Genomic DNA, 55,124 nt, shown 5'->3' on the forward strand with positions numbered 1-55,124 from the left:
CTCGGGTTTACTCTGGTTTCATCTCCCCCTCCGGGGGGCCGGCGGGGGCGCCATCCTGGGGGTCCCCCCACCCCGCCCCCCCCCCCGGCGGGGGCGGGCCGCCGCGATGGTTTCACCTGTCGTGGGCGGGAGCCGGTCCTGTGGTCAGCTCCCCGTCGCCAGGAGTTGTGGCCGTCTGCGTTGGGCCAGGGCGAGCAGTGCCGAGGTGAGCTGTAGTGGTGGGTCGATGGGGCGCGGGCGCCGCAGCGCGACCTGGAAGGTCCGGCGGGTGCGACCGCCGTGGACGACGATGGGCGTGTCGCCGGTGCCGACGAACTCCACCTGCCGGCCGTTGTCACCGAGCACGTCGGACAGCGTCGAGCGGTTGTCGAAGCCGAGCGCCACGGCGTGGTACGCACCGTCGGCCAGCGGTCGGAAGTGGCTCAGGCGGTTGGTTTCCAGCACGCCGTAGGTCACCGGGGTGTCGTCGGGCTGCTCCGACGGGTACAAAGCCAGTACGGCGCACCCACCGGTGCTCGGGCCGCCCGTCACGGCGCCGACCGGCCCCGGGGCGGAGTGGCGTTCGGCGGCCGGGTCGGTCAGCTCGCTGAGGCGTACGTGACCGAAGACGGACATCGCCGACCGGAACCGCCGTGGCGACAAGCCGGTCAGCTTGGTGAACTGGCTGATGAAGGTGCCGAGGCTGGAGTAGCCGACGGCCAGACAGACCTCGGTCACCGACAGGTCCGAGTTGACCAGTAGGTGCCGGGCCCGGGCCATCCGCAACGCCGTCAGGAATCGCGCCGGCGTGGTGGAGGTGACATGCCGGAAGACCCGGTGGAAGTGGAACGGGCTGAGCAGCGCGGCCTGGGCGATGTCGGACAGACGTTGAGGTTCCGAAAGGTGGGCCGTCATGTATTGAACGGCTCGGGTGACGGAATCCAGTCGAGCGGCGCCAGTAGGATTGTCAAGGCACACCCCCAGCGTGCTGCACGTCATGACTTGGTCGCATTCCAGACAGTTTCCCCCCGGCCGCCACGCCAGATCGGCAGTGGTCATCACGTAGCCTCCCCCTAGAATTTGTCGAGCGAGTGGCGGTCGGATCGAGCCCGGGAGGGCGTGGGTCGTACGGCTTTCGTTGTCGTCGACCGATCGTCACCAGGGCGCGAAGGCCCGAGATTTGTTGCCCCCCCCAAACATGTCAACCGCCTATTCCGCCTGCCCAGTCGGACGTTCAGTTAAGCGCCCGTGACGCTTTGCGTATAGATCCAATCTTGCTAATGGCGTCACCGAGGACCCCGTTCATCGACCCCGAAAGGTGGTGTTGCGGCCGACAAAGACGGCAATTATCGTTGTATGTCCGGCGGGCATTGTTGACGGCTCCGGGGCGGCCGGCATTCGCCGCCCGCCCCGGAGACCAATCAGGTCAGTTCATCCAGTTGGTACGCGGGCAGAACTGCACGCCCGGGATGTCGGCGACGCCGTCCTGGTCGGAGTCGACGTCCCCGTCCCGGGTCGAGTAGATGTCGAGCGAGTTGACGTTGATCTTGCCGTCGCCGTCCCAGTCGACCAGCTTGCCCTTGAACGTGCCGACGATGAACGCGTTGGCCAGCGGGCCGGTCGGGGTGTCCAGCGTGCCGAGGATGCTGTTGCCGGGGAACAGCACCTCCTCGAGCGAGCTGCCCGCCATGGTGTCGAAGTTGACGTACCCCCACGTGTGCACCCGGCCGCGGACGTAGCGGATCGCCGACTCGCCCTTGACCTGGATCCGCGGGTCGAGGGTCCACTCGCCGCTGCGCTTGGCCGCGACCATCTCGTTGCGGTGCCCCAGGCTGTCGTCGTCGGCGCGCCCGGACAGGAACACCGGGCGCAGACCCCGCGACTCGAAGTAGAAGCTGCCCCGGCCGGCGTTTGCGTGGTTCGTCAGACCGCGAAACACGAAGTTCTCGGTGTGCGGCGTGCCGTCGTCGTGCAGGCCGGAGAGCGTCTTGCTGATGATCAGCTTCTGGTTGCGGGTGTCCACGTTCGGACACGCGTGGGCCTGGCCGTAGCTGCGGGCGAGACCCTGCGGCGACAGGGAGATCTTGCCCCAGTTGCGCCCCGTCTCGTCCAGCGCCACGTAGACGTCGCAGTGGATGTTGAGCAGGATCGTCTCGTCGAAGGTCCGGTCGCCGTCCCAGGTGAACGACCGGTTGTCGAAGGCCGGCAGGCCGGTGCGCAGCTCGGAGCTGAACAGCCGGGCCCACTCGCCGACGTCGGCGTCGTCGTCGTTGACGTGCCGTTCGATGACCTGCAGGGCCCGCGGGCCGCCGATCTTCTCCAGCGCCCACAGCGCGTTCCACCGCACCTCGCGGTTCTCGTCGGTGGCGATGCTCTCCGCGATCAGGTCGATCGTCTGCGGCAGCCGGCGGTCCATCGCCTGGTACAGCGACTGCTCACGGACCATCGGGTCCGCGTGGTGCAGCGCCTCGTAGGCGACCTGGTCGTCGGTGCGGATGTCGAGCCGGACCGCGTCCCGGTCCAGGATGTCGCCGAACTCGCTGTTCAGCAGCGCCGGGTCACCCTTGAGGTAATGCTCCCACTCAGGCGCGCGGTCCCGGCCCCCGGTGGACAGACCGATGGATTGGAGCGTCATGTTCGTGATCACCCTTTCATCTCTGGTGATTGCGGTGCCTGTGTTATGCGTTCGGCGAAGCCCGGTGCGGAGCAGCCACCGAGTGGTTTCGCCTCGGATGGCGAATACGGGCACCCGCTACAGGCCGAGTGCGAACCATTCGCGACCTCATTGCCGGTTCAGGATTCGGGCCGCAGGCGGTGAACCATGGAGCCGCCCGATGAGGGACTGCTCCGCCGGCCGCTGCTCCACATGCCATGGCCCCGCCTGCGGTGGTGCGCTTCAAGGGTTGGCAGCGCGACCGGGCAGCGTCAACCGTGCGGCGCAGCGCAGCAAGAACGCGTAATCGCGGGCACCGGATTCTTCCGAAGTCTTGCTGTCCCGGTTCAAGAAAGACAGAAACAGGGCCAGCCCGAACTATTGTTCCTCCCGTCGTCGATGGTGAGGAGAATCGATGCAGAAATCATTGTTCCGACGGTGGTCGCTCGCCGTCCGGGCCGGCACGATCGCCGTGCTGCTGGCCGGCTGGGCCGGCCGGCTCGCGGCCCGACTGGTGGTCGACTCGCTCCGCCGGGCGCGCCCGGGCGGCGCCCGCGGGGTCGGCGGGCGGGAGCAGGTGGCGGCCACCCTCACCGACACGGTGGAGCGGCTCGGACCGGCCTACGTCAAGCTGGGCCAGGTGCTCAGCACCCGGGCGGACCTGTTGCCTCCCCGCCTCTGCCGGAACCTGTCCCGGCTGCACGACCGGGTGTCGCCGCCGCCCGACGCCGCCGTTGTGCGAACCGTGCCGCCGGCGGTGACGGCGTGCGTCGTCGGCGGGGCGGCCGGGCTGACCCTGGCGGCGGCGGGCAGCATCGCCTGCGTCTACCGGGCCCAGCTCAAGGACGGCCGGGAGGTCGCCGTCAAGGTGAGAAGGCCGGATATCGAGCGGACCATGGAGCTCGACCTGGCACTGGTCGGCGCCGTCGCGCGCGCTCTCGGCCGCCTGCCGACGCTGCGCCGGGTCCCACTCGCGGAGATAGTCGACCAGATCTCGGCCGCCGTGTACGAGCAGCTGGACTTCGTCCGGGAGGCACGGTCACTGACCCGGCTGCGGGAGAACCTGCACTCCCTGCCAGGCGTCCGGGTGCCCGCCGTCGTGCCCGAGATATCCGGCCGCACGGTCCTGGTGACGGAGTGGATCGGGGCGCTGCAACGCAGCACCGACCGGACCCCGGCCCGGCGGGCAGCGGTGCTCAACGGACTGCGTGCCGCCTACCAGATGCTCTTCCGGGACGGGTTCGTCCACTGCGACCTGCACCCCGGAAACCTCTACCTGATGCCGGACGGGACGGCGGTGATCGTCGACGCCGGCTTCGTACGCTGCCTGACCGACTTCGCACGCCGTAAGTTCGCCGAGTTCTTCTACCACCTCGGCCGCAACGACGGGCGACGCTGCGCCGAGATCCTGCTGTCCACCGCGCTCGACCGCGGTGGCCGGTACGACCGGGACGGCTTCCGGGACGACGTGGTCGCCCTCGTGGCCCGGAACAGCTCGGTTTCGGCCGCGGACTTCGACCTGGTGTCCTTCGCCGCCACGCTCTTCGCCATCCAGCGCTCCCGCGGGCTGTACGCCGACCCGCAGTTCGTCTTCCCGATTCTCGCCCTACTGGTGCTCGAGGGCAGCGTGCGCGACCTCGTGCCGGATGTCGACTTCCAGGGGGAGGCGGTGCCGTACGTGCTCCGCGGGCTGCAGGAGACGGCTTCCCTGCGGCGCGGCTGATTTACGGCGCGGCCGACCGACGACCTCCGAGGAGACAGCACATGGAAACCAGCGAGCACGTCGACGCCGTGGTCGTCGGCTCCGGGTTCGGCGGCTCCGTCGCCGCTTACCGACTGGCCGAGGCCGGCCGGCGCACCGTGGTGCTGGAACGCGGCCGATCCTACCCACCGGGCAGCTTCCCGCGCACCCCGCAGGAGGTGGGCCGGGCGTTCTGGGACCCGAGCGAGGGCCTGTACGGCCTGTTCGACGTATGGACCTTCCGCGGCCTGGAGTCGGTGGTGGCGAGCGGTCTGGGCGGCGGCTCGCTGATCTACGCCAACGTCCTGCTGCGTAAGGACGAGAACTGGTTCGTCACCGAGGAACCGCTGCCGGGTTCGGGCTACGAGACCTGGCCGGTGACCCGGGCGGACCTGGAGCCGCACTACGACCGGGTCGAGCGGATGCTCGGCGCCGCCCGCTTCCCGGCCGACCACCCGCCGTACCGCACGGTGCGGAAGGCCGCGGCGATGCGGGAGGCGGCCGAACGGCTCGGTCTGGCGTACCAGCACCCGCCGCTCGCGGTCAGTTTCGCCCCCCGGCCCGGCGCGGAGCCGGCCCTGGCCGTCCCGATCGCCGAGCCGGCCTACGGCAACCTGCACGGCGCGCCGCGACGCACCTGCCGGCTGTGCGGGGAGTGCGACATCGGGTGCAACGACGGCGCCAAGAACTCCCTCGACCACACCTACCTGTCCGCCGCCCGGCACCACGGCGCCGACATCCGGGTCCGGTGCGAGGTGCGGGCGATCCGACCCGGAAGCGGCGGCGGGTACGAGGTCCGATACGTCGAGCACGACCCGGCCGACGAGGGGCGGCGGATCGACACCCGCGCCCTGCCGAGCAGGACGATCACCTGCGACCGGCTGGTGCTCGCCGCCGGCACGTACGGCAGCACCTACCTGCTGCTGCGCAACCGGCGTCGGCTGCCAGGCCTCGGCGCGGCCCTGGGCACCCGGTTCAGCGGCAACGGCGACCTGCTCGGGCTGCTCCGGCCGCCACCCGGGGACCGGGCCACCTCCTTCGCGGCCAGCCGCGGACCCGTCATCACCACGGCCATCCGGGTGGGCGACGCGCACGACGGCGACGGATCGCCGGGCCGCGGCTTCTACCTGCAGGACGGCGGCTATCCGGGCTTCGTGGACTGGATGGTGGAGTCGTCCCGACTGTCCGGCGCCCCGGCCCGGCGGGCCAGGTTCGCGGTCAACTGGCTGTTGGCCCGGCTGACCGGGTCGCCGCGCAGCGGTCTGGGCGGCGAACTGGCCCGGCTGCTCGGCGACGGCCGGCTCTCCGCCGGCTCGCTGCCGCTGCTCGGCATGGGGCGTGACGTGCCCGACGGCGTGCTGCGGCTGCGCGGGGACCACCTCGACGTGAGCTGGACGACCCGCACCAGCGCCGGCTACTTCTCCGGCGTCCGATCGACGATGCGGGCGGTCAGCGGCGTCCTCGGCGGACGCTACGCCGACAACCCGGCCTGGTGGCTCCGTCGGGTGGTCACCGTGCATCCGCTCGGTGGCGCGCCGATGGGCCGCCATCCCGGTGAGGGGGTGTGCGACGGGTACGGCGAGGTGTTCGGCCATCCCGGCCTGCACGTGCTGGACGGCTCGACGATGCCCGGACCGGTGGGGGCCAACCCGTCATTGACCATCGCCGCCGTGGCCGACCGCGCCGCGGACCGGCTGCTGAGGGAACCAACCGCGAAGTAGCGGCGGGCGGCGCCGGCAGATCCGGCGCCGCGAGAACCAAGCCGAAAGTGGGGCCGGCCCGGCGGCGAACCGTCCCGCGGGCCGATGAGCCCACCGCGCGCCGTTCGCAGGATGGGTCCATGCCATCCGACGACTTCCCACCGGTCCTGCTCGCCGAGGGCCTGACCAAACGCTACGGCAACCGCACCGCGTTGACCGACTGCCACCTCACCGTCCCGCGCGGCCGGGTGGTCGGCCTGGTCGGCCCGAACGGCGCCGGCAAGTCCACCCTGCTGCAACTGGCCTGCGGGCTGATCGCCCCGACCTCGGGCACGCTGCGGGTGCTCGGCGCACCGCCGGCGGCCGACGCGGCGCACCTGGCCCGGGTGGGCTTCGTCGCCCAGGACACCCCGGTGTACCCGACCTTCACCGTCGCCGAGCACCTGCGGATGGGCGCCCGGCTCAACCCCGGCTGGGACCAGCGCCTCGCCGAGCGGCGGATCGCGCAGGTCGGCCTGCACCCGGGGCAGCGGGCCGGCGGCCTCTCCGGCGGCCAGCGCGCGCAACTCGCCCTGACCGTCGCCGCGGCGAAGCGACCCGAGCTGCTCATCCTGGACGAGCCGGCCGCCGCGCTGGACCCGTTGGCCCGCGACGGCTTCCTGGCGAGCCTGATGGAGTTCGTCGCGGAACTGGACGCCAGCGCCGTCCTCTCCTCCCACCTGCTGGGTGACGTGGCGCGGGTCTGCGACCACCTGATCGTGCTGGCCGGGTCGCGGGTGCAGCTCACCGGCGCGGTGGCCGACCTGCTGGCCGCCCATCACCGGGTGCTCGCCCCGCGCGGCGGGCTGGACCGGATGCCCGCCGGGGTCGAGCTGGTCGGGTCGCGGCCCGACGGCCGGTACGACCGGGCGGTGGTGCGGGCCGCCCGGCTGCGGCCCGAGCCCTCCTGGACGGTCGAACCCGTCGACCTGGAGGAACTCGTCCTGGCGTACCTGACCTGCGCGGCCGGTACGCCCGCCGCCGGTGTCCCGATCCCGGCCCGGGAGGCGCTGCGATGATCTGGATGAGCTGGCGGCAGTTCCGCGCCCAGGCGGTGGTGGGCGCCGTCGCCCTCGCGGTGGTCGCCGCGTACCTGCTCTGGCTGGGCCTCGACGTCCGGGACGCCCACGACGGCTACCTGGCGCAGTGCCGACCGCTGGGCGACTGCACCGAGGCGCTGGCCCGGTTCGCCCGGGACTACGAGAACACGCTGCTGTACCTGGCCGCGTTGCTGGCCCTGCTCCCCGCCGTGGTGGGGATGTTCTGGGGCGCGCCGCTGATCGCCCGGGAGCTGGAGAGCGGCACGCACCGGCTGGTGTGGAACCAGAGCGTGACCCGTCGCCGCTGGCTGCTGGTCAAGCTGCTGGTGGTCGGGTTGGGCGCCGTGCTGGCGGCCGGCGCGGCGAGCCTCCTGCTCACCTGGGCGGCCGCCCCGGTCGACGCGGTGGCCGGCAACCGGTTCAGCACCATCGTGTTCGGCGCCCGGGACCTCGCGCCGGTCGCCGCCGCCGGGTTCGCGTTCGTCCTCGGCACCGTCATCGGCCTGCTCACCCGGCGTACGCTGCCGGCGATGGCGCTCACCGCGCTGGCCGTGGTGGTGCTCCAGTTCGCGGTGCCGAACCTGGTCCGGCCGCACCTGATGCCACCGGTGCGGGCCGACCGGGCGATGACCGAACAGGCCATCAACGAGGCCCGCGGCCTGGGCAGCATCACGAACAGCGCCACGGTACGCGGACTCAGCGTGCCGGGCGCCTGGGTGACCGACGTCAGCGAGTTGCGCACCCGCGACGGGCGTACCCTCGACCGCCGCGCCTTCGACGACTGCTTCTCCGCCCGGGAGGACCCGGCCGACCCGGCCACCGGGCAGTACGGCGCGGCAGCGCGCTGCCTCGGCGCGCTCGACCTGCACGTCGAGCTGGCCTACCAACCGAACCACCGCTACTGGCCGTTCCAGTTCCTGGAGTCCGGACTGTATCTGCTCGCCGCCGGGCTGCTGACGCTGTTCGGCCTGTGGCGGATCCGGCGCCGGGTCACCTGACCGGGGCTCGGTGCGGCCGGCCCCGCCCGTGAGGCGCCGGCCGCGCCGAGGGTGAGCCCGGAACCGGCGTCCCGGCCGGCCGGGCGGTTCCTATCCGCGGTGCGCGGTCCGCAACCGCAGAGACACGGCGACGAGCCAGCCGGAGATGAGCACCGCCCCGACGGCGAAGCGCACGCTCTCGCTGCCGGCGCCCCAGGGCGGGGTGGTGACGGCGAACGTGACGAGACCGCTGCCGGCGCTGTACGCCGCCCAGCCGGGCCGTCCCTCGGCGGCGAACCGGCGGGCGAACACCAGGGCGGCGGCGATCAACGACAGGAACGCCGCCGCCCCGGCGACGGTGTGCAGGACGCTGCCGGTGCTGAGCTGCTCGGGCAGCCCCTCAGGGGCACCGGCGGGCCAGCCCAACGCCGGGTCGGGCCGGAAGATCCCGCCACCGACCATCCCCACGGCGTAGACACCGACCAGGGCCGGTCCGGCCACGGCGGCCCGGCCGGGCGGCAGCACCCGCCGGACGCCGACCGCGAACAGTCCGGCGAGCAGGCCGGTGAGGACGAAGGTGCCGACCTGGAGCCAACCGAGGTCGCCGAGGGACAGCGAACTCAGCGCGTGCCGGCGCAGATCGAAACCGTCGAGGGTGAACGCCTGGGCGAACGACGCGACGGGGAACAGCATCCCCGCGACCGTGCCGCAGGCCAACAGGCGTGCTGTGGAACGTCGGGACAGCCGCGGACCGGCGGTGGCGGACGTTGTGGTGACCATGACGGAGGTCCCTTCGGTGAGGTGAGGTTCGCGGTCTCCACGAACGGGTCACCGGCGAATGGACATCAGCCCACCGGTTCTCAGCCCGAGCGCTCGATGGCGTCCAACCTGCGGCGCACGTGGGCCCGCTCCGGCTCGGTGCCGGCCAGGGCGAGCGCCTCCCGGAAGGCCTCGGCGGCCTCGGCGACCCGGCCGAGCCGGTGCAGCAGGTCCGCCCGGGCGGCAGGGTACGGGTAATAGGTGCGCAGCTGGGGTTCGCCGGCCAGCGCGTCGAGGAGCGGGAGTCCGGCTTCCGGGCCGTCGCGCATGGCCACCGCCACGGCCCGGTTCAGCGCGACCACCGGGGACGGCGCCAGTGCGAGCAGGATCTCGTACAGGGCCACGATCTGCGGCCAGTCGGTGCCGGCCGGGTCTGCCGCCTCGGCGTGCAGGGCGGCGATGGCGGCCTGCACCCCGTACGGGCCGGGCGGACCGCCGGTCAGCGCCACCTCGACCAGTCCGCGCCCTTCCTCGATCATCGACCGGTCCCACCATGTGCGGTCCTGCTCCTCGAGCAGCACCAGTTCGCCGTCCGGACCGGTCCGGGTCGCCCGCCGGGCGTGGATCAGCAGCATCAGCCCGAGCAGGCCGGCCACCTCCCGCTCACGGGCCAGCAGCCGGCGCAGGATCCGGGCCAGCCGGATGGCCTCCTCGGCCAGGTCCAGCCGTTGCAGGCGGGTGCCCGAGCTGGCCGCGTACCCCTCGGTGAAGACCGAATAGACGACCTGGAGCACGCCGGGCAGGCGCTCGGGCAGTTCGTCCACCGCCGGCACCCGGAACGGGATGCGGGCGTCGCGGATCTTCCTCTTGGCCCGCGTGATCCGTTTAGCCATCGTCTCGACCGGGACGAGGAACGCCCGCGCCACTTCGGGAGTGGTCAGCCCGGCGAGGCAGCGCAGGGTCAGCGCCGTGCGGTCGTCAGCGGGGAGGGCCGGATGGGCGCAGGTGAAGAAGAGCTGCAACCGCTCGTCGGGCAGGTCCCCCTCGACTTCGGCGGCCGGGGCGGGACCGGCCCGGTCTGCCTCGACCTGCAGCAGGGCCAGCCGGGCGGCGTAGGCGCGGTCTCGCCGCAGCCGGTCGACCGCCTTGCGCCGGGCCGTGGTCATCAACCAGGCTCCTGGTTTCGGCGGCACGCCGCGGACCGGCCAGCGGGCCAGCGCCGCCGCGATCGCGTCGGCGGCCACCTCCTCGGCCAGGTCGAGGTCGCCGAAGCGGCGGACGAGGGCGGCCAGCAGCCGGCCGTGCTCCTCGCGGAACACCGCCTCCACCGATGTCACCGAAGCCCCGTCCGCCTCCCCGACATCCATGTCAGCCGCCGAAGTCGGCCACCGGCCGCACCACGACCGCCCCGCCCTCGCGTGCCCCGGGGCAGCGGGCCGCCCAGTCCAGGGCGGCGTCGAGGTCGGGCACGTCGATGACGTAGAAGCCGCCGAGGACCTCCCGGCTCTCGGCGAACGGCCCGTCGGTCACGAGCCGCCCGCCGTCCCGGCCGACCCGTACCGTCGTGGCGGTGACCAGGTCGGCCAGCGACTCGCCGGAGACGAAGATGCCCGCCTCCCGCACCTCCTTGTCGTAGGTCATCCAATCTTCGACCCCGCACTGGGGCCCTCCGTCGTCCGTGCCCGCGTTGATCAGCAGCAGGTATTTCACGCTCCACCCTCCATGTCCCGTACGCAGGATTACTCCATCACCACGGACGGGACACCGCCGAAAGGACAGGGGTCCGGAAGAAATTCGTAGCGACGACGGCGCACATCGGGTTCTCCTGGGGAGTCGGTGTCCGTGTCTCGCTGACACCCGGAACACTGCCGGCGCCCGCTTACGATCCGCTTCAGGTGCGCTTCCCGTCGGCCTACGGGCCGGGTCGCGCCACCTTCCCCGGCCGGTGCGTTTCGTACATCCGGGCCCAGACGAGCAGGCCGGAGGCGGCCGTGACGGCGGCGACGACCCAGACGGCGGCGCGGATTCCGGCGAGGTCGGCGACAACACCGGCGAGCAGGGCACCGACGGCGAAGCCACCGTCGCGCCACAGCCGGTAGACGCCGACGGCGCGGGCGCGCCAGGTGGGATGGGCGACGTCGCCGATCGCGGCGAGCAGGGTGGGGTAGACGGCGGCGGTGCCGGCGCCGAGCAGGACGGCGGCGCCGGCCCAGCCGGCGAAGCTGTCGGCGAGGGCGATCCAGGCGAGGGCGGCGGCCTGGGCGAGCATGCCGGTGACGACGAAGGGTTTGCGGCCGTAGCGGTCGGACGCCGGGCCGGTGACGAGCTGTCCGAGCCCCCAGACGGCGGGGTAGAGGGCGGCGAGGACGCCGATCCGGGTGAGGGAGAGCCCGGCGGCGGCGAACAGGATCGGGAACAGACCCCAGGCGAGGCCGTCGTTGAGGTTGTTGACCATCCCGGCCTGGCTGGCGGATGACAGGGCCGGTTCCCGCCAGGAGGCCAGGGCGGCGACCTGGCGGGTGGGGAGCGCCTGGTCGTGGACTCCGGTGTGGGTGGCGCCCTCCGCGTGGGCGTGGCCGTGTGTCTCTCGGACGAAGGCCACGGACAGGCCGAGGCCGAGTGCGGCGTGGGCGAGGCCGAGCAGGAACGGCGCGGGACGCAGGCCGTGGTCGGCGGCGAGCCACCCGGTGACCAGCGCCGTGGTGGCCACGGCGAGGTAGCCGGCGGCCTCGTTGAGCCCCATGGCCAGGCCGCGCCGCGCCGGGCCGGCCAGGTCGATCTTCATGATCACCGTGGTCGACCAGGCCAGGCCCTGGCTGACGCCGAGCAGGACGTTCGCGGCGACGACCCAGCCCCAGGACGGCGCCCAGATGATGATCAGGGGTACGGGGATCCCGGCGAGCCATCCGGCGATCAGGACAGGTTTGCGGCCGTACCGGTCGGCGAGCGCGCCGGCGGCGAAGTTGGTGACCGCCTTGATGGCGCCGAAGGCGAGGATGTACGTCAGGGCCGCGGTGTAGGCGGTGAGCCGGAACTCCCGTTCGGCGAGCAGCGGCAGGACGGTGCGCTCACTGCCGAGCAGCCCGCCGACCAGGGCGTTGACCGCGACGAGCAGGGTGAACTGGGCCGCGTTGGCGCGCAGCCCCAGCCGCACCGGGTTGTCCACTGACAGTCGCACCCGTCCTCCTCGCTGATGGTGGTCAGGGCGCGTCCGTGCCCGACGTTGTTGTGCGAATGTCCGGGTTCGCCCCGACGCGGGCCAGGACTGGCGCCACCGGGGCGCCAGGCCTGGCCCGTCTCGGCGGGCAGGTCAGACCGTCGTCGCGTCGTGCGTGGCCTGCCAGGCGCCGTACCCGCCGAGCAGGTCGGAGACGTCCGCCCGGCCGGTGGCGCGCAGCATGCTGGCCGCGACCGAGGACCGGTAGCCGCCGGCGCAGTGCACGACGACCGCGCGGTCGGTCGGCACCTCGTCGACCCGTCGGGTCAGCTCGGCGAGCGGGATGTGCGTGGAGCCCTCGACGAATCCCTGCTCCCGCTCGCCGGCGTTGCGGACGTCGAGCACCACCGGCGCGTCGGGGCGGGCGAGGGCGTCGCGCAGTTCGGTGGCAGTGACCCGGCTCGCCCGGGTCATCTCTCCGACCATCTCGAGGAACGCGTTCTCGGGCTCACGCAGGTAGCCGGCCACCCGGTCGAAGCCGATCCGCGCGAGGCGTACGACGATCTCCTCCGCGCGGTCCTGCGGGGCCACCACCAGCACCTCGCGGTCGGGCGCGACGACGCTGCCGGCGGTCTCGGCGAACCGGCCGTCGGCCGGGACGTTGATCGCGTCCCGCAGGTGCCCGGCGGCGAACTCCTGCGGGTCCCGGGCGTCGATCACCACCGCGCCGGCGGCGCGGGCCCGGCTGAACTCGGCCGCGGTGAGCGACCGGGGCGCCCGGCCGTGGTCGAACAGTTCCCGGGCCTTGCGGTTGAGCACCGCGTCGAAGGCGAAGTAGCCGGGCGCCGCCGGCTGGCCGCCGGTGACCAGGGCGAGGAACTGCTCCTGACTCATCGGCGCGCAGGCGTAGTTGGTGCGGCGCTGCTCACCGATGGTGGACTGCCGCTCGGTGGACAGGTTCTTGCCGCAGGCGGAGCCGGCGCCGTGGGCGGGGAAGACCCGCACCTCGTCGGGCAGGCCCATCAGCTTGCGCTGCACGGTGTCGTAGAGCATGCGGCCCAGTTCCTCGGCGGTGGTGCCGAGCGAGGCGAGCAGGTCGGGCCGGCCGACGTCGCCGATGAACAGCGCGTCTCCGGTCAGCACCCCGTACGGCGCGGGGTCGTCGGCGTGCTCGTAGACCAGGACGCTGATTGACTCGGGGGTGTGCCCGGGGGTCTCCATGATCTCCAGCGTCACGCCGCCGAGGCTGATCCGCTCGCCGTCGCGCAGCTTGCGGCTCGGGTACTCGGTCTCCGCGCGGTGCCCGTACCCGATCCACGCGCCGGTCGCCGCGGCCACCTCCAGGTGGCCGGCGAGGAAGTCGGCGTGGAAGTGGGTGTTGATCACCCCTTCGATGGTCAGACTGTGGGCCCGGGCGTCGGCCAGGTACTCGTCGATGTCGCGACGCGGGTCGACGAGGACCGCCCGTCCGGTGGCCTCGTCGCCGACGAGGTACGACGCCTGGGAGAGGCAGTCCAGGTAGTACTGGGTGAACAACATCGTGCTGATCCCTTCGCAGTGATGACCGGCGATACACCTACGATAGCGCATACCCCCGGGGGTATATTCCGGGTCGAAGGCCCCGCCTACCGGACTGGAAGGCCGGGATCGCCGGGGGGATGCTCTGGAGAGTGGGAATCCGTCGGCGGACCTCGCGGTTGACCACACCGGCGGGGGTATCCGTTTGGCAGAATGAAACCCCCCGGGGTATCCTGGACGTAGGAGGTGGTGCGGTGAAGCTTCGGCCTGAGATGACCGGTGATGCGCTGACCCGACTCAAGCGGGCTCGCGGGCAGCTCAACGCGGTCATCGAAATGATGGAGAACGGTGAGGACTGCCGGGCGACGCTGACCCAGCTCGCGGCGGTGTCCAAGGCCATCGACCGGGCCGGATTCAAGATCATCGCCTCCGGGATGCGACACTGCGGCGCCACTCGTGATCGCGGCGAGGAGCCGGAGATGACCGAGGATGAGCTGGAGAAGCTCTTTCTCGCGCTGGCCTGAGCGGAGACCCGCCCACGCCGTGTAGCCACGGTGCGGGCGGGTACTCCTCACGCGTTCCACGCATGGGAGAGGTGCGTTTCCTGCATACCCCCCAGGGTATGTTGAGAATACGGAAGGGAGAACGGCACATGGCAGTCGAGGTGTCCGTCATCGCGACGTCCTCGCTCGGCGACCGCAGCTACCTCGCCTCGGACGGGCGGGCGGCGATCGTGGTCGACCCCCAGAGGGACATCGACCGGATCCTGTACCTGGCCGGCGCGCGGGGGGTGCGGATCACCCACGTGGTGGAGACGCACATCCACAACGACTACGTCTCCGGCGGGCTGGAGCTGGCCCGGGTGACCGGCGCCCACTACCTGGTCGCCGCCGCCGACGAGGTCGGCTTCGACCGTACGGCGGTCGCCGACGGCGACGTGGTCGGAGTGTCGGACTCGCTGCGCCTGCGGGTGGTCGCCACCCCGGGCCACACCTTCCACCACCTGTCGTACGTCCTCGACGAGGCCACCGACGGCGACTGGCAGCCGGCGGGCGTCTTCACCGGCGGGTCGCTGCTGTTCGGCACCACCGGACGCACCGACCTGCTCGGCCAGGAACACGCCCACGAACTGGCTCACCACCAGCACGCCTCCGCGAGGCGGCTGGCCGACCTGCTGCCCGACGGCGCCCAGGTCTGGCCGACGCACGGCTTCGGCAGCTTCTGCTCGGCCAGCCAGGCCGACGCCCCCGACTCCACCATCGGGCGGGAGAAGCAGGCGAACCAGGTGCTGCGACTGGCCGCCGACGAGTTCGTCACCCAGACCCTGGCCGGCCTCGACGCCTACCCGGCGTACTACGCCCACATGGGCGTGGCGAACACCGCCGGGCCGGCCGCGGTCGACCTCACCCCGGTCGCCCGGGCCGACGCCGCCCAGCTGCGCGAGCGGATCGCCGCCGGCGAGTGGGTGGTCGACCTGCGCCACCGCAAGGCGTACGCCGCGTCGCACCTGGCCGGCACGGTCAGCCTCGGCCTGGACGGGCCGATGTCCACCTGGCTCGGCTGGCTGATCGACTGGGGCGTCCCGATCACCCTGCTCGCCGAGACGCCGGAACAGGTCGCCGACGCCCAGCGGGAACTGGTCCGCATCGGCATCGACCGGCCCGCCGCGCAGGCCACCGGCGAGGCCGAGCAGTGGACCACCGACCCCGGCCGGCTGCGTGAGCTGCGGCTGGCCGACTTTCCGGCGCTCGCGGCGGCCCGCGCCGGCGACACCCCGGCCGGCCTGCCCGCCCCCGACGTGGTGCTCGACGTGCGGATGACCAACGAGTGGCGCGACCGCCACGTCGAGGGCGCCGTGCACATCCCGCTGCCGGACCTGCCCAGGCGGATCGGCGACGTACCGGCCGGCGTGGTCTGGGTGCACTGCGGCTCCGGCTACCGGGCCACCGCCGCGGCGTCGCTGCTGGCCAACGCCGGCCGCGAGGTCGTCGTCATCGACGACAAGTTCGACCGGGCCGAGGCGGCCGGCGTCGCCATGGCCGACTGATCCCGTACCCGACCCCCGGCCGGCGCGACCGCGCGCCCGCCGGCGCTCCACCCTGCCCTGCCCCCGGCGACTCACCAGGAACGAGGAGACATGACCGCTTCCGAGACCACCCGCCCGGCCACCGTCGACGCCACCACCCTGCGGGAGCTGATCGACTCCGGCCGCGCCCCCCGCCTGCTCGACGTGCGCACCCCGGCCGAGTTCGAGACCCTGCACATCCCCGGCGCCTACAACGTCCCGCTGGACCTGCTCAAGGAACACCGGGCGGAGCTGCGCAGCCACCTCGACGAGGACGTGGTGCTGATCTGCCGCTCCGGCGCCCGCGCCGGGCAGGCCCAGCAGGCGCTCGCCGAGATCGGCCTGCCGAACCTGAAGGTCCTCAACGGCGGCATGCTCGCCTGGCAGGCCAGCAGCGCCCCGATCGCCCAGGGCCGGCAGCGCTGGGACCTGGAGCGGCAGGTCCGGCTGGTCGCCGGCTCGATCGTGCTCCTCGCCATCCTGGGCTCGGTGTTCGTGCCCGGGCTGAAGTGGGTCGCCGGATTCATCGGCGCCGGGCTCACCTTCGCCGCGCTGAGCAACACCTGCGCGATGGGCATGCTGCTGAGCAAGCTGCCGTACAACCGGGGCGCCAGCTGCGACCTGGACAGCGTCGTCGGCCAGCTGCGCCAGACCGGGGAACGGGCGTGAGTGCCACGCTGCTGCTGACCGTCGGGCTGGCCGTGCTGATCGGGATCAGCCTCGGCCTGCTCGGCGGCGGCGGCTCCATCCTCGCCGTACCGCTGCTGGTGTACGTCGCCGACCTGCCGGCCAAGGAGGCGATCGCCACCTCGCTGCTGGTCGTCGGCGTCACCAGCGCCGTCGGGGTGCTGCCGCACGCCCGCGCCCACCGGGTGCGCTGGCGTACCGGCCTGGTCTTCGGCGTCGCCGGGATGACCGGCGCGTACGCCGGCGGCCGGCTGGCCGAGTTCGTCCCGGCGGCGGTCCTGCTCACCGGTTTCGCGATCATGATGCTGGCCACCGCGGTCGCCATGATCCGGGGCCGGCGCTCCACCGAGGGCAAACCGGTCCCGCACGAGTTGCCGGTGCCGCGGGTGATCCTCGACGGCGTCGTCGTCGGCCTGGTCACCGGCCTCGTCGGCGCGGGCGGCGGCTTCCTGGTGGTGCCCGCCCTGGCCCTGCTCGGCGGCCTGCCGATGCCGGTCGCGGTCGGCACCTCGCTGCTGGTCATCGCGATGAAGTCCTTCGCCGGCCTGGCCGGCTACCTGTCCAGCGTGCAGATCAACTGGGGCCTCGCGGCCGCGGTCACGGCCGCCGCCGTCGTCGGCAGCCTGCTCGGCGGCCGGCTGGCCGGCAAGATCCCCGCCGACCTGCTGCGCCAGGCGTTCGGCTGGTTCGTGGTGGTGATGGGCGTCTTCGTCCTCGGCCAGCAGCTGCCGGAAGGGCTGCGGAGCAACCCGCTGCTGTGGACCGGCGCGGCGGTCGGCCTCGCGGTCGCCGTGGCGGTGGCCGTCCGGAACGGTCGGCGGGAGCGCTCGGCCCACCGCCAGCCGGTCGACCGGTCCCCGGTCGGGTCGGCGCCCCGGCCCTGAACCGACGTCAGGCCATGACCCGGGCGACGAACCCGGCCAGGTTGGCCACCGTCCGCTCGATCTTCTCCTCGACCGACAGCGACTCCTGGAGCCGGGCGCCGGCGCCCGCGTCCTTGCGACCTCGGACGTAGAGCGAGCAGTCGAGGTCGGCGCAGAGGTAGGTGCCCACGGTGTTGCCCTGCTGCCCGGCCTTGCCCGCCTTCGGGGCGACCATCAGGCTGACGTTGCCGGTGTGGGTGGTCAGGCACATCGAGCACATGCCGCGTTGCATCCGCCCGGCGCCGGGGCTGGGGCGGCGCAGGGCGAGGGCCCGGGGGCGGCCGTCCAACTCGGCGACGAGGTAGGCGCGGTCCGGGGACTGCGGGTCCCGCCAGCCGAGGTAGTCCAGGTCGTCCCAGGGACGGTCGTTCAGGTCGCGCGGGACGAACAGCCGCTTCGCCTGGCCCTTGGTGCAGTTCACGAACGCGGCGCGGATCTCGTGCTCGGTCAGCGGCTTCATAAGCCCCACGCTAATTTGCCTAAAGGTGTTAGGCAAATGCATAATCGGTGACGGTGGCGACCCGAGGAGGGACATGGCGCGCGCGGGACTGAGCACCGAACGCCTGATCCAGGCGGGAGCGGAGCTGGCCGACGAGGTCGGCTTCGACCAGGTGACCGTCTCGGCGGTGGCCCGACGGTTCGACGTCAAGGTCGCCAGCCTCTACTCGCACCTGCGCGGCACGCACGACCTGCGGACCGGGATCGCCCTGCTCGCCCTGGCGGAACTGGCCGACCGCGCCGCGGACGCGGTGGCCGGCCGGGCCGGCAAGGACGCCCTGACCGCACTCGCGAACGTCTACCGCGACTACGCCCGGGAGCATCCCGGGCGGTACGCCGCCGCCCAGCTCCGGCTCGACCCGGCGCCGGCCGCCGCCAGCGCCGGCGGCCGGCACGCCCAACTGACCCGGGCGATCCTGCGCGGCTACCACCTGCCCGAGCCGGACCAGACGCACGCGGTGCGGCTGCTGGGCAGCGTCTTCCACGGCTACGTCAGCCTGGAGCTGGGGGGCGGCTTCAGCCACAGCGCCCCCGACACCGAGGAGACCTGGTCGCGCACCATGGACGCCCTCGACGCCCTGTTGCGCAACTGGCCACACCCGCGCTAGCGGGCGGGCTTGACGGGGTGGACGGTCCGGGCGGCCACCGCACCGAGCTTGTCGGGGTTGGCGATGCTGCGGATGGTGGCGATGCGGCCCTGCTCGTCGACGTCGAGGACCATGGTGGCGATGACCCGGCCGGCCCCGGTGAACACGATGCCCGGCCCGCCGTTGACCTCGACGAACTCGATCGTCATGGCATCGAACTCCACCCCCTGGTAGGGGCGCCGGCCGAGGGTCGCGAACCAGGTCGCCACCGGCGCCGCGCCGGTGACCGGGCGCATCGCCTGGTGTACCTTGCCGCCACCGTCGGTCCACACCGTCACGTCCGGGGCGAGCAGTTCCAGCAGGGTGTTGAGGTCGCCGCCCGAGGCGGCGGCGAGGAACCGCTCGGTCACCTGCCGCTGGCGGGCCCGGTCGGCGTGGAACCGGGGCCGCCGGGCCCGCACGTGCCCGCGGGCCCGGTGCGCGGCCTGCCGCACGCTCTCCTCCGAGCGGCTGACCGCCTCGGCGATCTCCGCGTGGCTGAACCCGAAGACCTCCCGCAACACGAACACCGCCCGTTCCAGCGGGCTCAGCGTCTCCAGCACCACCAGCAGCGCCATCGACACCGACTCGGCCGCGGCCACGTCCTCGGCGGCGTCGCTGCTGGTCAGGATCGGCTCGGGCAGCCACGGCCCGACGTAGCTCTCGCGCCGCACCCGGGCCGACCGCAGCCGGTCCAGCGCCAGGTTCGACACGATCCGTACCAGGTACGCCCGGTGGTCGGCCACCCGCGACCGGTCGGCCCCCGACCACTTCAACCAGGCGTCCTGCACCGCGTCCTCGGCGTCGGCGGCGGTGCCGAGGATGCGGTACGCCACCGAGAACAACAGATCCCGGTGGGCCTGGAACGTCTCCTGCGGCTGCTGGTCGGCGTGCATCCGGTGCTCCTGTCGTCGGGGGTCCGCGCTCCTGCCGTCGAGGCGGTCAGGCCGCGAACCCGAGGGCCAGCGCGCCGACGACCGGTGCCAGGTACAGCAGCGGGAACGGCACGTGCGCGTACGCGCGTGCCCGGACGACGGTGACGACCGCCCCGACGAAGTAGATCACGAGACCGACGGCGGCCAGCACCCCGATCACCGGCACGAACAGCCCCACCAGCAGGCCGAGCGCCCCGGCGGCCTTGGCCGCGCCGAGCCACGGCCACCACGAGCGGGGGACGCCGTACTCGGCGAGCGGGCCGACCACCCACGGCGCACGGAAGAAGGCGCAGGCGGCGGAGAAACCCACCCAGAGGGCGGCGGCGACGGTGACGACGGTGTACGCGGTGGACATTGTCCTGCTCCTCGGGTCGGTACGAGCTGACGACCACGAGACGACCCGGGCGCGGCCCGCCGTGAGGTGGCGTGACCTACGCCACAGTCGACCCGTTCGCCCCCGGCCGGATGAGACACATCCCGCCCGGCGCGACCCGGTCCATCGCGACCAGCGCGTCGGGCGCCTCGCCGAGGCCGATGGTGCGGGTGATCAACTCACCGGGGCGCAGCACCCCGGCGGTGACCAGCCGCAGCAGCTCCGGGTACGCGTGCGCGGCCATCCCGTGGCTGCCTCGCAGCTCCAACTCGTACGCCACCACCAGCTCCATCGGCAGCGCCGGTCGGCCCAGCGCGGGCGGCAGCAGGCCGACCTGGACGTGGCGCCCCCGCCGCCGCAGCCCCTCGATCGAGGCGACGCAGGTCGGGTGGCTGCCCAACGCGTCCAGCGACAGGTGCGCGCCGCCGCCGGTCGCCTCCCGGACCGCGGCCACCACCGCGCCGGGCCCGGTCAGCGCGCTCGCATCCAGGCAGACGTCCGCCCCGGCGGCCCGGGCCAGCGCCAGCGCGCCGGGGGAGACGTCGACGGCCACCACCCGGGCGCCGCACGCCGCCGCGATCATCACCGCGGACAGGCCGACCCCGCCACAGCCGTGCACCGCCACCCACTCACCGGCGGCGACCCGCCCCTGGCTCACCACCGCCCGGAACGCGGTCGCGAACCGGCAGCCGAGCGCCGCCGCGACCGGGTGGTCCAGCTCGTCGGGGAGCCGGATCAGGTTGACGTCCGCGTCGCGTACCGCCACGTACTGCGCGAACGAACCCCAGTGGGTGAAGCCCGGCTGCGTCTGCCGCTCACAGACCTGCTGGTCACCGGCGAGGCAGGCCGGGCACCGGCCGCACGCGCAGACGAACGGCGCGGTGACCCGGTCGCCGGGCCGCCAACCGCGTACGCCGGCACCGACCGCCGCCACCACGCCGGCGAACTCGTGCCCGGGCACGTGCGGCGGGCGGACGTCCGGGTCGTGGCCCCGCCAGCCGTGCCAGTCGCTGCGGCACAGCCCGGTCGCCTCGACCCTGATCACCACGCCGTCAGGCGCCGGGTCGGGATCGGGCACCTCGCGTACCTCGGGCCGGACACCGAACTCGTCGAAGATCACCGCACGCATGTGCCGCATCCTGACACGCCGGCCTGCCGGCCCGCCCGGGCGGGCGTAGCGTGCGGAGTCGGAACCCGGCGCGAGGAGGACCGCAGTGCAGACCACGACCGTGGACGTGCCGACCGGCGACGGGGTGGCCGACGCGTACCTCGTCCGGCCCGACGGGGACGGACCGTTCCCGGCCGTGCTGGTCTTCATGGACGCGTTCGGGCTGCGGCCGGGGCTGGCCGAGCTGGCCGCGACGATCGCGGCGCGCAGCTACGTCGTGCTGGTGCCCAACCTGTTCCACCGCGCCGGCCGGGCACCCCTGGTCGACCTGTCCGGCCTCGGCGACGAGACCCACCGCGCGGCGCTGTTCAGGCAGCTCGCGCCCATGATGGCCGCGCTGACCCCGGAGGTGGTGGCCCGGGACACCGCCGCCTACCTGGACTTCCTGGCCGCGCAACCGCAGGTGGCGCCCGGCCCGGCGGCGATCATCGGATACTGCATGGGCGGCACGAACGCGCTGCGCGCCATCGAGGCGCACCCGGTCCGGCTCGCCGCGGCGGCGGCCTTCCACGCGGGGCGGGTGGTCACCGACGCCCCGGACAGCCCGCACCTGGGTGTGGGTTCGGTCACCGGCGAGCTGTACTTCGGCCACGCCGACCAGGACCCGTCGATGACGGCCGAGCAGATCGCCACCCTGGAGAAGGCGCTGGACGCCGCCGGGGTCCGCCACCGCTCCGAGGTCTATCCCGGGGCCCGGCACGGCTTCACCCAGGCGGACACCCCGATGTACGACGAGCGGGCCACCGAGCGGCACTGGGCCGCCCTGTTCGACCTGCTCGACCGCACCTTCCGCCGCTGACCTCCGGCGCCGCACCCGGCGACGTCGCGCGGACACCCGGGCGATCGTTGGCGGCTCAGCCGTCGCGCGGCCGGCGGGTCGGGACCGACCAGCCGCCAACGATCGAGGAGGGCCCGCACGGCGGCAGGCCACGGACCGGGAACTGGTGCCTGTCACCGCCGGCCGGGCTGGCTAGCGTCGGGCCATGACGACCGATCCGGAGCTGCCGCGACGCTTCGCCGAGCTGACCACCGCCCACGTCGCCGACGCGTGCCTGCGGGCCGGCGTCCCGGTGCGGTGCGCCCCGCCCGAGCTGCGGCCGGTGGTGGCCGGCGGCCGGCTGGCCGGGCGGGTGCTGCCGGCCCGGCACGTCGGCAGCGTCGACATCTTCCTGGAGGTGATCGACCGCGCCGCACCCGGTGACGTGCTGGTGGTCGACAACGCCGGGCGCGGCGACGAGGCGTGCGTCGGTGACCTGGTGGTGCTGGAGGCGCAGGCCGCCGGCCTGGCCGGGCTGGTCGTGTGGGGCCTGCATCGGGACACCGTCGACATCCGGGCGGTCGGGCTGCCGGTGTTCAGCCTCGGGGCCATGCCCGCCGGGCCGCAGCGGCTCGACGCCCGACCCGCCGCGGCGTTGACCTCGGCCCGGGTCGGCCAGTGGACCGTCGACGACGGCGACGTCGCGCTGGCCGACGAGGACGGTGTGCTGTTCGCGCCGGCCGACCGGGTGGGGGAGCTGTTCGACCTGGCGGAGTCCATTCGGGACACCGAGCGGCGGCAGGCCGACCGGATCCGGGTCGGCGAGTCGCTGCGGGCGCAGGTGGGTTTCGAGGCGTACCTGGCCGGGCGGACCCGGAACCCGGCGCTGACCTTCCGGGAGCACCTGCGGGCGGTGGGCGGCGCGATCGAGGAGTGAGCCTCGCCTCTCCTCGCCGGCGCCGTCCGGACCGGACGGACCCGGTGGCTCCGGTCGGTTAGGCTCGGTCCGCTCGGCCTTGGGGAGGACGGATGACGGCGGATCCGGTCGGTGGTGAGTTCACCCGCATGCTGAACGTCACGCTGGAGGCACTTCGGACGGTCAATCCGGCTGCGGACGCCGACGGCGCCGAGGCGGTGCCGCCGGTCGGCGAGGCGGCGGAGGGTCAGGTCCGCGCCGAACTGGCGCCGGACGGCCGGCTGCGGTCGCTGTGGGTCGAGCCTCGGCTCATGCGACTCGGCTCGGAGGAGCTGACCGAGCACATCGTCACCGCCGTCAACGCGGCGATCGACACCTTGCGCGATCGGGCCGGGGCGGCCCCGCAGCTCGGGGACCTGTCGCAGTTGCGCGAGCAGGTGGAGCAGGTCCGCGACACGGCGGTGCCCCGGCTCGGCGCGTTCCTCCAGGCGCTGACGGAGGCGCAGGAGCGGGCGGCCCGGGGCGGGGCCCGGTGAGCGGCGGCGGCTTCGAGGTGCGTCCGGAGGCGCTGCGCGACGCCGGGCACACCCTCTCCGACGTCGCGCAGGGGTTCCTCGCCGACCTGGACGGGTTCGAGGCGCAGCTGCGTGGCTACGGCGAGCCGTGGGGCGGTGACGACATCGGCTCCCTGATCGGGGTCGCGTACACCGAGGTGGCCGCCTACCTCTTCGACTGCGTGGCGAGCGCGGGGGAGGAGATCGGCTCCGCCGGCGAGGACGTGTCCGGTATGGCCGACGCGTACGAGCGGGTCGACGAGGACGGGGCCGACTCGATGCGCTCGCTGGCCGCCGGGTTGGGGTGACCGATGGGGCTTGCGCTGCCCGGTGAGCTGATCACCGCGCTCGGCTGGATCGGCTACACCTGGCCGGAGGCCGACGAGGAGAAGTTGTTCGAGATGGGCCAGGCGTGGCTGGACTTCGCCGGCCGGATCGGCTCGGCCGCCGGCGCGGCGGACGCGGGCGCGGCGCAGGTCTGGTCGCAGAACGTCGGGCCCGCGGTGCAGGCGTTCCAGGGGTGGTGGAGCGGCGAGCAGAACGGGCCGGTGGTGCTCCGCGACGGGGTCCAGGCCGCCGTCCTCCTCGGCGCCGGCCTGATCGTCTGCGCGGTCATCGTGCTGGCGTTGAAGATCCAGGTGATCGTGCAGCTGGTGATCCTCGCGTTCGAGGTCGCCCAGGCGATCGCGACCGCGGTGGTGACCTTCGGCGCCTCGCTGGCCGAGATCCCGATCTTCCAGATGATCACCCGGGAGATCGTGGGACTGCTGATCGACCAGGTCATCACCCAGCTGCTGGAGGCCTGACCGGGGAGCATGGTCGCCGCCCGAACCCCGCTACTATCGGCCGGGCAGGGGCGGTCGACGACGCGGAGGAGGAGCGGTGACGGTCACCCGCGAGGAACTCGTCGCCCTCTGGGGCGAACAGGGTGTCATCTACTTTCCGGTGGAGCGGTTCGACGCGATCCTCGGGCCGCTGGGTCCGGAGGTGTTCCCACCGGACGGCGCGCTGCCGGTGGAGGTGCCGATCCTGTTCACGGTGGACGTGGCGGCGCCCGAGGTGGAACTCTTCTCCGCCCTGCGGATCGAGGTGGGCGAGGCGGAACCGCGGTCGTACGTGGTGCTCGGTGGCTCGCCGGAGGACCCGGCGCTGCTGTTCTGCCTGGACGCGGCCGGCGGCGAGGTGATCCTGCTGGACGTGCAGACCCCCAACCTGGAGACGGTGAACGTCACCTTCGCCGCGTTCGTGGAGTTCCTGTACCGGCTGGGCCAGCTCATCGCCACCGACCCCGGTGGCCGGGAACGGGCCGAGCGGGCCGCCCGGATCCGGGCGGACCTGCGGTCGGTGGACCCGGCCGCGTTCGGCGACCCGGAGTCGTGGTGGAACACGGCGTTCGACCAGCTGGAGTCCAGCCGCTAACGCCCGCCGCGGCGTCCGGCGTGCCGGTGGGCGTACTCGTCGTAGCGCCAGAGCATGACGCCGAGCATCGCCGGGATCATGACGACGTGCTGCACCGCCATGCCCGCCATCACGTCGAGGGCGCCCGCGCCGACCAGGGCCGCGGCGACGCCGGTGGGCCCGAGCATGGCGGCCGCCATCTCCAGGTTGCGCGGCGCGGAATGCCCGCGGAAGGCCATCCAGAGGACCATCGGCACGGTCATGTTGACGCCCATCAGCATGACCCGGAACGCGCCGGACTGATCGGAGAGGCTGCTGCCGGCGGCGCCGAAGGCGAGGGCGGCCAGGCCGCTGAACACGCCCATGCCGACGAACATCACCACGACCATCTCGACGAAGTGCAGGACGAAGGCGCGCCGGCTACGGGGGGCCCGCTGCGCGACGGTCTCCGCGAGCTTCGGTGACTGGCTCATGGCAAGCAGGGTGGCAGCGGCCAGCCCTGGCCCGCCAGTGGGCGGCGGCGACCCTGGCCCGTTTCCTGGGAAACCTGGCGCACAGGCGCGGATCCGTTCTCCTAGGCGTCCCGTATGGCATCGAGGCAGGTCGTGGTGGTCGGGTATCCCGCTGCCGAACTGATCGACATCGCCTGCGTCACCGGCCGCCGTCGTCCGGCGGATCCGCCTCGAGATCGCCGCCCGCCTGACCACCACGACGGATCTGCCGCTGGAGCAGGTCGCCCGCCGCTGCGGCTTCCGGTCGGCCGAGACACTGCGGCAGGCCTTCGTCGCCAGGTTCGGGGTCACCCTGCGGACCTTCCGGCAGACGCAGGTGCGCTCGCCGGCGGGCTGACCGCCGGCTGGGGATTGGGCGGTGGCCGGGGGCGGGAGGACGCGCGGGGCCCCGCGACCCCTCGGATCGCGGGGCCCCGCCGCCCGGTCACCAGGTGGTCGGCTTGCCCTTCTGGCGCAGCCACACGTCGAAGAACGCGCCGAGGTTCTGCCCGGACTCCCGCTCGGCCAGCGCGACGAAATCCGCCGTGGCGGCGTCGCTGTGCCGGTGGATCGCCGCCCACTGCCGCAGGATCCGGAAGAAGGCGTCGTCGCCGACCTTGCCGCGCAGCGCGTGCAGGGTCATCGCCCCCCGGTTGTACGGGATGTTGCTGAACATCTCCTCCGGACCGGGGTCGGCCAGCACGATCTGCCAGAACGACGCCGACGCGGCCCGCCCGTAGTTGCTGGAGCTGTTGAAGGTCTGCTGAACCGAGGCGCCACCGTTGTGTTCGGTGTACATCCACTGGGCGTAGGTGGCGAAGCCCTCGTTGAGCCAGATGTCCGACCAGCGCCGCGGCGAGACGCTGTCGCCGTACCACTGGTGGGCCAGCTCGTGCGCCATGGTGCCGACGCTCGCCCGGTTGGAGAAGATCGGCTTGGTCTGGGTCTCCAGGGCGTAGCCCACGTTCGGGGCGTAGTCGATGATCGCGCCGGTGGAGGCGAACGGGTACGGCCCGAACTTCTCGGTGAAGAACTTCAGCATCTTCGGCATCTGCGACACCGCGTCGGCCGACCCTTCCACCAGCCGTTCGTCGATCGCGACGTACGACGGGATCCCGTCAGGGGTGGTCGACTCGGTGACCTTGAACTTGCCGATGGTGATGGTCGCCAGGTAGGTGGCCATCGGCTCGGTGTTGTCCCAGACGAACGTGGTCCGGCCGTCGCGGGTCTGCTGGGACAGCAACTGGCCGTTGCCGACGGCGGTGAGCCCCTCGGGCACGGTGGCGGTGAACCGGAAGGTGGCCTTGTCGGTCGGGTGGTCGTTGGTGGGCAGCCAGGCGGGGGTGCCCTGCGGCTCGCCGACGACGAAGGCGCCGTCGTCGGTGGGCACCCAACCCTCGATCGACCCGTCCGGGTCGGTCACCGGGCCGGGCACGCCGGCGTAGCGGACCACCACGGTGAACGTCTGCCCGGCCTTCAGCTTCGGCCGCGGCGTGACGATCAGCTCCTGGCCGTCGCGGGTGAAGGCGTGGGCGTGCCCGTCGACGGTGACCGAGGAGACCTCCGGGCCGCGGAAGTCCAGGTTGAACTGGTCGAGGTCCTGGGTGGCGACCGCGGTGATCGTCGCGGTGGCGTCCATGAAGCGGGTCGCCGGGTCGTAGGAGAAGACGAGGTCGTAGTGCTGGACGTCGTATCCGCCGTTGCCCTGGTCGGGGAAGTAGGGGTCGCCGACGGTCGGCGCGCCGGCCGTGTAGCGGGGGGTGCCGGGTGCGCCGGGTGCGGCGCCGGCCGAGCCCGGTGCCACGACCGAGCCGGTGGCCATCAGGGCGACCGTGGCCAGCGCGGCGCCGCGCAGGCGGGGGATCGTCATGTGCATCCTCTCCGAGGGGGAAACGCCAGGTAGCGAGGGATGATCGGATGATCGACCCCCATCCACCCGCACCGGAGGCGGATCCGTCAAGCGTCCACCGGCCCGGGGCCCCGTTCGTGAGCCGTCCGGCCGATGCCGGCGCACCCGGAGCGCAGGCCGGGGCCACCGGACGGCCCGGCCGCCATCCCTCAGGCGTCCGCCACCCGCACCACCAGCGCTGCCGAGTCGGCGCCGCGCCGCGCGGTGATCGTCCAGCAGCCGGCGGTCGGGAACGTCCAGCCGGTGCCCCACTCGTCGCCGGGTCGCTCCCAGCTGCTGGCGCCGTGCGACTCCGGACCCCAGACGGGCGCGAGGACCGTCCCGTCGGGCCCGGCGGCGCTGATGGCGAAGTCGCCACTGCCGGTCATCCGCCAGGCCACCTTGACCTCGGTGCCCGGGCTGAGCACCGGCGTACGGGGGAAGAACAGCGCCCACAGCGTCGCGCCGGTACCGGTGCCCTGCCGCTCCAACGACCCGCCCGGCTCGGGCAGCCGGCCCGTCGCCGGGCAGCCCGCCCCGCCGCTGGCGGCGACCGCCGGCCGGCCGCCCGATGACGCGCCGGACGGTGCCGGGTCCGCGGGCGCGGCCGGGCAGCCGGCCAGCGCCGCCACGCCGGCCAGCGCGAACGCCGCCAGCCGCCCGGACCGCGAGACCTCCGTCATCAGTTCTCTGCCCACCTTGATCTCTCCTATCGCAATGAGGCGGCGATCGCGATCGCCTCGTCCCGGGACAGCTCGCCCTCCAGCCGGTAGCACACGCCGGCGTCCTGCCAGATCAGCGTCGAGGCGGCCAGCCGGGCGGTCTCCACCCGCGTCGTGCCGGCCCGGTCCACGTACGTCAGCGGGTGCGGGCCGTCCACCCACACCGCGAGGTCGCCGCCCACCTCGACCCAGGCCACCCCCGGGCCGCCGGCCCCCTTCAGGAAGACCGGGTCCAGGTTCCCGTCGTACGCGTCGACCCGCAGCGCTCCACTTCGGTAGAGCAGCGTCGCCACCCGGTACGCGCCCGTCGCGTCGGGGTCGGCGACCAGCACCTGTTCGGGCGGGCCGAGCCGGGCCGGCAGCCGGATCGGGAACCGGACCTGGCGCTGCGCCTCGGTGAGGCCGGCGGGCCGCTGCGACGGCAACGGCGACGGGGTGGCCGTGGGCCGGACCGGCGCCGAGGTGACGATGTCGACCCCGGCGAAGCGCAGCAGGCCCGTCACGGCGTCGGCGAGGGCGGCCCGGCCGGGCGGCAGCACCGCCACCAGCAGCGCGGCCAGCGCCGCGGCGACCCAGTAGCGCCACCGGCGCCGGGGCGGTGGCGGCTCGGCCAGCCGGGCGCCTACCCCGGCGGTCACGTCCGGCGCGGCGGGGGTTTCCAGCCAGGCGGACAGGTCCCGCAGTTCCCGTTCGAGATCAGCCACTGCGGACCTCCTCGTGGTCCAGCAGGTCGCGCAGCTTCGCCAGCGCCCGGGAGGTCCGCGACTTCACCGTGCCCCGGGGCCAGCCCAGCATCGCCACCGTCTCGTCCTCGCTGAGGTCGAGGAAGAACCGGCAGACGATCACCTCGCGGTCGCGTACCGGCAGCAGGCGCAGGGCCCGGACCAGCGCGGCGCGGCGCTCCCCGGCGAGGACGGCGTCCACGCCGCCGTCGGCGACGTGCGCCGACCCGGGACTCACCGCGGCCACCCGCAGGGCCAGGCCGTCGCGGCGGTTGCGGGACCGGTGCAGGTTGCGGGTCTCGTTCGCGACGATCGCCAGCAGCCAGGAGCGGAAGGACGACGCCCCCCGGTAGCGGGACAGGTTGCGGTACCCCTTCACGAACGCCTCCTGGATGACGTCCTCGGCGTCGGAGCCCGCGCCGAGCAGCACCGCCGTCCGGTACGCGGACGCGCTGTGCCGGGCGACCAGGGCTTCGTACGCCTCCAGGTCACCGGTCCGCGCGCGGCTGACGAACTCTGCGTCGTCCAGTGGGCACCTCCGTCGTGCATCCTCATGACACCGCTCGCGCCGCGCCGGTTCCACCCTCGACCGGCGGAACCCGGGCGGGCCGGCCGGTGTCGTTCGGACATGATGTCCAGGACCCCGCTGACCCGCCGTACCCTGCTGACCGCGCTCGCCGGCGCCGGCGTCGCCACGCTGGCCGGCTGCGAACCCGCCCGCACCGCGACCGCGGAGCCCGCCGTCGCCGTCCCCGACCCGCTGCTGGTCGAGGTGGACGGCGGGATGACCGTGCTGCGGGGCACGAACCGGCGGACCGTCCCGCACGCCCTCGCCACCGCCGACGGGTCGGCGCTGTGGGCGAGCGCCGCCGCCGGCGCCGACACCACCCTCGCCCGGATCGACACCGGCACCGGCCGCGGCTCCGTCCCGATCACGCTCCCCGGACGCTGGCTGCCGCAGGCCGTCTCCACCGACGGCACGACGGTGGCGCTCACCCCCGACGCCCACGGGGCCACCGACCGGCCGGCGGGGCGGACGGCCAGCCCGGTGCTGGTCGTCGACTCCACGGGAATCCGGCACCGGCTGCGACTGCGCGGCAACCACGTACCCGAGGCGTTCAGCGCGGACCACACCGGGCTGTTCGTCCTGGAATGGCTCCCGGCGGCCGCGCCGGACCGCTACCGGGTCCGCGTCGTCGACCTCGCCACCGGCGCGCCCGGCCCGCTCAGCACCCGGAACAAGACGCCGGTGCCGCCCGGGGCCGAGGAGGAGATGCGCGGGGACGGCCGCCAGGCCGTGCTGGCCCCGGACCGCCGGGTGCTCTACACGCTCTACACCCACCAGGCGGACCACCGGCACACCCGGGACCTGGTCAGCGGCCGGCCGGGCAACGTGCACGCCTTCGTGCACACGCTCAACCTCGCCGAGCGGTGGGCGTACTGCGTCGACCTGCCACACCCGTTCGGGGAGGCCGCCGCGGCCGGCCACGCGATGGCGATCAGCCCCGACGGCACCCGGCTGCTCGTCGTCGACGTCGCGTCGGGGGCCCTCGCCGAGGTCTCCACCGAGGAGCTGACCGTACGCCGGACCGCCGTGCTCGCCGCCGGCCCCGGCGGCACCGGGCACGCGGTCGCCGGCCGGGACCGGCTCTTCGTCGGCGCCGGCCCGACCGTACGCGCGGTGGACCTCGCCACCCTGCGCGCGGTCGACACCTGGCCGGTCCGCGAACCCGCCACCGGGCTGGTGCTGAGCCCCGACGGGCGCCGCCTGCACGTCGGCCAGCCGGCGGCGGTGAGCTGGCACGACACCACCAGCGGCGCGGAACTCGGCCGGGTGCCGGTACCCGGTCTCGTCGGGCTGGGCGGCCTGGCCGCACCGGCCTGACGCGCGGCCCGGGGCGCGGCGGCGGTCGTCGCACTTCGGCGCGCTGGCCGACTCGGCCCGGGTCTACCGGCCGCTGCTGCGGTACGCGTACCTGCGGGCCGCCCGCTGACCGCCCGGTGCCCGCCCGCCCCGCCGACCCGGGTAGGCGGGCGGGCACCGGACCCGTCCCCGGGGCGTCACCGGCGGCGGACAGGACGCCGGTCTCCGGTGACGGCGCGATGACGCGACCTTCGGCAGGGTCGCAGCACGCGCCGTCGAAGGAGAACACATGATCAGGACGATGGCCCGGCTGCGGGCCCGCCCCGGCTGCGAACCGGCCGTGGCGTCCGCCTGGCGTACGGCCCGCGCCGGGATCGGCGAGCTGCCCGGCAGCCTGCGGCGGGACCTGCTCGTCGACGCCACCGAACCGCGCTCCTTCGTCGTCGTCACCGAGTGGACCGACGAGGCCGCCCTGCACGACTACGAGCAGGGGCCGGTCGCCGCGCGGTTCGCCGAGGCCGTCCGTCCGCTCTGCGAACCGCCCGCCGCCGGCGACCGGCGGGTGATGCGCGACGCGCCCGGCGGCGGCTCGACCGTCTTCGTGGACGTCGAGCTGACCGTGCCGGCGGCCCGGCGCGCCGAGTTCGACCACGGCTACCCGCAGGTCCTCGCGCGGATGACCGGCGTGCCCGGTTACCTGCGCGAGGACCTGCTGCGTGAGCCGGACTCGGACACCTTCCACATCTTCGCCGAGTGGACCGGCGCCGCCGAGTTCCACCGCTGGATCGCCAACCCGGCCCACGCGCGGGAGGAGGCCGGACCCATCGCCCCGTTCCTGCTCCGGATCCGCCGCCGCCTGTTCCACGAGGGAGCGGCTCCCGCCGGCAGGGCCAATTCCGATCGCGGCCGAACACCGGGCAAGGAGAGCGACGTGCACACGACAACGGACGTACTCATCGTCGGGGCGGGGCCCACCGGGCTGACCGCCGCCATCGAGCTGGCTCGGCGCGGCATCGACTGCCGGCTGGTGGAGCAGCGGGCCACCCCGCCGGCGCACGCCGACAAGGCGATCGGGGTGCACTGCCGCACCATGGAGCTCTGGGAGGAGCAGGGCGTCGTGCGCGACGCGATGGACGCCGGGATCTGGCTGACCGGCAACATGGTGTTCGTCAACGGCCACGAGACGCACCGGATGAGCTGGGAGCTGCCGGAGCTGCCGTACGCGCATCTCGGCCTGCCGCAGTACGAGACCGAGCGCATCCTCACCGAACGGCTGGCCACCCTCGGCGTACGCCCACGCCGCGGCGCCGCGCTGACCGCCTTCACCCAGGACGACGACGGCGTCACCGCCATTCTCGACACCCCCGCCGGCACCGAGACCGTACGCGCGAAGTACCTGCTCGGCTGCGACGGCGCGCACAGCACCGTCCGCGAACTGCTGGGGCTCACCTTCACCGGCGGGCTGGGCCGGTTCCCGCAGCTGTTCATGCTCGGCGACGTCGACGTGGACTGGGACATGCCCGACGGGCACCTGCTGCGGTTCATGCACGAAACCGACGGCCGGATGGACGGCATGCTGGTCTGCGTGCCGCTGCGCGGCGAGGCCCGCTACCGGATCGCCACCCTGGCGCCGCCCCGGTTCTTCGCCCAGACCGGCGGCCAGGACGCCCCGCCCGGCTTCAGCGAGGAACTGGCCGAGCCGACCCTCGACGACGTGCAGGCCGCCATCGACCGGTTGGCCCCGCCCGGCACCCGCGCGTCGAACCTGCGCTGGTCGTCGGTGTTCCGGATCAGCCACGGCATCGTCGACCGCTACCGCGACGGCCGGGTCTTCGTGGCCGGCGACGCCGCCCACCTGCACCCGCCGGCCGGCGGGCAGGGCATGAACACCGGCATCCAGGACGCCTGGAACCTCGCCTGGAAGGTGGCCCTGGCGGTGCGCGGGAAGGCCGCGCCGGGGCTGCTGGACAGCTACGAGACCGAGCGGCGCCCGGAGGGCGAGGAGATCGTCGGCCGGGCGGTGCGGATGGCGTTCACCGACGAGCTGGACCGCGAGGACCTGAAGCGGCAGTTCCTCCAGGAGATGTCCATGCTGCTCAGCTACGCCGACAGCCCGCTGGTCGGGGAGACCGTCACCGACCCCGACGCCCTGCGGGCCGGCCCGCGCCCCGGCGACCGGGCGCCGGACGTCGGCGGCCTGCACCGCCGGGGCGTCGGACACCCGCTGCGGCTGCGCGACCTCACCCGCGGCACCCGGCACACCCTCCTGGTGTACGCGGACGGCTCGGCCGACGACGCGGCGGTCGCCGCGGTGGAGAAGACCTGCGCCGACCTGCGGTCCCTGGCGGCCGGGGAACTCGACGCGTACCTGCTGCTCGGGCCGGACGCGCCGGAGCCCCGGCTGCTCGCCCCGCCCGTGCTGCGCGACGCCGCCGGTGAGTTCCGGGCCCGGTACGGCGTCACCGGCACCGCTCTGTACCTGATCCGGCCCGACGGGCACGTGGGCTTCCGCAGCCAGCCGATCGACGCCGACGGGCTGCGCAAGAACCTGCACCTGGTCTTCGGCGGTGCGAGGTGAGCACCGTCCGCACGGTGCTGGCGATGCGTACCCGGCCCGGGTGCGAGGAACGGTTCGAGGCCGAGTGGCTCGCGGCGGCGGAGAAGATCGGCGCGCTGGACGGCTGCCTGCGCCAGGACCTGGTCCGCGACGCCGACGACCCGCGCAGCTACCTGGTCATCAGCGACTGGGCGGACCGGGAACGGCTGGACGCCTTCGGCCGCAGCGGCCAGCGTGACGAGCTGCTGCGGGTGATCCGTGACCTGCGCGAGTCCGCGCAACGCCACACCTACCAGGTGCTGCACAGCATGCGCGGCCGGCCGGAGGAGAACCGATGAACGAGTGCCCGATCCCCGCGTCCGAGCTCTACACCGACGACTTCGCCGCCGACCCGTACCCGGCGTTCGCCCGGCTGCGGGCCGACAAGCCGGTCTGCCCGGTCAGCTCACCGCGGTTCGACTCGTACCTGATCAGCCGGTTCGACGACGCCCGGACGGCGCTCACCGACCCCCGGCTCTCCAAGGACCTGTACGGCCCGGAGGAGCACTACCTGCGCCTCTTCGGCCCGAACTCGGCGGGCCTGAACAAGAACATGCTCAACGCCGACCCGCCGGAGCACACCCGGCTGCGCCGGCTGGTGTCCCAGGCGTTCGCGCCGCGCCGGATCGAGGCGCTGCGACCCCGGGTGGCGCAGCTCGTGGACGACCTGCTCGACAAGATCGTGCCGCACGGCGAGGCCGAGCTGATGCGCGACTTCGCGATCCCGCTGCCGATGCTGGTGATCTCGGATCTGCTCGGGATACCGGCGACCGACCACGACCGGGTGCTCGACTGGACCCAGGTGATCCGTACCTCCGGGTCGTCGCGCCGCAGCCCCGAGCAGGAACGGGCGGCCGTGCAGGAGGCCCAGGCGCGGCTGCACCACTACCTCACCGAGCTGGTGCGGGCGAAGCGGGCCCACCCCGCCGACGACCTGATCAGCGCGCTGATCGACGCCTGCGACCAGGAGGGGACGCTGTCGGCACGGGAACTGGTCACCACCACGTTCCTGCTGCTCTTCGCCGGCCACCAGACCACCGCCGACTTCATCGGCAACGCGGTGGTGGCGCTGCTGACCCACCCCGACCAGCTCGAGCTGCTGCTGCGGCAGCCGGCGCTGCTGCCGTCCGCCATCGAGGAACTGCTCCGCTTCGACGGCCCGCTGCCGGTGGCCAGCCCCCGCATCGCCACCGAGGACGTCGACTACCAGGGGGTCCGCATCCCGCGCGGGTCGATCGTCGGCGTGGTGCTCAACGCGGCGAACCACGACCCGGAGCACTTCGTCGACCCGGACCGGCTGGACCTGCGCCGGGTCCGCGGCCCGCACCTCGGGTTCGGGCACGGCGTCCACTACTGCCTGGGCGTCTCGCTGGCCAGGATGGAGGCGCGGATCGGCATCGGGACGCTGCTGCGCCGCCTGCCGGAGCTGCGGCTCGGGGTGCCGGTCGGCGAGCTGCGCCGGCTGCCGGCGGCGTCACCGTTCCGAGGGCTGCTGGAACTACCGGTCCGGTTCGCCGCGTGACGGCGAACCCCGTCCACAACCGACCCCACTCACCCAAGGAGTCCCAGTCATGACCTTCCGGAACGTGATCGTCTGTCGCATGGTGCCCGGCGAGGAGAGCGAGCGCGTCGTCGCCGACACCTTCGGCTACTACGACCGGACCACCCGCCCGCAGGATTTCGGCGTCATCGGGCGTACCCTGCTGTCCTTCCACGACCTCTACATCCACGTGATCGAGCGGGTCGCCGACCCCGCCGTCACCGGCCAGACCCGCGGCCTGCCCGCCTTTCAGAAGATCGCCGAGATCATCGCGCCGTACGTGACGCCGTACCCGAGGTACTGGAAGAACCCGTCCGACTCGGTGGCAAAGCAGTTCTACCACTGGGCGCCGGCCGAACCGCCGGCCGGGGAGTCGACCGGCCCGAACCGGACCATCATCGTCGCCCGGATCAAGCCCGGCGCCGAACCGGACGTGGCGCGGATCTTCGGCGAGTCCGACGCCAGCGAACTGCCCGCGCGCCTCGGCGTCACGGGCCGCTGGCTGTACTCGATCGACGACGTCTACCTGCACGTGCTGGAGCAGACCGACGCGTCGTTCGCCGCCGTCCGGGAGAACCACGACACCCCGGCCTTCGCGAAGATCATGGCGGACCTCAGCCCGTACATCAGCGCGTACGCTCCGGAAAGCTGGCGCAGCCCGGACGACGCGGTGGCCAAGGAGTTCTACCGCTGGCGCGCCGAGGACTGAGGCGGGTGATGGTCAGCGCCGCGCCCAGGTGACCGCGATGTCGCGGTTCAGCCCCAGCGGGAAACCGGCGGCCTCGCGCTCCGCGGCCGTGCGTACCCGTTCGTCGACCTCGGCCCAGGTGGTGATCCCGACCTGGTGCCCGCGCCGGCGCCAGGTGCCGAGCAGTTCGCCGTCGGCGAGCAGGGCGCCGGGTTGGACGGTGCCGGCCGGCCAGACGGCCGTGCGGTGCGCCGCCTCCGGCACCAGCAGCTCCCGGTCGGGCGCGAGCAGGTAGGGGTCGCCGGGCGGCAGCAGCCGTACGCCGGCGGCATCCGTGGCCCCGACCAGGCTGTCGTGGTCGGAGCTGAGCACCATGCGGGTGCCGTGCGCCACGGTGACCTCGGTGAGTTCGTCGGCCAGTGCCGCGAAGGTGGTGCGGGCATCGGTGACGGACAGCCCGGTCCAGGCGGCGAAGCCGTCCGCCGTGGACGGCCCGAGTCCGCCGAGAAAGCGTCGCAGCAGTTCGACGCGGGCCTCGTCCGGATCCGCCCGGGGCGCCTCGGCCGCCGACACGAGCGTGTCGCGGCCGTCCCAGCGGATCCGGATCTGTCCGGTGGCGCAGGCGAGGATGAGCCGGTCGACCCGGTTGCCGACCGCGGTCAGGACCTCGCGCTTGCGGACCTGGCGGTCGCCGACCGCCGCCCGCACCGCGTCGGCCGCCTCCTGCGCGGACCGCTGCCTGCGTTCGTTGCGGGGCAGCAGCCCGAGGGTGAACACGGCGACGTCCTCGACGGGCACCAGGCAGACCGCGCCGCGTGGTCCCCACACCTGCGTGAACGCACTGTCGGCCCAGGTGTCGGGGCCCACCCCGTCGGCTCGGGCGTGCAGGGACAGCAGCGCCGACCGGGGCGCGCCGTCCTGCAGCCCGCGGGCCGCCGCGCGGTGGTGCGACGCCGCGGGCAGCCGGCGCTGCAGGTGCTGGGCACGCAGCCGGAACGCGGTGACGCCGTCGCGGCCGACCGCAGCGGGCGCCATCAGTTCGACCCGTGCGGAACCCGTACGGCGAGAGCCTTCGCGTCGATCATCGTGGCCTCCCGTGCGGACCGGTTCGGCGTTCCGGCAGCGTACCGTCCGCGGTGCCGCGCGACGCCTGACCGTCGGCGAGCAGGCCGTCGAGCAAGCGATCCAGCCCGAACTCGAACCAGGTGTCGAGGTCCTCGTCGGGATCGGTCTGGGTGGCCGCCGTCAGCCACGGCCGTTGCCGGAGGCGGCCGGTGCGTTCCAGTCGGAGGCGGGTCGCCGCGCGCCAACTGCGGTAGTCGGTGTCGGCCGGCTGGCGTGGGATGAGCAGGGCCATGCCCTGGATGTAGCCGCTGAGAACGAGGTATGCGCGGTACGCCTCCGCGGGACCGAACCCGGCGTCGGCCAGTACCGACACGACGTGGTCGACCATGGCGAGTACCGCGGGGCCGGTCGGCGGCCGGTCGCTGGCAAGGACGGTCAGCAGCCACGGGTGCCGGCGGTACATGGCCCACTCGTCTCGGGCGAGGTGGGCCAGCTGTGTCCGTGGATCGTCCCGCGATGCGGCGGTGCGCGCCCGGCGCGCGTCGATGACCTGCTCGGCCATCATGCCGAGCAGGTCGCCGCGGTTGCGTACGTGGCGGTACAGCAGGTGCGCGGGGAGGCCGGCGCGGTCGGCGAGGAGCCGCATGGAGACGTTCTCGAGGCCGACGTCGTCGGCGAGTTCGATCGCGAGGGTCACCGGGTCCCGGCGGCCGGGCGTGGAGGGGGCGGCGGCCCCCTGCGACGACGTGTTCGGCCCGTGGTCCCGGCGTCTGCGGTACGCGCGCGCCTGGCAGCGACGTGAGCAGTAACGGCGGGGACGTCCCGGCCCCTCCGCCACCGGCAGGCCGGCTCCGCACTCGGCGCAGCTGACGGTGGACATCCCTCGGCGCTTTTCGTCACGCCAGATCGTGTGACGAAACCACTTCCTCGCCACCGGCGCTCTTCACCAGGCTCGATGCCATGAATGTGCTCCGATCTGACCGGCAAGGCCAAGGCCGTCCGCGATCGTCGTCCGACCACACCCGGACCGGTGCCGATGCCCGGATCAACGTGGTGGACGCGTTGCGCGGGAGTGCACTGCTGCTCATCCTGCTGGTGAACGTGGCGTTCTTCAGCTCCGGATTCGCGTTCCATCTGGTCGACGATCCGGCGCACGGCGTGCTCGACCGGCTGGTCGCCGGTGCGGTGGAGCTGCTGTTCGCGATGAAAGCGTACCTGCTGTTCTCCTTCCTGTTCGGGTACAGCTTCACGTTGCAACTCGACTCGGCGGCCCGGCGTCGGGCGGCCTTCGGACCGTCGTTCCGGCGCCGGCTGGCCGGGTTGTTCGTGCTCGGGGCGGTGCACGCGGTGCTGCTGTTCCACGGCGACATCCTCACCACGTACGCGCTGCTCGGGCTCGTGCTGCTGGCCGTCCGGCGGATCGAGCCGCGCACCGCCCTGGTCGCCGCGGCGGCCATCGTGGGTGTGGTCGCGTTCGCGGTCGGCGTGGCCGCGGTCCTCGGTGCCACGCTGGTCCCGGACGAGGCCGCCGCGCTCGCCGCCGGCGCGCGTTCGACGGAGGCCCTGCGCGGCGGCCTCGGCACGGTCGTCCTGGAACACCTGCACTCGCTGCCGGCGATGCTCGGCGGGCTCTCGGTGCAGGGACCGCTGGCCTTCGCCGCGTTCCTCGTCGGTCTCGCCGCCGGCAAGCACCGAATGCTCGCCGCCGTCCACACCCACGAGAACCTGCTGCGCCGATGCGAGCAGGTCGGCTATCCGGTCGGTCTGGCCGGCGCCACCGTCTTCGCCATCGGCGGCGGCACCGAGAACCTGACCGGCCTGCTGGTCAGCATCGTGACCGCCCCGTTCCTCGCCGCGGCCTACGCCGCGACCCTGCTGCGCATGTTCACCCGATGGCCGCGCGTCGCCGACGTGTTGGCGCCCGCGGGACGCCTGGCGCTGACGAACTATCTCGGCCAGTCGCTCCTCTGCCTGCTCGTCTTCACCGGCGTCGGGCTGGGGCTGGCCGGCCGCACCTCCCCGGCGGGGACGCTGCTCATCGCCTTGGCGATCTTCGCCGTGCAGGTGGCGGTCAGCTCGTGGTGGATGCGGCGGTTCCGGTACGGCCCCGTCGAATGGGCGTTGCGCGCGTGGACGCACCGGAAGCGGCCCGCCATGCGGCGATAGAGCCGTTCATCCTGGCCCCCGTCCCAGTGCCCGGTCCAGTATGGTCAGCCGTGGGTCGGCGGTGCGACGTACGGATGGGCGGTCCACGGTGACCCGAGCACGCGCGGTTCTCCCGAAGGTCCTGCTGGGCGTGGTCCTGCTGGCGCTGGTCGTCTCCGGCATCCGCCCGTACGACCGGCTCACCTGGCTGCTGGAGACGGTGTGGGTGATGGTCGGCGTGCCGCTGGTGCTGCTGACCTGGCGCCGGTTCCCGCTGACCACGCTGCTGTGCTGCCTGCTCACCGTGCACGCGCTGATCCTGATCGTCGGCGGGCACTGGACGTACGCCCGCACCCCGCCCGGTGACTGGGTGCGGGACCTGCTGGGCCTGTCCCGCAACCCGTACGACCGGCTGGGCCACTTCGCGCAGGGGTTCGTCCCGGCCATCCTGGTCCGGGAGATCCTGGTCCGCCGCTCGCCGTTGCGCGGCAGCCGGTGGCTCGCCCCGCTGACCGGCTGCGCCTGTCTGGCCTTCAGCGCGTTCTTCGAGATGATCGAGTGGTGGGCGGCGGTGGCCGGGGGCTCGGCCGCCGACGACTTCCTGGCCACCCAGGGCGACGTGTGGGACACCCAGTGGGACATGTTTCTCGCCCTGGTCGGCGCGATCACCTCGCTGGCGCTGCTCAGCCGACTGCACGACCGCCAACTGCCCGCACCGGCGGGCGACCCCGGCCGGGACGGGTAACGTGAGATCGGGATCCACGGGCACCACCGAGAGGTGTGATCGGTGCACGAGCCGGGCGACGAGGTCGGGCCGGCGGGGACGGACGCCGCAACCGGCGACGCTCGCGCCGCGCTGCTCCAGGCCCGCGTCGAGACGGCGTCCCAGATCGCCGCGCTGAGCCGCGACCTGGACGGGGTGATCGACGCCTCGCTGGATTCCAACGCCGACGACGAACACGATCCGGAAGGCGCGACCATCGCCTTCGAGCGCGCCCAGGTCGCCGCGCTGCTGGTCGGCGCGCGGCGACGCCTCGCCGAGCTGGACGCGGCGCTGGAACGGCTGGACGCGGGCACGTACGGTACGTGCGAGCGGTGCGGGTCGGTGATTCCGGCGGAGCGCCTGGCCGTGCGCCCGTTCGCCCGTACCTGCGTCGGCTGCGCCCGCTGAGCACGGTCGACGGGTTCCCGGACGCGTCGCCACGACCCGGACTACCGTTGGCCATTCGCCCGGGACCGGGCCGACGTGACGAGGAGGCAGGGCGGGCGGATGACCGACTACGGACACGAGCTGATCTTCGGCAGCTTCCTCACCCCCGACGCCCGGCGCCCCGAGCAGGTGGTCGCCCTGGCCAAGCTCTGCGAGCAGGTCGGCCTCGACCTGGCCACCTTCCAGGACCACCCGTACCAGCCGAACTTCCTCGACACCTGGACGCTGATGTCGTACCTGGCGGCGGCGACCAGCCGGATCCGGCTCAGCGGCAACGTGCTGAACCTGCCGCTGCGCCAGCCCGTGGTGCTGGCCCGCAGCGTGGCCAGCCTGGACCGGCTCAGCGGCGGCCGGGTCGAGCTGGGCCTGGGCGCGGGCGCGTTCTGGGAGGCGATCGAGGCCAACGGCGGCCGGCGGCTGACCGCCGGGCAGGCGGTCGACGCCCTGGACGAGGCGATCCGGATCATCCGCGAGGTGTGGGCCGCCGACCAGCGGGGCGGGGTGCGGGTCGACGGCGAGCACTACCGGGTGCACGGCGCGAAACGCGGGCCCGCCCCCGCGCACGACGTGGGGATCTGGGTCGGCGCGTACAAGCCGCGGATGCTGCGGCTGGTCGGCCGGGCCGCGGACGGCTGGCTGCCGTCGCTGGCCTACCTGCCGAAGGGCGCGGCCGAGCTGCCCGCTCTCAACGCGCTGGTCGACGAGGGCGCCGAGGCGGCCGGCCGGGACCCGCGGGCGGTGCGCCGGCTGCTCAACGTCAACGGCCGGTTCACCGCCACCGGTTCCGACTTCCTCGTCGGCCCGCCCGCGCAGTGGGTGGAGGAGGTCGCCGGGCTGGCCCTGGACCACGGGGTCTCCGGGTTCGTCCTCGGCGCCGACGACCCGACCGCGTTCCAGCTCTTCGCCCAGGAGGTCGCGCCCGCCGTGCGCGAGCTGGTCGCCGCCGAACGCGCCGAACCCGGCACCCGCGCCGCCGCCGTGCGACAGCAGCGCGAGGTGGTCGAGGCGGGCGCCGCACCCGCACTCGCCGTCCGCCCCACCCCCGACCCGGGGGTACGCCTCACCGACCACGGGAGGTGGGACGAGTCCACCCGCCCGGTGGCCCCGCCCGCCCCGGCCGGGCAGACCTACACCCCGCACCAGCAGGCCGTCGGCGCGCACCTGGTCGACGTGCACGACCACCTGCGCCAGGAACTGGGCCAGGTACGCGACCTGCTGGAGCAGGTCGAGCGGGGCGTGGTCTCCGCCGGGGAGGCCCGGGGCGTGCTGAACCGGATGACCATGCGGCAGAACAACTGGACGCTGGGCGCGTACTGCGCCGCGTACTGCACGGTGGTCACCCAGCACCACGGGCTGGAGGACAACTCGATCTTCCCGTACCTGCGCCGCGCCGATTCAGGGCTGGCGCCGGTCCTCGACCGGCTGGAGGAGGAACACGTCGTCATCCACGACGTGGTGGAGAGCGTGGACCGGGCGCTGGTCGACCTGATCCGCGACCCGGACGACTTCACCGCGCTGCGGCGGGCCGTCGACGTGCTCACCGACACCCTGCTGTCCCACCTGTCCTACGAGGAGCAGCAGATCGTCGAGCCGCTCGCCCGGTACGGCTTCTACGCCGGGCAGGTGTGACCGCCGACCGGCTCAGCCCGACGGGCACAGCAGCGGATCGATCAGCGGCAGTCGCAACGGATCCAGACAGAGGCGCAGCAGCGCCGGATCCGGCGCCGGGGCCGGCCCGGTCGGCTCCGGCGCGGGCCCGGTCGGCTTCGGCGCCGGCGCGGTCGGCTTCGGCGCGGGGGCGGTCGGATCCGGCGGCGGTGCGGGGGCGGTCGGCTTCGGCGCCGGCGCGGTGGCCGCTGGAGGGGCCGCCGGCCGGGCCGGGACGCCGTTCGCCGGCTGCATCGCGCCGCGGGATGCGGGGGTGGCCGCGACGGGACGGGTCGGCCGTGGTTCCGGCGCCCCGGCCGCCGGCCGGTGCGACACCGCGGCGGGCGGGTCCCCGGCCACCGCTGCCTCCCCGCTGCCCGAGCGCGCCGGCGGCGTGGCCGGGCCGCCGGCCGGCGGGCCGGATACCGGCTCCGGCCCCGTGCCGGCCTCCGGGGCGCCGGTCGCGACGACGTTCACCCCGGGCGCCGCTCGGTACGGCGGCACCACCTCACCCGATCCGGTGGTGCCCCCGGGGAGTGCCGCGAGTGCGGTCACGACGAGGACCGCGGCGGCGACCGCGAGACGCTCCGAGCGCAGCAGCGGCACCGGCGCGTCGGCCGGCGCTGCCGGGCGTGGCGGCACCGGACGGGCGTCCCGGTGGGTGGCCAGCAGAGCGTCGACGTGCGCGACGACGGCGGCCCGCCGGCCGGTCGCGGCGGCGAAGGCGAGAGTGAGATAGAACCGGAAGTTCACCTCGGCGGCGGGCGGTACCCGCAGGCCGGCGAGGGGACCCCCGGCGGCCGCGGGCAGCAGGGTGAGTGGCGCGTCGGGATGGTGTGCCGGGCCTGCCAGGTCCGCGTACGTCCATTCCCGCCGGTGGTGGGGGCCGGCGAAGGCCACCCGGCGGTCGGTCACCACGGCCAGGCCGGTGTCGACCACCCGGATCCCGGCCGGCAGCGCCGGGCCGGGTGCGTCGTCGCCGGCCGGAGCAACGGTCAGCGCGGGCCGGGGCAACCCGGGGAGGTGACGTCCGGCCGCCCCGACCAGCTCGGCGACGGGCAGCACCCGGTAGACCACCTCGTCGTGATCGAGGTCCACCGGCAGGCCGGTACGCGGCTGCGTGCACCCGAGGAAGCCGGCTGCCTCGGACCGCTGCCAGGTCAGCTGCTCCTGGCGCCGGTGCCAGGCCGCGGCGGCGGCGTCGTACGCCTGCCGGCGCTGCTGCGTCTCCTGCCGGGCCCAGGCGACGCGCCAGCGCGGGTGGGTCCCCGAGGGAATTTCGACTCTCGTCGTGCCCGACACGTCCAGTACAACGGCTCAGCCGCGACCGGGAAACGCGGAGGCGCGCTGATGGACCACTGCCCTTCCGGCCCCGGGGGTCCCATTGCCGAGCGGACCCCCGCTCCCCAGAAGGCGGGTCGAGGGTTATTCGGGATGGCCAGGTGGTGCTGGGCAACTCCGGCGAGCCGGAGCCCGTCTGGGCTGCAGTCGGGTCAGACAGGACGTTCAGTAGGAGTGCCCTTCTGCATCACTCTAAAGTTCGATGAGGCGTTCAGATTTGGCGGCCGCGACCGGGGGATACCCCGTGGCATGCGCAAGCTGCATCGATTGCGGCAGGAGTCCGCGCCGAAAGGCCCAAATGGTCCGCACGCGACGCAGGTCGAGGATGCGCTCAACGAGTGGCGGCGGCGGACCCGGGTCACTGGGCGAGACCGAAGGCGACAACTGGGCATCTACTCGGTGCTGGCCGTTCAAGCGGGGCTCGCGGCCGGCCTGGCCTGGCTCGTGGCGGGCAGAATCGGGATCAGTACTCACAATCCGGTGTTCGCGCCGATCGCGGCCGTCGGCACCGTGGCGGCCGCGATAGGTCAGCGCCTCCGCCGGGTCGTTGAACTCGTTGCCGGCGTCACGCTCGGCATCGGGATCGCGAACGCCATCCTCACGCTCGTCGGACACGGCGCGGCGCAAACGGGTCTTATTGTCACCGCCACTATTCTGATCGCGATCGCACTGTCTGGCCGTGGAGGTCTCGTCACCCAGGCGGGTGGAACTGCCGTGTTGGTGTCTGCCGTTCCGCCCAACGTTCCGGGAGTGGAGCTGACCCAGCTGGTCAACGCGGTGACCGGCGGCGTGATCGGCCTGGTGGTGGTGATCGCACTCTTTCCGCTGAACCCGCTCCGGATCGTGCACAAAGCCGCCGCTCCCGCGATGAGACGGCTGGCAGCGCAACTGACCGCAACGGGACGAGCGCTAGCGGACCGCGACGCCTCGCGCATCGAGAATGCGCTTGAGGAGCTTCGGAACATGGGCGGTGAGCTGGCCCGACTGTCCGACGCCGTGCAAGGCGCCCACGAGGTTGTGCAGTACTCACCACAACGGCGTCACTGGCGCAACCCCCTTCAGCAGTACAGCCAGGGCGCAGAACATCTCAACCGGGCGGTGTTAGCCAGCCGCGGTCTCACTCGTACGGCGATCGCCCTCATCAACAACGACGAGAAGCTTTCGCCCCCGCTACCAGAAGCAGTCACCAGCCTCGGCCTGGCCGTCCATGATCTGGAGCAGGACTTCAGGGCCGGACGAGAGCCGCAACGAGCACGCCACCGATCCCTGACTGCGGTCTGCCAGGCCAGCGATGCATGCCGGAACGGTCTCGGGCTGTCCGGCACAGCGGTCGTCGCACACGTCCGCACCATCGCTGGGGAGCTCCTCCAAGCAACGGCGATCGATCGCGCCGACGCCAACCGGATGGTCCGCCAAGCCGCAGACTGACCGGCTGTCAGAACGGGCATCCGCACCGGGCGGTCTGGTCGTGGCGGAAGTGGCGGCGGATCTGCCGCTGCGGAGCCGATCTGCTCTGCCACGCCCGGCACCGCATCCCCATCAACCGAGATCTGGCCGGCTCGCCGGCAATCCAGAGGTTCAGGGTTCGAATCCCTGGCGGCTCACTTTTCCGCAGCCCAGCGGCCCTATGGGGGCCGTTGGAGCCGCGACCTTGGCTGACGATCTCAGTAGGATGCTCACATGTCTCGGCCAGTGATCTTCGATCTCTTCCATACCCTGATCCAGGGCGCCGATGAGGAGCGTGATCGGGTAGTCGGCGAGATGGCGGTCATGGTCGGGGTGGCGCCGGCCGCGCTGGTCGCCGCGTACCACGCCAGCTGGCGGGACAGGCTGGTCCGGTGGGATGTGGAGGAGACTGTCCGCATCCTCGCCGGACGCCTCGGGGGCACACCAACCAACGAACAGGTGGCCCGGGCCGGTGAACATCGGCGAGCCCTCGGACGCCGCGTGCTCGACAGCGTCTCGACCGCCACCCTGGACGTACTCGACGCGCTACGCGGCAATGGGCATCCGCTGGCCCTCATCAGCAATGCCACCTCGGACACTGCCGAGGCATGGTCGCGGAGTCGGCTCGCCCACCGGTTCGACGTCGCGGTCTTCTCCTGCGACGTCGGGCTGGCCAAGCCCGACCGGGCGATCTACCACACTGCCGCCGAGCGGCTGGGCGTCGCGCCGGCAGAGTGCGTCTATGTCGGCGACGGCGCGGACGGTGAGCTGGCCGGGGCGGCAGCGGTCGGTATGACCGTCTTCCGGACCATGGAGCACAACGACACCGACCCGAGCTGGGGTGGACGTGCGTTCGCTGCCCTTGACGACCTGCCCGCCCTGCTGTGTGAGCTGGCCAGCCTGAGCTCCGCTGCAACGCCTGACAGTCGGGTTGGGTGGCCAACTGGGTGACGACCGGGGCGGCCGACGGCCGGACGCCCACGGGCGATGTTCCACCGTTCCGGCATCTCACCCCGGCATACTCGGCCCAGTTTCAAAATCTTTGGGGATGAAGAGGTCACGCATCGCCAAACGGCGGTGGCCGGAACCCACGGGCGTCCTGTTGCTGACGGGACGGGTGGAAGCGCCGGTAGATGGCCGGGACGAACAGCAGGATCAAGACGATGATCGCCGCACCCACGAGCAGGGGCGGCCCCAGCGCGGCCCCAACGAGGACCCAGGTTGGCGCCGAGGTGTGTCGAGGCGTGATGTTGCTTGGGTTGCTTGGGTCGCCTGGGTTTCCGGCGAAGGAACCTCGCCCAAGGGTTCGAGTCGCTGGCGGCCCACCGAAACGGACACCCAAACGGAGGGGGTCAATGGGGGCAGCTGCACGCGCCACGTGTGGATGGCGCTGATGGTCTACGCCATGCGGCACGGTCGCGCCCACGGCCGGCCTGCCGCCTACCACCAGCCAGGGCGTCGTAGCTGGTAGGGTGCAGTCCCTCGCCGCTCACCTTCGCACCCTGACCCAACTTCGTGTCCCGGAGATGGGCCTTTTCGATCTTGTCAGATCTGATCTCGTAGGCAGGCGTCTGCCGTACGCAATGTGGCGGACTATGCGCCTCAGCCTCGGCCGCCGGCCTGGACGAGGCCTGACTCGTAGGCGAGGACCGCGAGCTGCACGCGGTCGCGGAGGTTCAGTTTGGTCAGCAGACGGGAGACATAGGTCTTGACCGTGGCCTCGCTGAGGAACAGTGCGCTGGCGATCTCGGTGTTCGATCGACCGCTTGCGACCTGTCGCAGCACGGCCGCTTCTCGTTCGGTCACGTTGGGCAGCGGAGCCGGACTGGAGGAAGGCGCGGCGGCGAACCGGTCGAGTAACCGGCGGGTGAGCTCGGGAGCGAGCATCGCCTCGCCCCGGGCCACGACGCGCACCGCGTGCACCAGGTCATCGGGAGGGACGTCTTTGAGGAGGAACCCGCTGGCGCCCGCCCGTACTGCGCCGTACACATACTCATCGAAATCGAAGGTGGTCAGCGCCATCACGCGGACGCCGGGCTGCTGCGCCACGATCCGCCGGGTCGCTTCGATGCCGTCCAGCCGGGGCATCCGTACGTCCATGAGCACGACATCGGGCCGGTGCTTGGCGCAGACGGTGACCGCCTCGATTCCGTCTCTGGCCTCGGCGACCACCTCCATGCCGCCCCGCTCGAGGATGAGGCGGAAACCCTCCCGCAGAAGCGCCTGGTCGTCGACGATCATCACGCGGCTCATGCCGGCTCCAAGGGAAGGACGGCGGCTACGGCGAACCCGCGGTCGGATAGTGGCGCCGCCTGCAGCGTCCCGCCGTACAGCGCCGCACGTTCCCGCATCCCGATCAGGCCGTGCCCGGGCCCAGCGGTGCCCGGGCTCCCGCGGCCGTCGTCACGTACGTCGATGCGAAGCTCGTCGATGCCGAATGTTACCCCCAAGCTGACCTCGGTGACGGCGTTGGCGTGGCGGCGCGCGTTGGTCAGCGCTTCCTGCACGATCCGGAATGCCGCGAGGTCGAGGCCGACGGGCAGTGCCCGCGGTGCGCCGGTCACCGCGAACTCCACGGGGAGCCCGGACTCCCGAGCGTCGTCGACCAGTGTCTGCAGGCCCGACAGTCCGGGCTGGGGTGAGAGCAGGCCGACCTCGTCGGTGTCGCGAAGCATGGTGACCACCCGTCGCATTTCAGCGAGGGCGCCGTTGCCGGTGCGCCGGATAGTGGCGAGAGTACTGCGTACCCGGTCGGGGTCCTCGGTGACCATCTGTTCGGCCGCGCCCGCCTGTACCACCATCACGCTCATCGCGTGCGCGACGATATCGTGCAGTTCGCGGGCGATGCGGGTGCGTTCCTCGATGACGGCCTGCGCCGCCCGTTCGGCCGCGGCGACCTCGGCCGCCACCGCCCGCCGCTGGGAGGACTGGGCGTGGCGGGCCATGACGGACTGCCAGCGCCCGAAGGCGAAGCAGACGCTCACAACACCCCAGTGGTACAGCATTTCGTTGAGCCCGCCGAGCAGCTCAATGAACAGGTCGGCGTAGATGAGGGCCGCGCTGGCCATAGCCGCACCGATCCATGGTTCGCGCCCCTTGCCATGGCGCGCCACCGAGAACACAGCGATCAGGATCGGCACGAACTGCCCGAAGAACAGCAGGAACCCAAGCTGGCCCGAGGCGCATAGCCCGGCAAGCGCCACGGCGGCCGTCGGGATGGGGTGGGTACGTCGCCACCACAGCGAAGCCGCGACGACCAGCACCTGCACGCTCGTCGCGATCGGATCCCCGTCGCCCTGCCGCGATTCGAGAGGAAGCCACACCTCGGCGACGCCCGTGACCAGCACGGCTAGGCACAGGCCGGCATCGACGCTCCGGCGCCACCACACCTCCATGGGGATCAACCGTAGGGGACGGGGAAGCCAAAGACATCAGTCCGGAGTTGACATGTGCCGACCACTTTCGGCCGACTACGGCGACGGGTCGGTCAGACTTGACTGTCGCACATGACACGACATTTTCGATTTCTCGTAGCGGTCTGCCTCATCGCGTTTGCCCTGCTCAGCGTCGGCTTCGTGACCCTGCAGCCCGAGCTGCCCAACGACCGGGCGCAGTGGCTCGCCACGATTGCCGACGCACGCGCAGGCGCGTCGGCCGCCGCCCAGATGTTCGTCTGGTCCCAACTGCCGTTCGCGGTCTCGGTCGTGGGCCTGGTCGCCTGGCTGCGGCCGAGATTCCCGCGGCTCACGATCATCGGTGGCGTGTTCGGGGTGCTCGGCGCGTTCGGCCACACCGTAGCGGGTAGTTGGACGCTCACCCAGATCGTGATGGCCGACGACCCGGCCCACCGTGACGCCTACTCTCAACTGATCGCCGCGCAGGAGCAGTCGGCCCTGATCGTCCCGTTCCTCGTGATCGGTCTGGTCGGCACCGTGGTTGGCATCCTGCTGCTGTCGATCGCCCACTTCCGTTCGCACGTGCATCCGCGATGGGTCGGCCCGGTGCTGTGGGTGTGGCTCGTGGTGGAGTTCGCCGGCAGCGGCATCAGCCCGTGGGCGACGTACCTGTCCGGCCTGCTGCTCCTTGCCGGTTGCGGTGGGCTCGCGGCCGGCCTGTTCGGCGCACGCCAGGACGACCGCGCAGTGCTAGTCGCCGCCGCCTGACGCATACCGCTGCTGATGCAGACAGAGCGAAACGTTCCACTCTCGACAGGAAAGTTGATGTGAAGAGTCGACCGAACTGCTGTTCACCTCGCTGCTCGTCCAGGCGACGAGGGCGATGACGCAGGCCAAGCCGAGCACTGACAGGTACGGGCGCAACGCCCCGCTCGTTCCGGCAGTCATTCCTCACCGCGTACGCATCGCGGATCGGTGAACGGCTCGACGCCGCCACCGAGGGGGTGGACCGGGAGATGAGCGCGTCGGCGGACGCCCGCCCAACTGCTGCCGGTGCTCGCTGCGCGCGACGACGCGGTGGGCGATGCCTTCGAGAAGCATTTCCCCGAGCTGACACAGCATGCGACAGCCATCAACAACCGGGAGGGCTGGGCGTCGGGCCGGGCCGCGGCCGACCGAGCTTCGCTGCACGGGCGGCAAGCGGTCGGGCACGGATGATCAATTGCTGTGCCGGAACGTAACGGCTGGCACAGATCTGGCTCTGAACCCGCGATCCCGCTGCGAGTCGAGGTTGACGGACTCGCAGCGGGATCCCAGCCCGTCTGACGGCCTCGGCGACGGAGCCTCGACTACCGCTGTGACCTGGGCAGGCATAGTGGGAGCGGGCTACTGGTGATGGTCGCCGATTGGTTCGCATGGTGGTACCTGCGGCCCACTCGAAACGGATACCCAAACGGAGGGGTGCAGGGTCGCAGATACGCAGGCCATGGCCGATGTCGTGGCCGCGCTGCCGTACGGCGGCCGGACTCCGCACAGGGGTGGTGGATTCGTGGGTCAGTTCTGGCCGGGGCTTGCTATGGGTAGTCCTGCTTCCTTGGCGCATTCGAGCAGCCGCCGGTCGTAGGTGACGAAGGCGGTGAGTGCCGTGCCGGACTCGTTGGTCAGCACTTGGGCGGTGGCCAGGTGGATGGCGTCAAGGTTGCGGAGCGTCGGCTCGGCGAACGCGGCTGAGGTCGCACGGATCGTGCTGTCGCGTCGTGCCGGAATCATCGCGCACGACCCGAGGTCCGTGAGCCGGGCAAATTCAGGGTTAGTGGGTCCCCGGCGATCGTGGCGGCGTGGTTCGCGTGGTGGTACCTCCGCCCCACCGGCACAAACGCCGGTTGATCTCGGTTCCGAGTACGGCCGAGCGGTCACGCCGTTCCCTCCCCGCCCAGCATGCGATCGATGGCCGAGGCAGCCGGCGCAGCGCGGCCACGAATGGCTTGCACCCTGTACCTGGGTACAGGTTTACCGTCGGAGCATGACCGAGACAGAGCTGGCTGAGGGGTCGTGGGTGCCGCAGGCGTGCACCTTGCCGACGGCGGAGCAGCCGCTACGGCTGGTCGAGTTCGATGATCTGTTCGCTTGGGCGGTGCTCGGGGTGCAGCGGGCGGACCCCTTGCGGGCTCGACTGGAGCTGCCGGCGGAGCCGGAGGTGGCTGCGCGGGCGGCAGACCTGATGACGCGAGAGACCGGCTGCTGCTCGTTCTTCAGCTTCACGCTGGTGGCAACCGGCGGCCAACTCGCCCTGGATGTCGCGGTGCCGGCAGGGTACGTCGCCGTGCTGGACGCTCTCGCCGCCCGCGCCGGGCTGGGCGGCAGCTCATGAGTCCGGGGTTGCGGTCGGGTCAGGTGGCCGAGGCGGCAGGGGTGAACCAGCAGACGCTGCGCTACTACGAGCGGCGGGGTCTGGTGGCCGAGCCGGATCGGACGTTGGGCGGCCATCGGCTCTATCCGCCGGAGACGGTCACGATCCTGAGGGTGATCAAGACCGCGCAGCGGCTCGGGTTCACCCTCGATGAGGTCGCCGAGCTCTTGAGCGTGGGCGTTCATCGGCACGGCCGGCGGCCGGAGGCCGGGTTGCAGGCCCGCGCGCAGGCCAAGCTCGCCGAGGTCGAGCAGAGGATTGCTGACCTGTCGGTGATCCGGGACACCCTGCGCGAGGCGGTCGCCGCTGGTTGCGACGACATGGTCGCCTGCGCGGGCAGCCCGTGCTGCCCGATGCCGTTCGTCGAACTCACCGTCGAGGGAACTGATCGTGCCGAGGATCGATCCACCTCGGGTGCTGCCGTCTGGTCTGACCGGGCTGGCCGGGGTCACCTGCGCGGCCTGCGGTCCCCGTCGTGACCCGCACGGCTCCCTCGTCTCGTTTGCCATTGCCGGGCTGGCCGAGGCCGGCGGGGCCTGGCTGACCTGGCAGGGCTGGTGGGAGCGCCGCGGGCTGTGGTGGTCGCGGCTGTGATCGTGCCGTCAGCGCGTGGCCGACGGAAACAGCCAGCCGAGGCTGCGTTCCGCGGCCTGAAGGTAGTCGTTGCGCCGGTGTTCGCGACCGAATGACAGATCCTCGAGAGCGGCGCAGCGCGCGAAGAACGTGATCCGGGCCAACGCGTCGTCGCCGTCGTCCAGGCCGCCGTACGCCCTGAGACTCTCCAGGAGAAAGTCCTCCCCGAAGTCGCGATACAGCCGGGCGAAATCCAGCGCCGGGTCCGTGATCGCCGCATCGGACCAGTCGATCACGCCGGTGATGCTTCCGTCTTGCTCAAGTATGTGCTCGGCCCCCAGGTCAGCATGGGCGAGCACGCGACGCCGAGCCGGCCGGGGAACGCTCGCCCGGAGCAGGCGAAGACAGTCCGCGGGCCCATCGAGGTCCTCCAGCCACTCGCTGGGTCCGGCGTCCTCAACGGGCACCAGCTGGTCGACCATTGCGGTGTCTATGTCGTGTAGCTCCCGCAGAAAGAGCCCCAGCGTACGCGCCACCCCCCGGGCCGGGGTGCGGTTGAGCAGCGGCCGGCCGGGTAGCAGTGGATAGGCCAGCACTCCCGCGTCGTCGTCGACGAAACACGTCCGAGGCACCGGAGTGGACACGCGTGGGGCCACCACCTCCAGTAGCGACGCCTCTCGGGTGACGCTGTGGTCCGCTGCCACCCGTAGGACGAGATCGGCGGCGAGGAAGGCCGTGTTGTCAAGGCCCTGCCCCAGCTCGCGAAGGGCGACGCCGGCGAGTTGCGGCAGATGAGCCGCCAGGGCTTGGCTGGCGCGTTGACGAGCCGTCATGTCCATGCTCACTCTCCGCCCGGACGAAAAGATCAATCGTACGAGTGTCGCCCTGGAGGCGCTGCACCCTGCCCACGGTGATTGACCCTGATCGCATCCAGCAGCGCCAACAGGCAGCCCCCAGTCGTGATGATCGAGGTGGCGTCACCCGGCCACGGTTCCTGGACAGCCGGCGCCGGCCCGGACGATCAGCGCAGGCTCTCCCGCTCTTGCAGCAGCGGCAGCCCGGCCTTGTATCGCCGGAAGAAACCGGCGGTCGGGGTGTCCGCCCTCGCGACGTCGTCCGGGGTGCCCTCCGCGACCACGACACCCCCGTCCGGACCGGCTCCCGGACCCAGGTCGATCACCCAGTCCGCCGACGCGGCGACGGGAATGTGATGTTCGGCGACGACAACCGTGTTGCCCGAGTCGAGCAACACATCGAGCGCATCCACCACCCGCTGGATGTCAGACGGGTGCAGGCCCGAGACGGGCTCGTCGAGAACGACGAGGCCGGCCTTGCGGCTCGCGGCGCCGCGCTGGATCGCCGATGCCAGCTTCAGCCGCTGCGCCTCGCCGCCGGACAACTCTGTGGCGCTCTGGCCGAGTTGGAGATAGCCAAGCCCCGCCTGGTTCAGGGCTCCGAGAGTCTCCGCGAGCTGCCGGGGCTCGGAGAACCGCTCCACGGCCTCGGCGACGGTCAGCTCCAGCACCTGATCGATGGCCAACCCCTGATACCTGATCTCCAAAGCCTCCGGCTGGTAGCGCCGGCCCTCGCACGCGTCGCAGACCACCCACACATCCGGCAGGAAGTGCATGTCGACCAGCTTGCGGCCATAACCGGTGCAGGTCTCGCAGCGCCCGCCACCCGCGGTGTTGAAGCTGAACCAGGAGGCATTGACCCCGCGCCCGTGCGCCATGTCGGTCTCGGCGAACAGCTTGCGGATGATGTCGAACGCCTTGCTGTACGTAGCCGGGTTGGACCGCGGCGTCCGCCCGAGCGGTTCCTGATCGACGACGGCGACCCAGCTGAACCCATCGAGGCCGGTCACCTCCCGCACCGTGTCGGTCGCCGTCCCGGTCAGGGCGGCCTCCACGCTCGCCCCGAGCGCGCCGAGTAGGCTGCTCTTGCCGCTGCCACTCACCCCGGTCAGGCACGTGAGCCGACTGGCGGGGAAACGCACCAGATCCGCCGTCACGTTGTGTGCGCGCAAGCCGTGCAACTCCACCCAGCCGGCGTCATCCCTGGCCGGGCGGCGGGTCCGGTGCAGCTGCGGCCCCGCACCGGCCAGATAGCGCCCAGTCAGCGACTTCGGGTGAGCGACCACGTCGGCGGGAGGCCCCGACACCAGGATCTCACCGCCGAAGCGGCCCGCGCCGGGCCCCAGATCGATCACCCAGTCGGCCCGGGCGATCAGCTCAGGGTCGTGCTCGACGAGGAGCACGGTGTTGCCAGCCTCGCGCAGCTCTAGGGCGACGTCGAGCAGCTGCGCCTTGTCCGCCGGATGCAGCCCCGTCCCGGGCTCGTCCAGGACGAAGATGATGCCGCTCAGCTCGGTGCTGAGCTGCGCGGCGAGCCGGGTCCGCTGCAACTCACCCCCGGACAGCGTCGCCGCGCTGCGGGACAGCTGGAGATGGGCCAGGCCGAGCCGGTCAAGGATGCCGAGCCTGCGACCGAGGTCCTGCAGCAGCGGCTCACCCACCTCGCGCTGCCGCGCGCCCAGGTCGTCCGCCACGCGTTTCGCCCAGCGGCGCACCTCCCGTACTTCCACCTCGAGCAGGTCGGGGTACGTCAGCCCGCCGAACCGCACGGACCGGGCCACCTGGTCGTACCCGCTGCCGCCGCAGGTGCCGCAGGGCCGCTTGCGCATGTACGGCAGGTAGCGCTGCTTGGCGCTGGACGTCTGCGCGTTCACGAACACCCGCTCCACCTCGGCGAGCGCGCCCCGCAGCGGCTGGCTCGAGGTGTAGGTCACCAGGGCCGTCTCATTCTTGTTCGTCATGTCGACGGTCGCCTCGATCTTCTCGTCACCCGTGCCGTACAGCACGCAGCGACGGAACTCCTCGGGCAGCGACTGCCACGACCGGCCGAGGTCCACGCCCCGCTTCTCGGCGAGCGCCGGTACGAACGCGTGCTCCCCCGACCGCCACTTCGCGTACCAGGGCGAGGCCCCCTCGAAGAGCGGACGCTCCGGGTGAGTGATGACCAGGTCCTCCTGCGCCTGCCAGCGCCCGCCCACCCCGTGGCAGTCCGCACAGCTCCCTTCCGGGCTGTTGCGGTCGAAGTGAGCGGTCGTCAGATGCCCGTCCCCACTCTCGGCCGCCGGGTCTGCGCCGATGCCCGGAAGGCGCGAGTACAGCAGCCCCAGGTGCCCGTCGATGCCGGTGATCGTCGCGACCGTGGAGCGGGGGTTGCGGTTCAGACGGCGCTGGTCGACCGCGAGCGTCGCGCCGAGGCCCAGGATTCGATCGACCTTCGGCCGATTGCGCTGAGTGATGTACTGCCGCACGAACGGCGAAAGCCCCTCCAGGTACCGCAGTTGGGCTTCGTTGTGCAGGGTGTCGATGGCCAGCGAGGTCTTGCCGCTGCCGCTCACTCCGGTGAAGGCGACGAGCTGTCCCTTGGGGATGCTCACGGACACGTCCCGCAGATTGTTGGTACGAGCCCCCACCACGTCGATGGTCTCGCGCCCCATATTCGCGACGTCCCGTACGAATGCCGTCAACCTTCGTCCACCCTCTCGCAACACAGCAGGACATGAGCGGAGCGGCCCCACCCATGCCGAACAAACCGATCACGCCACTACCCGGCAGATCGTCATCAATGGTGCTGAATCTTCGTCACGTGGCCGGGCCCGGTGCGGGCCGCGCAGCGGATCAAGACTGGGACGCCGCGGCGAGCTTTGCGATGTCGGGGGCGTAGACGGTCATCCAGTGCGGATGCAGCCGGTAGTAGACGACGTCGTTGTCCCAGTCGAAGAGGTCCTCGCCGTAGAAGTCCTTCAAGTACGCGAGCACGTCCGGCCAGTCCGCGGCCGGCTCCCCGTCGGGTGGGTTAAGGATCTCCGCCTTGCCGTGCGTGAACACGCCCAGGTCCTCACCGCGCATGTGCGCGGCGCTGGCTGCTGGCCGTGCCGCGAGATGGCGCGCCTTGACGGCGCCGCGCGCCGTGCCGAAGTACCACTTGCCGTGCAGGAAGTGCCCGTCCACACCGCTGATCCGCGGCTCGCCCTTCGCCGTCACGGTGGACAGGGCGAGGGTGCACATGCCGGTGAGGACCTGGGTGAGCTGCTCCGCGGTCAGAGTCCGCTCCGTGTTGATGATCGAGCGGAGGTGCGAGGCGGAGCGGGAGAGGGAGGCGTCAAGGAGGGCCTGAAGCTCTTTGAGATCTTCTGCAGTTTCGCGCATGGAGGTCCTTATCTATCCGTTTCTTCCCATGGTGCACGGCCCACGCCCACCATCGACGCCAAGCAGCGAAACCATGCTCAACCCAAAACCTGACACCTTGTGTCATGTTTCTTCGTCCGTCTTTCGGACGCCACCCGCCGCCTGGCCGGACGCCACGTAGCGACCGGCTCTGTTGGACCAACGTCCTCAACGCCCTGATCCTCGCCTACGGCGGCCGGATCGCCATCCAACAACCTCGATCACACGAAGGGTCCAAACAGGGAACCCGACACACTCCCGACCCTTGACAGCTGGGCCTGTGTGTTCGCTCGCAGGCCATGCCGTCGTTGCGGCCTACCGCCCACTGAAGCGACCGCGAGGGATCGCCTCTCATCATCGTGAGGCGATCCCTCGCGGTCGGCCGGGTGGCCTCCGTGCCAGGCTCTAACCGCTAAATGCCGCTACTGCCATCACTGGATGGAAACGTGGAGGTCGCGGAACGGGCCAATCTTGACCTGGAGGGTGTCGGCGGTGTCGGGCAGGGCGAAGAGGTTCCAGAACTCGCGGGTCTGGCCCGGTGCGAACTTCTCGGTGCTGATCCGGACGCCGGAGACGTCTGTGCATGCGCAGTAGAAGTCCACGCCGTCGTCGGTGGGGACCTCCAGGCGGCCGGGCAGGTACTGGCGGCGGGCGGCGACGTCGGTCATGCGGACGTTGGT

The 55,124-nt window shown here is 72.5% G+C and carries 55 protein-coding genes and 2 pseudogenes (1 of these 57 running past the window's edge); 31 read left to right on the plus strand and 26 right to left on the minus strand.

Annotated elements, in window-relative coordinates:
• Positions 1-144: 144 nt before the first annotated feature.
• Together AB0H57_RS24700 and AB0H57_RS24705 are read right to left on the minus strand one after the other, a co-directional pair.
• On the minus strand, positions 145-894 hold the full coding sequence (locus tag AB0H57_RS24700; RefSeq protein ID WP_357510262.1) for a helix-turn-helix transcriptional regulator: 750 nt from the start codon (positions 892-894) through the stop codon (positions 145-147).
• 511 nt (positions 895-1,405) lie between these two features.
• Positions 1,406-2,614: a HEAT repeat domain-containing protein gene (locus tag AB0H57_RS24705; RefSeq protein WP_357510264.1), complete on the minus strand. Its 1,209-nt coding sequence runs from the start codon at positions 2,612-2,614 to the stop codon at positions 1,406-1,408.
• A 433-nt stretch (positions 2,615-3,047) separates the two neighbouring features.
• Here AB0H57_RS24705 and AB0H57_RS24710 point away from each other — a divergent pair, with 433 nt between their 5' ends.
• From AB0H57_RS24710 to AB0H57_RS24725, 4 genes are all read left to right on the plus strand, one after another.
• The gene (locus AB0H57_RS24710; RefSeq protein WP_357510266.1) at positions 3,048-4,355 is read left to right on the plus strand and encodes an AarF/UbiB family protein; all 1,308 of its coding nucleotides are present in this window, start codon (positions 3,048-3,050) and stop codon (positions 4,353-4,355) included.
• A gap of 41 nt (positions 4,356-4,396) precedes the next feature.
• Positions 4,397-6,094, plus strand: coding sequence for a GMC oxidoreductase (locus AB0H57_RS24715; RefSeq protein WP_357510268.1), 1,698 nt, complete (start codon positions 4,397-4,399; stop codon positions 6,092-6,094).
• 119 nt (positions 6,095-6,213) lie between these two features.
• The gene (locus tag AB0H57_RS24720) at positions 6,214-7,131 is read left to right on the plus strand and encodes an ABC transporter ATP-binding protein (protein WP_357510270.1); all 918 of its coding nucleotides are present in this window, start codon (positions 6,214-6,216) and stop codon (positions 7,129-7,131) included.
• Entirely contained in the window at positions 7,128-8,150 is a 1,023-nt protein-coding gene (locus AB0H57_RS24725) for an ABC transporter permease subunit (protein WP_357510272.1), read from the plus strand. Before AB0H57_RS24720 ends, AB0H57_RS24725 begins: the two co-directional genes overlap by 4 nt.
• A gap of 90 nt (positions 8,151-8,240) precedes the next feature.
• Here AB0H57_RS24725 and AB0H57_RS24730 read toward each other — a convergent pair whose 3' ends face one another.
• The 5 genes from AB0H57_RS24730 to AB0H57_RS24750 form a co-directional block, all read right to left on the minus strand.
• Positions 8,241-8,822 (minus strand): DUF998 domain-containing protein, encoded by a 582-nt coding sequence (locus tag AB0H57_RS24730; RefSeq protein WP_357510274.1) that lies wholly within the window; start codon positions 8,820-8,822, stop codon positions 8,241-8,243.
• Between the two features lie 167 nt (positions 8,823-8,989).
• Complete coding sequence (locus AB0H57_RS24735) at positions 8,990-10,255, minus strand: DUF6596 domain-containing protein (protein ID WP_357510276.1); 1,266 nt, start codon at positions 10,253-10,255, stop codon at positions 8,990-8,992.
• A gap of 1 nt (position 10,256) precedes the next feature.
• Entirely contained in the window at positions 10,257-10,598 is a 342-nt protein-coding gene (locus tag AB0H57_RS24740; RefSeq protein ID WP_357510278.1) for a YciI family protein, read from the minus strand.
• A 202-nt stretch (positions 10,599-10,800) separates the two neighbouring features.
• The gene (locus tag AB0H57_RS24745; protein WP_357510280.1) at positions 10,801-12,066 is read right to left on the minus strand and encodes an MFS transporter; all 1,266 of its coding nucleotides are present in this window, start codon (positions 12,064-12,066) and stop codon (positions 10,801-10,803) included.
• Positions 12,067-12,198: 132 nt separating this feature from the next.
• Positions 12,199-13,584, minus strand: coding sequence for an MBL fold metallo-hydrolase (locus AB0H57_RS24750; RefSeq protein WP_357510282.1), 1,386 nt, complete (start codon positions 13,582-13,584; stop codon positions 12,199-12,201).
• Between the two features lie 233 nt (positions 13,585-13,817).
• Between AB0H57_RS24750 and AB0H57_RS24755 the strand changes: the two genes are divergently transcribed.
• From AB0H57_RS24755 to AB0H57_RS24770, 4 genes are all read left to right on the plus strand, one after another.
• Entirely contained in the window at positions 13,818-14,087 is a 270-nt protein-coding gene (locus AB0H57_RS24755) for a metal-sensitive transcriptional regulator (RefSeq protein WP_357510284.1), read from the plus strand.
• Positions 14,088-14,215: 128 nt separating this feature from the next.
• Entirely contained in the window at positions 14,216-15,610 is a 1,395-nt protein-coding gene (locus AB0H57_RS24760; protein ID WP_357510286.1) for an MBL fold metallo-hydrolase, read from the plus strand.
• 90 nt (positions 15,611-15,700) lie between these two features.
• The gene (locus AB0H57_RS24765) at positions 15,701-16,297 is read left to right on the plus strand and encodes a rhodanese-like domain-containing protein (RefSeq protein ID WP_357510288.1); all 597 of its coding nucleotides are present in this window, start codon (positions 15,701-15,703) and stop codon (positions 16,295-16,297) included.
• Positions 16,294-17,199, plus strand: coding sequence for a sulfite exporter TauE/SafE family protein (locus AB0H57_RS24770; RefSeq protein ID WP_357510290.1), 906 nt, complete (start codon positions 16,294-16,296; stop codon positions 17,197-17,199). The genes AB0H57_RS24765 and AB0H57_RS24770 overlap by 4 nt, the downstream gene beginning before the upstream one ends.
• Before the next feature lie 7 nt (positions 17,200-17,206).
• Here the strand turns inward: AB0H57_RS24770 and AB0H57_RS24775 are convergent, their stop codons facing one another.
• On the minus strand, positions 17,207-17,698 hold the full coding sequence (locus AB0H57_RS24775) for an FBP domain-containing protein (protein ID WP_357510292.1): 492 nt from the start codon (positions 17,696-17,698) through the stop codon (positions 17,207-17,209).
• Positions 17,699-17,771: 73 nt separating this feature from the next.
• On the opposite strand from AB0H57_RS24775, the gene AB0H57_RS24780 reads away from it, so the two are divergent.
• Entirely contained in the window at positions 17,772-18,344 is a 573-nt protein-coding gene (locus tag AB0H57_RS24780) for a WHG domain-containing protein (RefSeq protein ID WP_357510294.1), read from the plus strand.
• Here AB0H57_RS24780 and AB0H57_RS24785 read toward each other — a convergent pair.
• From AB0H57_RS24785 to AB0H57_RS24795, 3 genes are all read right to left on the minus strand, one after another.
• Positions 18,341-19,258 (minus strand): RNA polymerase sigma-70 factor, encoded by a 918-nt coding sequence (locus tag AB0H57_RS24785; RefSeq protein ID WP_357510296.1) that lies wholly within the window; start codon positions 19,256-19,258, stop codon positions 18,341-18,343. The genes AB0H57_RS24780 and AB0H57_RS24785 overlap by 4 nt on opposite strands.
• 46 nt (positions 19,259-19,304) lie before the next feature.
• The gene (locus AB0H57_RS24790) at positions 19,305-19,652 is read right to left on the minus strand and encodes a DoxX family protein (RefSeq protein WP_357510298.1); all 348 of its coding nucleotides are present in this window, start codon (positions 19,650-19,652) and stop codon (positions 19,305-19,307) included.
• Positions 19,653-19,728: 76 nt separating this feature from the next.
• Entirely contained in the window at positions 19,729-20,799 is a 1,071-nt protein-coding gene (locus AB0H57_RS24795; protein WP_357510300.1) for a zinc-dependent alcohol dehydrogenase family protein, read from the minus strand.
• An 85-nt stretch (positions 20,800-20,884) separates the two neighbouring features.
• Here AB0H57_RS24795 and AB0H57_RS24800 point away from each other — a divergent pair, with 85 nt between their 5' ends.
• The 6 genes from AB0H57_RS24800 to AB0H57_RS24825 all read left to right on the plus strand — a co-directional run bounded on the left by AB0H57_RS24800 (position 20,885) and on the right by AB0H57_RS24825 (position 24,484).
• On the plus strand, positions 20,885-21,637 hold the full coding sequence (locus tag AB0H57_RS24800; protein WP_357510302.1) for a dienelactone hydrolase family protein: 753 nt from the start codon (positions 20,885-20,887) through the stop codon (positions 21,635-21,637).
• A 184-nt stretch (positions 21,638-21,821) separates the two neighbouring features.
• The gene (locus tag AB0H57_RS24805; protein WP_357510304.1) at positions 21,822-22,532 is read left to right on the plus strand and encodes an RraA family protein; all 711 of its coding nucleotides are present in this window, start codon (positions 21,822-21,824) and stop codon (positions 22,530-22,532) included.
• A gap of 92 nt (positions 22,533-22,624) precedes the next feature.
• Positions 22,625-23,047: a YbaB/EbfC family DNA-binding protein gene (locus AB0H57_RS24810; protein ID WP_357510306.1), complete on the plus strand. Its 423-nt coding sequence runs from the start codon at positions 22,625-22,627 to the stop codon at positions 23,045-23,047.
• Entirely contained in the window at positions 23,044-23,373 is a 330-nt protein-coding gene (locus tag AB0H57_RS24815; protein WP_357510308.1) for a hypothetical protein, read from the plus strand. Before AB0H57_RS24810 ends, AB0H57_RS24815 begins: the two co-directional genes overlap by 4 nt.
• A gap of 3 nt (positions 23,374-23,376) precedes the next feature.
• Positions 23,377-23,871, plus strand: a complete 495-nt coding sequence (locus AB0H57_RS24820; protein WP_357510310.1) for a hypothetical protein — start codon at positions 23,377-23,379, stop codon at positions 23,869-23,871.
• A gap of 76 nt (positions 23,872-23,947) precedes the next feature.
• The gene (locus AB0H57_RS24825; protein ID WP_357510311.1) at positions 23,948-24,484 is read left to right on the plus strand and encodes an SUKH-4 family immunity protein; all 537 of its coding nucleotides are present in this window, start codon (positions 23,948-23,950) and stop codon (positions 24,482-24,484) included.
• Here the strand turns inward: AB0H57_RS24825 and AB0H57_RS24830 are convergent.
• Positions 24,481-24,936 (minus strand): hypothetical protein, encoded by a 456-nt coding sequence (locus AB0H57_RS24830; RefSeq protein WP_357510313.1) that lies wholly within the window; start codon positions 24,934-24,936, stop codon positions 24,481-24,483. The genes AB0H57_RS24825 and AB0H57_RS24830 overlap by 4 nt on opposite strands.
• A gap of 187 nt (positions 24,937-25,123) precedes the next feature.
• Between AB0H57_RS24830 and AB0H57_RS24835 the strand changes: the two are divergent.
• Positions 25,124-25,312, plus strand: a pseudogene (locus AB0H57_RS24835) (helix-turn-helix domain-containing protein); the annotation flags it as partial.
• 87 nt (positions 25,313-25,399) lie between these two features.
• On the opposite strand, the gene AB0H57_RS24840 reads toward AB0H57_RS24835, so the two are convergent.
• The 4 genes from AB0H57_RS24840 to AB0H57_RS24855 all read right to left on the minus strand — a co-directional run bounded on the left by AB0H57_RS24840 (position 25,400) and on the right by AB0H57_RS24855 (position 28,869).
• A complete protein-coding gene (locus AB0H57_RS24840; RefSeq protein ID WP_357510315.1) occupies positions 25,400-26,824 on the minus strand; it encodes a M1 family metallopeptidase in 1,425 nt (474 codons plus the stop codon).
• A 188-nt stretch (positions 26,825-27,012) separates the two neighbouring features.
• Positions 27,013-27,525, minus strand: a complete 513-nt coding sequence (locus AB0H57_RS24845) for a hypothetical protein (RefSeq protein ID WP_357510317.1) — start codon at positions 27,523-27,525, stop codon at positions 27,013-27,015.
• 26 nt (positions 27,526-27,551) lie between these two features.
• Positions 27,552-28,268: a hypothetical protein gene (locus AB0H57_RS24850; protein WP_357510319.1), complete on the minus strand. Its 717-nt coding sequence runs from the start codon at positions 28,266-28,268 to the stop codon at positions 27,552-27,554.
• Positions 28,261-28,869, minus strand: coding sequence for an RNA polymerase sigma factor (locus AB0H57_RS24855; protein ID WP_357510321.1), 609 nt, complete (start codon positions 28,867-28,869; stop codon positions 28,261-28,263). Before AB0H57_RS24855 ends, AB0H57_RS24850 begins: the two co-directional genes overlap by 8 nt.
• 45 nt (positions 28,870-28,914) lie before the next feature.
• Between AB0H57_RS24855 and AB0H57_RS24860 the strand changes: the two genes are divergently transcribed.
• The 5 genes from AB0H57_RS24860 to AB0H57_RS24880 all read left to right on the plus strand — a co-directional run bounded on the left by AB0H57_RS24860 (position 28,915) and on the right by AB0H57_RS24880 (position 34,995).
• Positions 28,915-30,171: a hypothetical protein gene (locus AB0H57_RS24860; protein WP_357510323.1), complete on the plus strand. Its 1,257-nt coding sequence runs from the start codon at positions 28,915-28,917 to the stop codon at positions 30,169-30,171.
• Between the two features lie 268 nt (positions 30,172-30,439).
• A complete protein-coding gene (locus AB0H57_RS24865) occupies positions 30,440-32,728 on the plus strand; it encodes an FAD-dependent oxidoreductase (protein ID WP_357510325.1) in 2,289 nt (762 codons plus the stop codon).
• Positions 32,725-33,045 (plus strand): antibiotic biosynthesis monooxygenase, encoded by a 321-nt coding sequence (locus AB0H57_RS24870; RefSeq protein ID WP_357510327.1) that lies wholly within the window; start codon positions 32,725-32,727, stop codon positions 33,043-33,045. Before AB0H57_RS24865 ends, AB0H57_RS24870 begins: the two co-directional genes overlap by 4 nt.
• The gene (locus AB0H57_RS24875) at positions 33,042-34,268 is read left to right on the plus strand and encodes a cytochrome P450 (protein ID WP_357510329.1); all 1,227 of its coding nucleotides are present in this window, start codon (positions 33,042-33,044) and stop codon (positions 34,266-34,268) included. The genes AB0H57_RS24870 and AB0H57_RS24875 overlap by 4 nt, the downstream gene beginning before the upstream one ends.
• 49 nt (positions 34,269-34,317) lie before the next feature.
• Positions 34,318-34,995, plus strand: coding sequence for a TcmI family type II polyketide cyclase (locus AB0H57_RS24880; protein WP_357510331.1), 678 nt, complete (start codon positions 34,318-34,320; stop codon positions 34,993-34,995).
• Between the two features lie 12 nt (positions 34,996-35,007).
• Here AB0H57_RS24880 and AB0H57_RS24885 read toward each other — a convergent pair whose 3' ends face one another.
• Positions 35,008-36,009, minus strand: coding sequence for a crosslink repair DNA glycosylase YcaQ family protein (locus AB0H57_RS24885; protein ID WP_357510333.1), 1,002 nt, complete (start codon positions 36,007-36,009; stop codon positions 35,008-35,010).
• Positions 36,010-36,055: 46 nt separating this feature from the next.
• Positions 36,056-36,736 (minus strand): TetR/AcrR family transcriptional regulator, encoded by a 681-nt coding sequence (locus tag AB0H57_RS24890; RefSeq protein WP_357510335.1) that lies wholly within the window; start codon positions 36,734-36,736, stop codon positions 36,056-36,058.
• A 356-nt stretch (positions 36,737-37,092) separates the two neighbouring features.
• Between AB0H57_RS24890 and AB0H57_RS24895 the strand changes: the two genes are divergently transcribed.
• The 4 genes from AB0H57_RS24895 (at position 37,093) to AB0H57_RS24910 (ending at position 41,023) form a co-directional block, all read left to right on the plus strand.
• A complete protein-coding gene (locus AB0H57_RS24895) occupies positions 37,093-38,205 on the plus strand; it encodes a DUF418 domain-containing protein (protein WP_357510337.1) in 1,113 nt (370 codons plus the stop codon).
• Positions 38,206-38,293: 88 nt separating this feature from the next.
• Positions 38,294-38,929 (plus strand): DUF2238 domain-containing protein, encoded by a 636-nt coding sequence (locus tag AB0H57_RS24900; protein ID WP_357510339.1) that lies wholly within the window; start codon positions 38,294-38,296, stop codon positions 38,927-38,929.
• Positions 38,930-38,971: 42 nt separating this feature from the next.
• Complete coding sequence (locus AB0H57_RS24905) at positions 38,972-39,355, plus strand: TraR/DksA C4-type zinc finger protein (protein ID WP_357510341.1); 384 nt, start codon at positions 38,972-38,974, stop codon at positions 39,353-39,355.
• A 99-nt stretch (positions 39,356-39,454) separates the two neighbouring features.
• Positions 39,455-41,023, plus strand: coding sequence for an LLM class flavin-dependent oxidoreductase (locus tag AB0H57_RS24910; RefSeq protein ID WP_357510343.1), 1,569 nt, complete (start codon positions 39,455-39,457; stop codon positions 41,021-41,023).
• A gap of 12 nt (positions 41,024-41,035) precedes the next feature.
• On the opposite strand, the gene AB0H57_RS24915 is transcribed toward AB0H57_RS24910, so the two are convergent.
• A complete protein-coding gene (locus tag AB0H57_RS24915) occupies positions 41,036-42,343 on the minus strand; it encodes a hypothetical protein (protein WP_357510345.1) in 1,308 nt (435 codons plus the stop codon).
• A 288-nt stretch (positions 42,344-42,631) separates the two neighbouring features.
• Here AB0H57_RS24915 and AB0H57_RS24920 point away from each other — a divergent pair, with 288 nt between their 5' ends.
• Both AB0H57_RS24920 and AB0H57_RS24925 read left to right on the plus strand, forming a co-directional pair.
• Entirely contained in the window at positions 42,632-43,810 is a 1,179-nt protein-coding gene (locus AB0H57_RS24920) for an FUSC family protein (protein ID WP_357510347.1), read from the plus strand.
• Between the two features lie 252 nt (positions 43,811-44,062).
• A complete protein-coding gene (locus tag AB0H57_RS24925) occupies positions 44,063-44,779 on the plus strand; it encodes an HAD-IA family hydrolase (protein ID WP_357510349.1) in 717 nt (238 codons plus the stop codon).
• Between the two features lie 651 nt (positions 44,780-45,430).
• On the opposite strand, the gene AB0H57_RS24930 is transcribed toward AB0H57_RS24925, so the two are convergent.
• Both AB0H57_RS24930 and AB0H57_RS24935 read right to left on the minus strand, forming a co-directional pair.
• Positions 45,431-46,081: a response regulator transcription factor gene (locus AB0H57_RS24930; RefSeq protein ID WP_357510351.1), complete on the minus strand. Its 651-nt coding sequence runs from the start codon at positions 46,079-46,081 to the stop codon at positions 45,431-45,433.
• Positions 46,078-47,223 (minus strand): sensor histidine kinase, encoded by a 1,146-nt coding sequence (locus AB0H57_RS24935; RefSeq protein ID WP_357510353.1) that lies wholly within the window; start codon positions 47,221-47,223, stop codon positions 46,078-46,080. Before AB0H57_RS24935 ends, AB0H57_RS24930 begins: the two co-directional genes overlap by 4 nt.
• 180 nt (positions 47,224-47,403) lie before the next feature.
• Between AB0H57_RS24935 and AB0H57_RS24940 the strand changes: the two genes are divergently transcribed.
• Both AB0H57_RS24940 and AB0H57_RS24945 read left to right on the plus strand, forming a co-directional pair.
• On the plus strand, positions 47,404-47,991 hold the full coding sequence (locus AB0H57_RS24940; protein WP_357510355.1) for a hypothetical protein: 588 nt from the start codon (positions 47,404-47,406) through the stop codon (positions 47,989-47,991).
• Positions 47,992-48,047: 56 nt separating this feature from the next.
• A pseudogene (locus tag AB0H57_RS24945) lies at positions 48,048-48,441 on the plus strand (hypothetical protein); the annotation flags it as partial.
• Positions 48,442-48,777: 336 nt separating this feature from the next.
• On the opposite strand, the gene AB0H57_RS24950 reads toward AB0H57_RS24945, so the two are convergent.
• Positions 48,778-48,993 (minus strand): hypothetical protein, encoded by a 216-nt coding sequence (locus AB0H57_RS24950; RefSeq protein ID WP_357510356.1) that lies wholly within the window; start codon positions 48,991-48,993, stop codon positions 48,778-48,780.
• A 253-nt stretch (positions 48,994-49,246) separates the two neighbouring features.
• Here AB0H57_RS24950 and AB0H57_RS24955 point away from each other — a divergent pair, with 253 nt between their 5' ends.
• Both AB0H57_RS24955 and AB0H57_RS24960 read left to right on the plus strand, forming a co-directional pair.
• Positions 49,247-49,594 (plus strand): hypothetical protein, encoded by a 348-nt coding sequence (locus tag AB0H57_RS24955; RefSeq protein WP_357510358.1) that lies wholly within the window; start codon positions 49,247-49,249, stop codon positions 49,592-49,594.
• Positions 49,591-50,112 carry a MerR family transcriptional regulator gene (locus AB0H57_RS24960; protein WP_357510360.1) on the plus strand — a complete coding sequence of 174 codons (522 nt, stop codon included), beginning with the start codon at positions 49,591-49,593 and terminating at the stop codon, positions 50,110-50,112. The genes AB0H57_RS24955 and AB0H57_RS24960 overlap by 4 nt, the downstream gene beginning before the upstream one ends.
• A gap of 123 nt (positions 50,113-50,235) precedes the next feature.
• Here the strand turns inward: AB0H57_RS24960 and AB0H57_RS24965 are convergent, their stop codons facing one another.
• The 4 genes from AB0H57_RS24965 to AB0H57_RS24980 form a co-directional block, all read right to left on the minus strand.
• Positions 50,236-51,045: a phosphotransferase gene (locus AB0H57_RS24965; protein WP_357510362.1), complete on the minus strand. Its 810-nt coding sequence runs from the start codon at positions 51,043-51,045 to the stop codon at positions 50,236-50,238.
• Positions 51,046-51,227: 182 nt separating this feature from the next.
• On the minus strand, positions 51,228-53,714 hold the full coding sequence (locus AB0H57_RS24970) for an excinuclease ABC subunit UvrA (RefSeq protein WP_357510368.1): 2,487 nt from the start codon (positions 53,712-53,714) through the stop codon (positions 51,228-51,230).
• A 181-nt stretch (positions 53,715-53,895) separates the two neighbouring features.
• Positions 53,896-54,426: a pyridoxamine 5'-phosphate oxidase family protein gene (locus AB0H57_RS24975; protein WP_357510364.1), complete on the minus strand. Its 531-nt coding sequence runs from the start codon at positions 54,424-54,426 to the stop codon at positions 53,896-53,898.
• A gap of 449 nt (positions 54,427-54,875) precedes the next feature.
• A protein-coding gene (locus AB0H57_RS24980) for an OmpA family protein (protein WP_357510366.1) crosses the window boundary here: on the minus strand, positions 54,876-55,124 show its 3' portion. Its footprint extends 1,236 nt past the window's final position; 249 of the gene's 1,485 nt are visible here — the last part of the coding sequence; its start codon lies off the right edge, out of view — the gene reads right to left on this strand; its stop codon occupies positions 54,876-54,878.

It is taken from the genome of Micromonospora sp. NPDC050686 (assembly GCF_040654475.1).
Taxonomy (GTDB): Bacteria; Actinomycetota; Actinomycetes; order Mycobacteriales; family Micromonosporaceae; genus Micromonospora.

What these genes read in the sequence shown, in the direction of transcription:
- AB0H57_RS24700 (WP_357510262.1), bottom strand. Translation starts at nt 894, where the DNA reads ATGACGGCCCACCTTTCGGAACCTCAACGTCTGTCCGACATCGCCCAG.
- AB0H57_RS24705 (WP_357510264.1), bottom strand. Translation starts at nt 2,614, where the DNA reads ATGACGCTCCAATCCATCGGTCTGTCCACCGGGGGCCGGGACCGCGCG.
- AB0H57_RS24710 (WP_357510266.1), top strand. Translation starts at nt 3,048, where the DNA reads ATGCAGAAATCATTGTTCCGACGGTGGTCGCTCGCCGTCCGGGCCGGC.
- AB0H57_RS24715 (WP_357510268.1), top strand. Translation starts at nt 4,397, where the DNA reads ATGGAAACCAGCGAGCACGTCGACGCCGTGGTCGTCGGCTCCGGGTTC.
- AB0H57_RS24720 (WP_357510270.1), top strand. Translation starts at nt 6,214, where the DNA reads ATGCCATCCGACGACTTCCCACCGGTCCTGCTCGCCGAGGGCCTGACC.
- AB0H57_RS24725 (WP_357510272.1), top strand. Translation starts at nt 7,128, where the DNA reads ATGATCTGGATGAGCTGGCGGCAGTTCCGCGCCCAGGCGGTGGTGGGC.
- AB0H57_RS24730 (WP_357510274.1), bottom strand. Translation starts at nt 8,822, where the DNA reads ATGCTGTTCCCCGTCGCGTCGTTCGCCCAGGCGTTCACCCTCGACGGT.
- AB0H57_RS24735 (WP_357510276.1), bottom strand. Translation starts at nt 10,255, where the DNA reads ATGGATGTCGGGGAGGCGGACGGGGCTTCGGTGACATCGGTGGAGGCG.
- AB0H57_RS24750 (WP_357510282.1), bottom strand. Translation starts at nt 13,584, where the DNA reads ATGTTGTTCACCCAGTACTACCTGGACTGCCTCTCCCAGGCGTCGTAC.
- AB0H57_RS24760 (WP_357510286.1), top strand. Translation starts at nt 14,216, where the DNA reads ATGGCAGTCGAGGTGTCCGTCATCGCGACGTCCTCGCTCGGCGACCGC.
- AB0H57_RS24765 (WP_357510288.1), top strand. Translation starts at nt 15,701, where the DNA reads ATGACCGCTTCCGAGACCACCCGCCCGGCCACCGTCGACGCCACCACC.
- AB0H57_RS24775 (WP_357510292.1), bottom strand. Translation starts at nt 17,698, where the DNA reads ATGAAGCCGCTGACCGAGCACGAGATCCGCGCCGCGTTCGTGAACTGC.
- AB0H57_RS24780 (WP_357510294.1), top strand. Translation starts at nt 17,772, where the DNA reads ATGGCGCGCGCGGGACTGAGCACCGAACGCCTGATCCAGGCGGGAGCG.
- AB0H57_RS24785 (WP_357510296.1), bottom strand. Translation starts at nt 19,258, where the DNA reads ATGCACGCCGACCAGCAGCCGCAGGAGACGTTCCAGGCCCACCGGGAT.
- AB0H57_RS24790 (WP_357510298.1), bottom strand. Translation starts at nt 19,652, where the DNA reads ATGTCCACCGCGTACACCGTCGTCACCGTCGCCGCCGCCCTCTGGGTG.
- AB0H57_RS24795 (WP_357510300.1), bottom strand. Translation starts at nt 20,799, where the DNA reads ATGCGTGCGGTGATCTTCGACGAGTTCGGTGTCCGGCCCGAGGTACGC.
- AB0H57_RS24805 (WP_357510304.1), top strand. Translation starts at nt 21,822, where the DNA reads ATGACGACCGATCCGGAGCTGCCGCGACGCTTCGCCGAGCTGACCACC.
- AB0H57_RS24810 (WP_357510306.1), top strand. Translation starts at nt 22,625, where the DNA reads ATGACGGCGGATCCGGTCGGTGGTGAGTTCACCCGCATGCTGAACGTC.
- AB0H57_RS24820 (WP_357510310.1), top strand. Translation starts at nt 23,377, where the DNA reads ATGGGGCTTGCGCTGCCCGGTGAGCTGATCACCGCGCTCGGCTGGATC.
- AB0H57_RS24830 (WP_357510313.1), bottom strand. Translation starts at nt 24,936, where the DNA reads ATGAGCCAGTCACCGAAGCTCGCGGAGACCGTCGCGCAGCGGGCCCCC.
- AB0H57_RS24840 (WP_357510315.1), bottom strand. Translation starts at nt 26,824, where the DNA reads ATGACGATCCCCCGCCTGCGCGGCGCCGCGCTGGCCACGGTCGCCCTG.
- AB0H57_RS24845 (WP_357510317.1), bottom strand. Translation starts at nt 27,525, where the DNA reads ATGACGGAGGTCTCGCGGTCCGGGCGGCTGGCGGCGTTCGCGCTGGCC.
- AB0H57_RS24860 (WP_357510323.1), top strand. Translation starts at nt 28,915, where the DNA reads ATGATGTCCAGGACCCCGCTGACCCGCCGTACCCTGCTGACCGCGCTC.
- AB0H57_RS24865 (WP_357510325.1), top strand. Translation starts at nt 30,440, where the DNA reads ATGATCAGGACGATGGCCCGGCTGCGGGCCCGCCCCGGCTGCGAACCG.
- AB0H57_RS24875 (WP_357510329.1), top strand. Translation starts at nt 33,042, where the DNA reads ATGAACGAGTGCCCGATCCCCGCGTCCGAGCTCTACACCGACGACTTC.
- AB0H57_RS24880 (WP_357510331.1), top strand. Translation starts at nt 34,318, where the DNA reads ATGACCTTCCGGAACGTGATCGTCTGTCGCATGGTGCCCGGCGAGGAG.
- AB0H57_RS24885 (WP_357510333.1), bottom strand. Translation starts at nt 36,009, where the DNA reads ATGGCGCCCGCTGCGGTCGGCCGCGACGGCGTCACCGCGTTCCGGCTG.
- AB0H57_RS24910 (WP_357510343.1), top strand. Translation starts at nt 39,455, where the DNA reads ATGACCGACTACGGACACGAGCTGATCTTCGGCAGCTTCCTCACCCCC.
- AB0H57_RS24920 (WP_357510347.1), top strand. Translation starts at nt 42,632, where the DNA reads ATGCGCAAGCTGCATCGATTGCGGCAGGAGTCCGCGCCGAAAGGCCCA.
- AB0H57_RS24925 (WP_357510349.1), top strand. Translation starts at nt 44,063, where the DNA reads ATGTCTCGGCCAGTGATCTTCGATCTCTTCCATACCCTGATCCAGGGC.
- AB0H57_RS24930 (WP_357510351.1), bottom strand. Translation starts at nt 46,081, where the DNA reads ATGAGCCGCGTGATGATCGTCGACGACCAGGCGCTTCTGCGGGAGGGT.
- AB0H57_RS24935 (WP_357510353.1), bottom strand. Translation starts at nt 47,223, where the DNA reads ATGGAGGTGTGGTGGCGCCGGAGCGTCGATGCCGGCCTGTGCCTAGCC.
- AB0H57_RS24950 (WP_357510356.1), bottom strand. Translation starts at nt 48,993, where the DNA reads ATGATTCCGGCACGACGCGACAGCACGATCCGTGCGACCTCAGCCGCG.
- AB0H57_RS24955 (WP_357510358.1), top strand. Translation starts at nt 49,247, where the DNA reads ATGACCGAGACAGAGCTGGCTGAGGGGTCGTGGGTGCCGCAGGCGTGC.
- AB0H57_RS24960 (WP_357510360.1), top strand. Translation starts at nt 49,591, where the DNA reads ATGAGTCCGGGGTTGCGGTCGGGTCAGGTGGCCGAGGCGGCAGGGGTG.
- AB0H57_RS24965 (WP_357510362.1), bottom strand. Translation starts at nt 51,045, where the DNA reads ATGGACATGACGGCTCGTCAACGCGCCAGCCAAGCCCTGGCGGCTCAT.
- AB0H57_RS24970 (WP_357510368.1), bottom strand. Translation starts at nt 53,714, where the DNA reads ATGGGGCGCGAGACCATCGACGTGGTGGGGGCTCGTACCAACAATCTG.
- AB0H57_RS24975 (WP_357510364.1), bottom strand. Translation starts at nt 54,426, where the DNA reads ATGCGCGAAACTGCAGAAGATCTCAAAGAGCTTCAGGCCCTCCTTGAC.